Annotated in this window: 55 protein-coding genes (2 of these 55 cut by a window edge); 19 read left to right on the top strand and 36 right to left on the bottom strand. The window is 35.8% G+C overall.

Features of this window, described 5'->3' with window-relative positions; all coding sequences use genetic code 11:
* The 3 genes from ACL9RH_RS22750 to ACL9RH_RS22740 all read right to left on the bottom strand — a co-directional run.
* Positions 1-865 carry the 5' portion of a 3-phosphoshikimate 1-carboxyvinyltransferase gene (locus ACL9RH_RS22750; protein ID WP_422695614.1) on the bottom strand. It extends 359 nt beyond the left edge of the window, so 865 of the gene's 1,224 nt are visible here — the first part of the coding sequence; it begins with the start codon at positions 863-865; the stop codon falls past the left edge of the window.
* 69 nt (positions 866-934) lie between these two features.
* Entirely contained in the window at positions 935-1,261 is a 327-nt protein-coding gene (locus tag ACL9RH_RS22745; RefSeq protein ID WP_422695613.1) for a nucleotide pyrophosphohydrolase, read from the bottom strand.
* Complete coding sequence (locus ACL9RH_RS22740) at positions 1,261-2,670, bottom strand: hypothetical protein (RefSeq protein ID WP_422695612.1); 1,410 nt, start codon at positions 2,668-2,670, stop codon at positions 1,261-1,263. Before ACL9RH_RS22740 ends, ACL9RH_RS22745 begins: the two co-directional genes overlap by 1 nt.
* 184 nt (positions 2,671-2,854) lie before the next feature.
* On the opposite strand from ACL9RH_RS22740, the gene ACL9RH_RS22735 reads away from it, so the two are divergent.
* The 7 genes from ACL9RH_RS22735 to guaB all read left to right on the top strand — a co-directional run bounded on the left by ACL9RH_RS22735 (position 2,855) and on the right by guaB (position 9,303).
* Positions 2,855-3,106, top strand: coding sequence for a type B 50S ribosomal protein L31 (locus ACL9RH_RS22735; protein ID WP_047489008.1), 252 nt, complete (start codon positions 2,855-2,857; stop codon positions 3,104-3,106).
* 243 nt (positions 3,107-3,349) lie between these two features.
* Positions 3,350-4,510 carry a GlmU family protein gene (locus ACL9RH_RS22730; protein ID WP_422695611.1) on the top strand — a complete coding sequence of 387 codons (1,161 nt, stop codon included), beginning with the start codon at positions 3,350-3,352 and terminating at the stop codon, positions 4,508-4,510.
* Positions 4,511-4,609: 99 nt separating this feature from the next.
* Entirely contained in the window at positions 4,610-5,119 is a 510-nt protein-coding gene (locus ACL9RH_RS22725) for an RNA polymerase sigma factor (RefSeq protein ID WP_422695610.1), read from the top strand.
* Positions 5,094-5,774, top strand: a complete 681-nt coding sequence (locus ACL9RH_RS22720; RefSeq protein ID WP_422695609.1) for a hypothetical protein — start codon at positions 5,094-5,096, stop codon at positions 5,772-5,774. Before ACL9RH_RS22725 ends, ACL9RH_RS22720 begins: the two co-directional genes overlap by 26 nt.
* Before the next feature lie 16 nt (positions 5,775-5,790).
* Positions 5,791-7,089: a DUF4252 domain-containing protein gene (locus tag ACL9RH_RS22715; protein ID WP_422695608.1), complete on the top strand. Its 1,299-nt coding sequence runs from the start codon at positions 5,791-5,793 to the stop codon at positions 7,087-7,089.
* A gap of 10 nt (positions 7,090-7,099) precedes the next feature.
* Positions 7,100-7,603, top strand: coding sequence for a DUF4252 domain-containing protein (locus tag ACL9RH_RS22710; RefSeq protein ID WP_422695607.1), 504 nt, complete (start codon positions 7,100-7,102; stop codon positions 7,601-7,603).
* A gap of 239 nt (positions 7,604-7,842) precedes the next feature.
* Entirely contained in the window at positions 7,843-9,303 is a 1,461-nt protein-coding gene (gene guaB, locus ACL9RH_RS22705) for an IMP dehydrogenase (protein ID WP_422695606.1), read from the top strand.
* A 116-nt stretch (positions 9,304-9,419) separates the two neighbouring features.
* Here the strand turns inward: guaB and ACL9RH_RS22700 are convergent, their stop codons facing one another.
* The 4 genes from ACL9RH_RS22700 to ACL9RH_RS22685 form a co-directional block, all read right to left on the bottom strand.
* Entirely contained in the window at positions 9,420-10,109 is a 690-nt protein-coding gene (locus ACL9RH_RS22700; protein WP_422695605.1) for a T9SS type A sorting domain-containing protein, read from the bottom strand.
* A gap of 6 nt (positions 10,110-10,115) precedes the next feature.
* The gene (locus tag ACL9RH_RS22695; RefSeq protein ID WP_422695604.1) at positions 10,116-10,709 is read right to left on the bottom strand and encodes a phage tail protein; all 594 of its coding nucleotides are present in this window, start codon (positions 10,707-10,709) and stop codon (positions 10,116-10,118) included.
* Positions 10,710-10,986: 277 nt separating this feature from the next.
* Positions 10,987-11,163 carry a bacteriocin-like protein gene (locus ACL9RH_RS22690; RefSeq protein ID WP_422695603.1) on the bottom strand — a complete coding sequence of 59 codons (177 nt, stop codon included), beginning with the start codon at positions 11,161-11,163 and terminating at the stop codon, positions 10,987-10,989.
* Between the two features lie 193 nt (positions 11,164-11,356).
* A complete protein-coding gene (locus tag ACL9RH_RS22685; RefSeq protein ID WP_422695602.1) occupies positions 11,357-12,427 on the bottom strand; it encodes a DUF4407 domain-containing protein in 1,071 nt (356 codons plus the stop codon).
* A gap of 234 nt (positions 12,428-12,661) precedes the next feature.
* Between ACL9RH_RS22685 and ACL9RH_RS22680 the strand changes: the two genes are divergently transcribed.
* Both ACL9RH_RS22680 and ACL9RH_RS22675 read left to right on the top strand, forming a co-directional pair.
* Complete coding sequence (locus ACL9RH_RS22680) at positions 12,662-12,970, top strand: hypothetical protein (protein WP_422695601.1); 309 nt, start codon at positions 12,662-12,664, stop codon at positions 12,968-12,970.
* Entirely contained in the window at positions 12,948-13,403 is a 456-nt protein-coding gene (locus ACL9RH_RS22675) for a hypothetical protein (protein WP_422695600.1), read from the top strand. The genes ACL9RH_RS22680 and ACL9RH_RS22675 overlap by 23 nt, the downstream gene beginning before the upstream one ends.
* Positions 13,404-13,557: 154 nt before the next feature.
* On the opposite strand, the gene ruvC is transcribed toward ACL9RH_RS22675, so the two are convergent.
* Positions 13,558-14,112, bottom strand: a complete 555-nt coding sequence (gene ruvC / locus ACL9RH_RS22670; protein ID WP_047424950.1) for a crossover junction endodeoxyribonuclease RuvC — start codon at positions 14,110-14,112, stop codon at positions 13,558-13,560.
* 103 nt (positions 14,113-14,215) lie between these two features.
* Between ruvC and ACL9RH_RS22665 the strand changes: the two genes are divergently transcribed.
* Positions 14,216-14,707: a hypothetical protein gene (locus tag ACL9RH_RS22665; RefSeq protein WP_422695599.1), complete on the top strand. Its 492-nt coding sequence runs from the start codon at positions 14,216-14,218 to the stop codon at positions 14,705-14,707.
* A gap of 2 nt (positions 14,708-14,709) precedes the next feature.
* On the top strand, positions 14,710-16,071 hold the full coding sequence (locus tag ACL9RH_RS22660) for a M64 family metallopeptidase (protein WP_422695598.1): 1,362 nt from the start codon (positions 14,710-14,712) through the stop codon (positions 16,069-16,071).
* A 26-nt stretch (positions 16,072-16,097) separates the two neighbouring features.
* On the opposite strand, the gene ACL9RH_RS22655 is transcribed toward ACL9RH_RS22660, so the two are convergent.
* The 7 genes from ACL9RH_RS22655 to ACL9RH_RS22625 form a co-directional block, all read right to left on the bottom strand.
* Complete coding sequence (locus ACL9RH_RS22655; RefSeq protein WP_422695597.1) at positions 16,098-16,631, bottom strand: 2'-5' RNA ligase family protein; 534 nt, start codon at positions 16,629-16,631, stop codon at positions 16,098-16,100.
* Positions 16,632-16,739: 108 nt separating this feature from the next.
* The gene (locus ACL9RH_RS22650; protein ID WP_422695596.1) at positions 16,740-17,864 is read right to left on the bottom strand and encodes a serine hydrolase domain-containing protein; all 1,125 of its coding nucleotides are present in this window, start codon (positions 17,862-17,864) and stop codon (positions 16,740-16,742) included.
* A 118-nt stretch (positions 17,865-17,982) separates the two neighbouring features.
* On the bottom strand, positions 17,983-18,879 hold the full coding sequence (locus ACL9RH_RS22645; RefSeq protein ID WP_422695595.1) for a hypothetical protein: 897 nt from the start codon (positions 18,877-18,879) through the stop codon (positions 17,983-17,985).
* A 36-nt stretch (positions 18,880-18,915) separates the two neighbouring features.
* Entirely contained in the window at positions 18,916-19,626 is a 711-nt protein-coding gene (locus ACL9RH_RS22640; protein WP_422695594.1) for a diphthine--ammonia ligase, read from the bottom strand.
* Between the two features lie 61 nt (positions 19,627-19,687).
* Entirely contained in the window at positions 19,688-20,569 is an 882-nt protein-coding gene (locus ACL9RH_RS22635) for a hypothetical protein (RefSeq protein WP_422695593.1), read from the bottom strand.
* A 74-nt stretch (positions 20,570-20,643) separates the two neighbouring features.
* On the bottom strand, positions 20,644-20,844 hold the full coding sequence (locus ACL9RH_RS22630; RefSeq protein WP_422695592.1) for a hypothetical protein: 201 nt from the start codon (positions 20,842-20,844) through the stop codon (positions 20,644-20,646).
* Between the two features lie 165 nt (positions 20,845-21,009).
* Positions 21,010-24,357, bottom strand: a complete 3,348-nt coding sequence (locus tag ACL9RH_RS22625; RefSeq protein WP_422695591.1) for a methylmalonyl-CoA mutase family protein — start codon at positions 24,355-24,357, stop codon at positions 21,010-21,012.
* A gap of 263 nt (positions 24,358-24,620) precedes the next feature.
* On the opposite strand from ACL9RH_RS22625, the gene ACL9RH_RS22620 reads away from it, so the two are divergent.
* A complete protein-coding gene (locus ACL9RH_RS22620) occupies positions 24,621-24,953 on the top strand; it encodes a hypothetical protein (RefSeq protein ID WP_422695590.1) in 333 nt (110 codons plus the stop codon).
* A 42-nt stretch (positions 24,954-24,995) separates the two neighbouring features.
* Here ACL9RH_RS22620 and ACL9RH_RS22615 read toward each other — a convergent pair whose 3' ends face one another.
* Positions 24,996-26,099, bottom strand: a complete 1,104-nt coding sequence (locus ACL9RH_RS22615) for a DUF3667 domain-containing protein (RefSeq protein WP_422695589.1) — start codon at positions 26,097-26,099, stop codon at positions 24,996-24,998.
* 347 nt (positions 26,100-26,446) lie between these two features.
* Here ACL9RH_RS22615 and rplM point away from each other — a divergent pair, with 347 nt between their 5' ends.
* From rplM to rpsB, 3 genes are all read left to right on the top strand, one after another.
* Positions 26,447-26,902, top strand: coding sequence for a 50S ribosomal protein L13 (gene rplM, locus ACL9RH_RS22610; protein WP_027375420.1), 456 nt, complete (start codon positions 26,447-26,449; stop codon positions 26,900-26,902).
* A gap of 6 nt (positions 26,903-26,908) precedes the next feature.
* The gene (gene rpsI, locus ACL9RH_RS22605; protein WP_007843277.1) at positions 26,909-27,295 is read left to right on the top strand and encodes a 30S ribosomal protein S9; all 387 of its coding nucleotides are present in this window, start codon (positions 26,909-26,911) and stop codon (positions 27,293-27,295) included.
* A gap of 207 nt (positions 27,296-27,502) precedes the next feature.
* A complete protein-coding gene (gene rpsB, locus ACL9RH_RS22600; RefSeq protein ID WP_034692922.1) occupies positions 27,503-28,264 on the top strand; it encodes a 30S ribosomal protein S2 in 762 nt (253 codons plus the stop codon).
* Positions 28,265-28,449: 185 nt separating this feature from the next.
* Here the strand turns inward: rpsB and ACL9RH_RS22595 are convergent, their stop codons facing one another.
* The 9 genes from ACL9RH_RS22595 to tsf form a co-directional block, all read right to left on the bottom strand.
* Positions 28,450-28,884 carry a DUF6759 domain-containing protein gene (locus ACL9RH_RS22595; RefSeq protein ID WP_422695588.1) on the bottom strand — a complete coding sequence of 145 codons (435 nt, stop codon included), beginning with the start codon at positions 28,882-28,884 and terminating at the stop codon, positions 28,450-28,452.
* A 6-nt stretch (positions 28,885-28,890) separates the two neighbouring features.
* Positions 28,891-29,583: a DUF6759 domain-containing protein gene (locus ACL9RH_RS22590; RefSeq protein ID WP_422695587.1), complete on the bottom strand. Its 693-nt coding sequence runs from the start codon at positions 29,581-29,583 to the stop codon at positions 28,891-28,893.
* Between the two features lie 17 nt (positions 29,584-29,600).
* Positions 29,601-30,278, bottom strand: a complete 678-nt coding sequence (gene trmB, locus ACL9RH_RS22585) for a tRNA (guanosine(46)-N7)-methyltransferase TrmB (RefSeq protein WP_422695586.1) — start codon at positions 30,276-30,278, stop codon at positions 29,601-29,603.
* Positions 30,279-30,375: 97 nt separating this feature from the next.
* On the bottom strand, positions 30,376-31,140 hold the full coding sequence (locus tag ACL9RH_RS22580; RefSeq protein ID WP_422695585.1) for a DUF6759 domain-containing protein: 765 nt from the start codon (positions 31,138-31,140) through the stop codon (positions 30,376-30,378).
* Between the two features lie 302 nt (positions 31,141-31,442).
* Positions 31,443-32,234, bottom strand: a complete 792-nt coding sequence (locus ACL9RH_RS22575) for a hypothetical protein (RefSeq protein WP_422695584.1) — start codon at positions 32,232-32,234, stop codon at positions 31,443-31,445.
* 228 nt (positions 32,235-32,462) lie between these two features.
* A complete protein-coding gene (locus ACL9RH_RS22570; protein WP_422695583.1) occupies positions 32,463-35,864 on the bottom strand; it encodes a T9SS type B sorting domain-containing protein in 3,402 nt (1,133 codons plus the stop codon).
* A gap of 113 nt (positions 35,865-35,977) precedes the next feature.
* Positions 35,978-38,806: a gliding motility-associated C-terminal domain-containing protein gene (locus ACL9RH_RS22565; RefSeq protein WP_422695582.1), complete on the bottom strand. Its 2,829-nt coding sequence runs from the start codon at positions 38,804-38,806 to the stop codon at positions 35,978-35,980.
* Positions 38,807-38,885: 79 nt separating this feature from the next.
* Entirely contained in the window at positions 38,886-42,227 is a 3,342-nt protein-coding gene (locus tag ACL9RH_RS22560) for a T9SS type B sorting domain-containing protein (protein ID WP_422695581.1), read from the bottom strand.
* Between the two features lie 196 nt (positions 42,228-42,423).
* Positions 42,424-43,248: a translation elongation factor Ts gene (gene tsf / locus ACL9RH_RS22555; RefSeq protein WP_422695580.1), complete on the bottom strand. Its 825-nt coding sequence runs from the start codon at positions 43,246-43,248 to the stop codon at positions 42,424-42,426.
* A gap of 143 nt (positions 43,249-43,391) precedes the next feature.
* Between tsf and ACL9RH_RS22550 the strand changes: the two genes are divergently transcribed.
* The 3 genes from ACL9RH_RS22550 to ACL9RH_RS22540 all read left to right on the top strand — a co-directional run bounded on the left by ACL9RH_RS22550 (position 43,392) and on the right by ACL9RH_RS22540 (position 45,504).
* The gene (locus tag ACL9RH_RS22550) at positions 43,392-44,153 is read left to right on the top strand and encodes a DUF6759 domain-containing protein (protein WP_422695579.1); all 762 of its coding nucleotides are present in this window, start codon (positions 43,392-43,394) and stop codon (positions 44,151-44,153) included.
* 269 nt (positions 44,154-44,422) lie between these two features.
* On the top strand, positions 44,423-44,626 hold the full coding sequence (locus ACL9RH_RS22545; RefSeq protein WP_422695578.1) for a hypothetical protein: 204 nt from the start codon (positions 44,423-44,425) through the stop codon (positions 44,624-44,626).
* Between the two features lie 71 nt (positions 44,627-44,697).
* Positions 44,698-45,504 (top strand): GLPGLI family protein, encoded by an 807-nt coding sequence (locus tag ACL9RH_RS22540; protein ID WP_422695577.1) that lies wholly within the window; start codon positions 44,698-44,700, stop codon positions 45,502-45,504.
* A 68-nt stretch (positions 45,505-45,572) separates the two neighbouring features.
* Here the strand turns inward: ACL9RH_RS22540 and ACL9RH_RS22535 are convergent, their stop codons facing one another.
* The 3 genes from ACL9RH_RS22535 to gltX are packed head-to-tail and all read right to left on the bottom strand — an operon-like array spanning position 45,573 to position 48,456.
* Positions 45,573-45,929 carry a helix-turn-helix transcriptional regulator gene (locus tag ACL9RH_RS22535; RefSeq protein WP_422695576.1) on the bottom strand — a complete coding sequence of 119 codons (357 nt, stop codon included), beginning with the start codon at positions 45,927-45,929 and terminating at the stop codon, positions 45,573-45,575.
* A gap of 12 nt (positions 45,930-45,941) precedes the next feature.
* On the bottom strand, positions 45,942-46,898 hold the full coding sequence (locus ACL9RH_RS22530; RefSeq protein WP_422695575.1) for an acetyl-CoA carboxylase carboxyltransferase subunit alpha: 957 nt from the start codon (positions 46,896-46,898) through the stop codon (positions 45,942-45,944).
* 49 nt (positions 46,899-46,947) lie between these two features.
* Positions 46,948-48,456, bottom strand: a complete 1,509-nt coding sequence (gene gltX / locus ACL9RH_RS22525) for a glutamate--tRNA ligase (protein ID WP_422695574.1) — start codon at positions 48,454-48,456, stop codon at positions 46,948-46,950.
* 187 nt (positions 48,457-48,643) lie between these two features.
* On the opposite strand from gltX, the gene ACL9RH_RS22520 reads away from it, so the two are divergent.
* Positions 48,644-49,864 (top strand): hypothetical protein, encoded by a 1,221-nt coding sequence (locus ACL9RH_RS22520; RefSeq protein WP_422695573.1) that lies wholly within the window; start codon positions 48,644-48,646, stop codon positions 49,862-49,864.
* Between the two features lie 92 nt (positions 49,865-49,956).
* On the opposite strand, the gene ACL9RH_RS22515 is transcribed toward ACL9RH_RS22520, so the two are convergent.
* The 8 genes from ACL9RH_RS22515 to ACL9RH_RS22480 form a co-directional block, all read right to left on the bottom strand.
* A complete protein-coding gene (locus tag ACL9RH_RS22515; protein ID WP_422695572.1) occupies positions 49,957-51,201 on the bottom strand; it encodes a glycosyltransferase in 1,245 nt (414 codons plus the stop codon).
* Positions 51,202-51,273: 72 nt separating this feature from the next.
* Entirely contained in the window at positions 51,274-52,176 is a 903-nt protein-coding gene (locus ACL9RH_RS22510) for a glycosyltransferase family 2 protein (protein ID WP_422695571.1), read from the bottom strand.
* The gene (locus ACL9RH_RS22505; RefSeq protein ID WP_422695570.1) at positions 52,176-52,994 is read right to left on the bottom strand and encodes a DUF6492 family protein; all 819 of its coding nucleotides are present in this window, start codon (positions 52,992-52,994) and stop codon (positions 52,176-52,178) included. The genes ACL9RH_RS22510 and ACL9RH_RS22505 overlap by 1 nt, the downstream gene beginning before the upstream one ends.
* Before the next feature lie 6 nt (positions 52,995-53,000).
* A complete protein-coding gene (locus ACL9RH_RS22500) occupies positions 53,001-54,158 on the bottom strand; it encodes a glycosyltransferase (protein ID WP_422695569.1) in 1,158 nt (385 codons plus the stop codon).
* A 199-nt stretch (positions 54,159-54,357) separates the two neighbouring features.
* Entirely contained in the window at positions 54,358-55,545 is a 1,188-nt protein-coding gene (locus ACL9RH_RS22495) for a glycosyltransferase (RefSeq protein ID WP_422695568.1), read from the bottom strand.
* A gap of 3 nt (positions 55,546-55,548) precedes the next feature.
* Positions 55,549-56,535 (bottom strand): glycosyltransferase family protein, encoded by a 987-nt coding sequence (locus tag ACL9RH_RS22490; protein ID WP_422695567.1) that lies wholly within the window; start codon positions 56,533-56,535, stop codon positions 55,549-55,551.
* A gap of 4 nt (positions 56,536-56,539) precedes the next feature.
* The gene (locus ACL9RH_RS22485; protein ID WP_422695630.1) at positions 56,540-57,286 is read right to left on the bottom strand and encodes a glycosyltransferase family 2 protein; all 747 of its coding nucleotides are present in this window, start codon (positions 57,284-57,286) and stop codon (positions 56,540-56,542) included.
* Between the two features lie 52 nt (positions 57,287-57,338).
* Positions 57,339-57,671, bottom strand: partial view of a polysaccharide deacetylase family protein gene (locus tag ACL9RH_RS22480; RefSeq protein WP_422695566.1) — the 3' end only. Its footprint extends 432 nt past the window's final position; only the last 333 of its 765 coding nucleotides appear in the window; its start codon lies beyond the right edge, outside the window; the stop codon is at positions 57,339-57,341.

The following is a 57,671-nucleotide window of genomic DNA, read 5'->3' as shown; positions in this document are numbered from 1 at the left end:
TATCCAGAACAATCTTTTCCGGGAAAACAAAATTGGGCTGAGGTTCCAAAGTCAGTTGATGCTCATCTTCATTGAAGGTTGTTGTAATTCCAAAGAATTTTTCATAGATGTTTGCAATGGTAGAATCCCCTTGAGTGGATTCTTTGTAAAAGCTTTTCAAGCGAATCGTTTCTCTTCCCAATGCACAGATTGAATAGAAGTAAGATGCTGAACTCCAGTCGCTTTCCACTTCATAGTGTACGGCTTCGGAATTATGTTCAGGATTGAAAGGTTCTACTTTAATGATATTTCCTTCAAAGCTGCTCTTAATACCAAATTTTGTCAGAATATCCAGTGTCATTTCAATATAAGATCTGGAAGTAACTTCTCCCACGAGATGAATTTCCAGCCCGTTTTCCAGCTTCCCTGCAATAAGAAGAAGAGAAGTAATAAACTGGCTTGAAATATTAGCAGGAACACGTACTGAAGTTTGGGTGATTTTTCTTCCAATAATTTTTAAAGGAGGAAATCCTTCGTTTTCCAGATATTCAATCTCCACTCCAAGATCTTGTAAAGCATTAACCAGATTTTTGATCGGCCTTTCTTTCATTCTTCCTGAACCCGTAAGCACAGTCGTTTTTCCCTCTTGAATAGAGTAATAAGACGTAAGGAAACGCATCGCTGTTCCTGCATGATGAATATCCACCACATCGGTGTTCTCAGAGAGCGCTTTTTTCAGTAGCTGTGTATCTTGAGAGTTGGATAGATTTCCGATTTTAATATTACTGAAAAGACTTTCCAGAATCAATAAACGATTCGAAATACTTTTCGAACCGCTGATCTGTACTGTTTTATTTCCTGTTAATTTTGATTTTTCTAACTTCATTATGATCTACATTATCTTTAAAATAATGAGGTACGAATTCATGTATGATTCATCACTCATTATTTATCATTATTTCAATTTATCATTATTCTGATGCCGATCTTTGTCGCGGTCAGTTTTAATTTTCATTTTTCTGTCGAAAGCATCCTGCAGATTGACTCCTGTCTGATTGGCCAGGCACAATGTTACAAAAAGGACATCTGCCAGTTCTTCACCCAAATCTTTATTTTTGTCACTTTCTTTTTCACTCTGTTCGCCATACCTTCTGGCAATAATTCGGGCAACTTCTCCTACTTCTTCTGTAAGCATCGCCATATTGGTCAGCTCATTAAAATATCGTACACCGATGGTTTTAATCCACTCATCAACCTGTTGTTGCAATTGTGTAATTTCCATTATTGATAAGCGCCTAAAGTTGGATTAGTTGTTCTGGATACATTCACAATGTCGAAAGGTACAGTTGCTGCTACCGTTGTATTTCCTTTGCCAATAGCTGGAGAGGTAGATTTTACTCTTAAATTCATTTTGGCCATAAAATAATTGACAAACTGAGGGTCTGTGTTCTTAGTTGTTTGAATAACCCCAGAATTATTATCAAAAGTGAAACCAGATCCCGTTGCACTCGTATATTTAATTAATGAATTTTGAAGTAAGAACTCGAACTGTTGCCCTGGTGTTTTTTCAAAATGAACAGCATCATCCCTGTCAGAATATACAATACTGTTTTTGATATCAAGTTGCTGTAAAGCGCCCTGTTGTGTTTGTCCGGCATCATTCTTCCATTCATTGGCGGCAAAAATTCCTGTTCTGTCAAAAGAACCCATTGTTTTGGAGTAATTGGCAATCGTTGCATGAGTATAGCTATGTTTCCCTCCAAGGAAAATTCCTATACAAGATAAACCGCAATTGTTCATTACCAGATTGTTAGAATTCACTGTAGAGCCAACTGCATAAATTCCATATTCAAAGAAAGTGTGGATGAAAGAATTGGTGATGGTAGCATTGGTTTGCCTCATATCCAGCCCTCTCGTTCCTCCGAATAATCTTGCATGGTTCATTTTTAAGGTAGAATTGGCTTCCATTCTGATAGAGTTCCAGTTTTTAGAAATCGTATCATAATAAGGATCATTTCTATCACCGCGAAGAATCACCTGGTCAGTTTGTGTTCCGTTAATATTCAAAACAGCTCCGGAAGATACTTTCATTCCGCTGTTTTTGTGGAAATAGACCTTGGTTCCCGGATTGATATCCAGGGTAATGTTAGGTTTAATGGTAAGATCTCCATAAATAATCTTAGCCTTATTGCTGTTCCATGTTGTAGAGCTGGAAATTACATTCGGGTTGGTAGGAGTCTGAATAAAGAATTCAGCATCCTGCACCACAGAAAATAAAGTGACATGCTGTTGTCCTGCAGGACCGGTGAAAACTACTCTGTCTTCAGCAATAGCTTCAGGGCCGGTTGCCTGAGGGGCAATTTCAACAAAAATATAAAGACTGTCCTTTTTCCTTAAAGGAACATTATTGAAATCAAATCCGGGCTTTCCATCTACGTTGATTCTATATAAGGAAGCGGCTCCCTTTTCAAGATTTACTCTTGGGATCAGGATATCTTTATCTTCATTATTATATACCTTTACAACATAAGTTTCTGAACGAACCTGATGATAAACTGTATCACAAAATACCGTGTCTTTTGAGAAACGAAGCTGTTGTGATGGTGTATCAAAGGTGATATCATCTTTATTACATGATACTGCTATAAGTAACATCCAGAAAGAAAAAGCCAGTAATAATTTGAATTTCATCGAAATTAAAGTTTAAGTAGGTTCCAAATTTAACGAAAATACTTTAAATTTCTTATCAATAAAAAAATAATGAATTCAGTATTTGGAATTTTAAAAAAAAGTCGTACTTTTGCAACCTAAAATTAGCAGAGAAATATCCATTACTATTTCGAAAGCAAACTTTAATTTTTTTAAAAATAGTATTATGAAAAACGGAATTCACCCAGAAAATTATAGACTTGTTGTTTTCAAAGATATGAGTAACGACGAGGTGTTTCTTTGCAAGTCTACTGCAGAAACAAAAGACACTATCGAGTACGAAGGACAAGAGTATCCTCTAATCAAAATGGAAATCTCTTCAAGTTCTCACCCTTTCTACACTGGTAAAGTAAAATTAGTTGATACTGCAGGTAGAGTTGATAAGTTCATGAACAAATACAAAAAATTCGCTAAGTAATTTTTGTATCACTACAAATATAAAAGTCTTCCATTTATTGGGAGACTTTTTTTATTGGTCAAAATCCAAAAGAGAAAGTAAAAACCAATGGCTATAGGCTTCGGCCAAAACTTATCTTATCCCTTCAAACTTCCCACATCTTTTTGTATTTTTGTTTAGGCAGAATTTAGAATCGGCAAGTTAACTCTAGAGTGCTTAGTCTCAGTTTCTAATTTCTTACTTCTAACCTTTAACTTCTAAAAAATGCAATTAGTATTTTCAGACGCACAATATTGGGAGGATTTCCTTCCGCTTACTTTTACCCGCCCGGTGGCTGCCATGAGATGTGGAATTCTTACATTTTCTGAAAGATGGCAGAAGATCCTGGAAAATACCGAGGTGTCTTATTTTACAGAAATGTATCTTCAGGATAAATTTAAAACTCCAGAAGAAAAAGAAAGTCTGTTTTTAGTTCCCAATTTTTTACCTACAGAAAAAGTAATTCAACAAATTAAAGATCTTAAATTAGGAGAAGCTTTAGTGTATGAAGATGAACTGATTGCTGCTAAAATTAATATGAAAGGGTTTTCTCTCAATCAGATTGAAAAGATGACCGATATTAAAGAAGATCTTACTTTCTTTAAAAAACCGAAAGACCTATTCTCTTATAATCATCATGCTATTGATTTCGATTTTGATCTGCTTACCCAAGGAAGAACTTCACAGGAATTATCTTCAACCAATGGTTTCTTAGGAGATAAAAAAGATCTTTTTATTGAAGAAGGAGCTTCTGTGGAATTTTCAACAATCAATACCAAAACAGGTAAAATTTATATCGGTAAAAATGCAGAGGTGATGGAAGGTTGTAATCTTCGTGGGCCTATCGTTTTATGTGAAGATTCCAAATTTAACCTTGGTGCTAAAATTTACGGAGCAACTACAATTGGGCCCCATTGTAAGGTAGGAGGAGAAGTGAATAATATTGTGATTTTCGGATATACCAGCAAAGGGCATGAAGGATTTGTAGGAAACTCTGTGATTGGTGAATGGTGTAATTTCGGGGCAGATACCAATTCTTCAAACCTGAAAAATAATTACAGCCATGTCAAACTTTGGAACTACAGAACCAAAGCTTTCGAAGATACAGGTTTACAATTTGCAGGCCTTATCATGGGAGATCATTCCAAAACGGCTATTAATACCCAGTTGAATACAGGAACAGTTATAGGAGTAGCTTCCAATATTTTTAAACCAGGCTTCCCTCCCAATCTTGTAGAAAACTTTTCGTGGGGTGGCTTGAAAGATGATGAAAGATTTAAATTGGATAAAGTATATGAAGTTGCGGAAAGGGCAATGGCTAGAAGAAAAGTGGCTCTGACAGAGGAAGACAAGGCTATTCTTAAGCATATTTTTGAAACATATTAACCAAATGAACTAAAAAACTTCAATTTTTTTTGAAGTTTTTTTATTTTTGATGTAATAGATTTGAAACCCAGATTGTCTTACCTATAAGAAACAAAACTCATGACCCAAGAAACTTTCAAGAATACGGTGTTTATTCTCAAAGACGAGATGTATCGTTTTGCGAAGCGATTTGTCATGAGCAGTGATGAAGCAGAAGATGTGGTTCAGGATCTCATGATGAAGTTTTGGCAGAAGAAAGATGAACTTGAGCAGTTTGGGAATCTCAAATCCTATGCGCTGAAGTCTGTCCGGAACGAATGCCTGAACCGGCTGAAGCACCACGATGTAAAGATCGGTTTTGCGGATATGCAGCTGCATCGCTCGGAGCTCTATAGTATGGATGTGAACAACCTTAAGGAACATATTATAGGATTTATCAACCAGCTCCCGGAAAAGCAAAAGATGGTAATCCACTTGAAAGATGTAGAAGAGTATGATATTTCTGAAATTTCTGAAATGCTGGAAATGGAAGAAAATGCAGTAAGGGTAAACCTTATGCGGGCAAGACAAAAAGTAAAAGAACAAATCTCACAACTGATGAGCTATGAACAAAGATCAATTACAAAATAAATATAACGAAGTTTTCCAGGAAATAAAGGAAGAAAAGATGGACTGGAGCTTTGATGATTTCCTCCAAAAAGCAGAAGGTAAAGATCCTGAGGAAAATGCTGCTCCCATCATTCCGCTGAATGAGAAGAAAAGCCCTTCCTTTCCCAAATGGTTTTGGATGGCCGCCAGTGTAACACTGATTGCCGGACTCGGCTTTTTTCTTACTGGCAACTATGATGAAGGAACTTCAAACAAAGAAAAACTGGTGAAAGAAGAAATCCTTAAGCAAAAGTCTGACTTTATAGAAGAAAATAGCGATCATCAGGAACAGGTAGCGGTAAATCATACCGATTCTATCTCCGGAGCGAAAAAAGATTCTATTTTTCAGGAAAATCAGGTGGCAGAAAAAGATGTGATGGATCAAATCCTGCCTAAAAGAGGAAGACTTAAAAAGGAAGCCAAACCGCGTTATGTGGACAATACTTCCTTTAGAACCAAAAAAATAAGCGATTCTACAGCGTATAATGACTCTTATGTTACGGTAAACGGTAAAAGAATCAGCAGTGAAAAAGAAGCTATAGACGTTGCCAAATATTCCTTTATGAAACTAGGAAACGAATTTAAAAAATCGGTAGCTTCTTCTCAGAAAAACGAAAACATTGACAGTGAATACTAAAAATCAGAGCAATCTCATGAAAAAAATATTTTTTATAATCGCCATAATTTTAAACAGTTTTGTAACCTATTCTGCACAAACTGATAAATTGAACCAACTTTTTCAGGATTTTGAAAAAAATGGCGGCGTAACTTCGATCAATATTAAAAAGCCTATGTTTAAGCTTTTAAATACCATTGATGTAAACGATGCATACGTCGGAAAAATAAAACCAATACTGAATGAAGTAGATGGTCTTAAAATCTTGATCATTCCTAAAGCAACTTTTCCCGATGCCTTAAAAGATGAAAATCTTGCGAACATCAAACTCAATGAAGAAAGGACAGAGAAAGTAAACAAAGCTCTGAAATCTCTTAACTTTAATGAACTTTTGTCTTTGAACAGTGATGGTACTTCCATGAAGTTCTTAGCTGAAGATGAGAAAGATAATTATCTGGAAAATCTTGTATTTAACGTTGATTCTAAAGAAGAGAACATTATTTTTATTCTCAACGGAAAAATGAAGCTATCCGATGTTAATAAAATTGTGAATTCCAACGGAATCACCAGCAGTTCTGTATCCACTTCTGTAACTACCTCTGTGAAAACTGATTTTACTTCAGAAAATACCTCCTCTTATCTCAATGGAGACAGTAGAAATGTAGGGAACTTTTCAAAGATCGATGTGAGTGAAGGGGTAACAGTTAACTTCAAGCAAGAAAATACAAGAAGTGTAAAAGTAATTGCTGATGCTGACAAACTTCAATATATAATAACGAGAGTAGAGGATGGAGTTTTGAAGATCTATATCGATAACAAAGGAGTTAGAAACTTGAGATTTAAGAATCTAAGTGTGAATGTTTCTTCACCAAACCTTCAAAGAATTAAAACTTCATCAGGAAGTATTTTTACAGCAGTGAATACTATTTCCGAAAACAGTTTAGAGATTGAAGCAGATTCAGGATCTATTCTTAAAGGAAAGTTTGACATCAAGCAGGCTACAGCGGTATCAGTAACTTCCGGTTCTGTTCTGAAGGCTGATATTTCAGCACAGAAAATGGCTCTTAGCACATCCAGCGGAGCAAATGTCACTTTATCCGGACAGGTAGCATCAGCAGCAATTGATATCAGTAGTGGAGCTTACTGTAAGGCAGAAGATCTGAAGATAAATACAGGTATTGTAGAAGCAACATCAGGAGCAGCCCTTTCTATCCTGGTGACAGAAAAATTGAAGGTAAGTGTATCTTCAGGTGCCGATGTAAAATTAAGAGGTAATCCTGAATTGGATGCTACGGTAGACAAACTTTCAGGAGGTAGCCTTCGACAAATCAAATAAAAAACAAACTATGAAAACTCTTAGAAACATTTTTCTGATGATCCTGGCTATTGGAATGCTTCAGTCATGTATTGTTTCAGAAAAGCCTAATATGGAATTTTTCTCAGACTCAAAATATGACTTCAAAGGCGCTAAGTTTGCGAGCATCAATGTACCGATGGTTTTGGCTAAATCTTATATCAAAAAGGCTCTGAAAGAAAGTGGAGAGAGTGAAGAAACGATCAATCTGGTAAAGAAGGCTTCCAAAATAAAAGTTCTGACGGTTACCAACGGAAGTAAAGAGATGTTGCAAGATTACAGCCAATATTTAAAAGATCATCATTATGAAGAATGGGCTACGATTAAACATGACGGGGATGATGTCAATATCAGGGTAAAGCAAGATGGAGATGCTATTAAAAATATGCTGATCATGGTTGGCTCCAAAGAAAAAGAACTTGTTTTTGTAGATGTAAAAGGAAACTTTACTGCTAATGATATTTCAAAAATGATAAACTCTGTTTCTGAAAAATAAATCAGGGCTATTTTGAAATTTTATATAAAACTAAAAATAAGGTTAAATAGCTATTTAAAGAATAATTTTAATGATATTTTACAAGTAGTTTCTATATATTCAATTATTTTGTACTATAACCGTTCTGATAATAAGGGCGGTTTTTTGATTTAAGTTATTGATTATTAAATTTTATTTAAACTATCAAAAAGGATTTTCATATCTCACAAAAATAGCCTAATTTTGCAAAGAAAGTAAAGATGTCTATTCATAACAAAATTGTAGAGACAGCCATCACTTTCGATGACGTTCTTCTAGTCCCTTCTTATTCAGAAGTTTTACCTAACCAGGTTTCATTAAAATCAAGACTTACCGACAAAATTACGCTGAATGTTCCGATAGTTTCCGCTGCGATGGACACCGTTACAGAAGCTGATCTGGCTATTGCTTTGGCAAGAGTTGGAGGTTTAGGTTTTATCCACAAAAACATGACCATCGCTGAGCAGGCTGCACAGGTAAACCGTGTGAAACGTTCCGAAAACGGAATGATCTCAGATCCTGTAACGCTTTCTAAAGATCATACTTTAGGGGATGCTAAAGGTTTGATGGCTAAATATAAAATCTCTGGTTTACCCGTTGTAGATGCTGAAAATGTATTAATTGGAATTATCACAAACAGAGATGTAAAATATCAGGAAAACCTTGACGTGAAAGTGGAGGAATTCATGACGAAAGATAATTTGATCACTTCTGATAAAAATACCAATCTTGAAAAAGCGAAAGAAATTTTGCTTAAAAACAGAGTTGAAAAACTTCCTATCGTAGATGCAGAAAACAAATTGGTTGGATTGATTACGATTAAAGATATCGACAATCAGCTTGAATATCCAAATGCTAACAAAGATCAGAACGGAAGATTAATTGTTGGAGCAGGTGTTGGAGTAGGTGAAGATACTTTAGAAAGGATTGAAGCATTAGTGAAAGCAGGTGTTGATATTATTGGTATCGATTCTGCTCACGGCCATTCTATTGGAGTTTTAAACAAAATTAAAGAAATCAGACAGGCATATCCTGATTTGGATATCGTTGGTGGAAATATTGTAACCGCTGAAGCGGCTAAAGACCTTATTGAAGCTGGAGCAAATGTTCTGAAAGTAGGTGTTGGTCCTGGTTCTATCTGTACAACGAGAGTTGTTGCCGGAGTTGGTGTTCCTCAATTGTCTGCAATTTATAATGTGTATGAATATGCTCAGACTAAAAATATTGCGGTAATCGCTGATGGTGGTATTAAACTTTCGGGAGATATTGTAAAAGCAATTGCAAGTGGAGCAGGAGCCGTAATGTTAGGTTCACTTCTTGCTGGTACTGATGAAGCACCGGGTGAAGAAATCATCTTCCAAGGTAGAAAATTCAAAACATACCAAGGTATGGGAAGTCTTTCTGCCATGAAGAGAGGTGGAAAAGAAAGATATTTCCAGAGTGAAGCTAAAAAATTCGTTCCGGAAGGTATTGAAGGAAGAGTTCCAAGTAAAGGAAAGTTAGAAGAAGTTATTTTCCAGTTAGTTGGAGGTTTAAGAGCAGGAATGGGGTATTGTGGAGCAAAAGACGTTACGGCTTTACAAACCGAAACCAAAATGGTAATGATCACAGGAAGTGGATTGAAAGAATCTCACCCGCATGATGTTATCATCACTCAGGAAGCTCCAAACTATTCATTGTAAGAATAAATAGTATAATATACATAAGGCTGTCCAAAAAATGAGACAGCCTTATTTTTATATAATAAAAGCCTCCGGAAATCCGGAAGCTTGAGGTAGTTTATTTGTTTTAATAGGTTCTATTTTTTCAGGAACTTAAATTCGTGATGTTTAAGATCTTTTGTGGTGATCATTAATACATACATTCCTGGCGAAAGTTGAGAAACATCAATCTTAGAATCAAACATTTCAGACCTTACAAGTCTTCCGTCAATATTATAAATTTGAATGGTACGTCCGTCATTCATTCCTGAAACACGAATGAAATCTGAAACTGGATTCGGGAAGATCTGTATTGTATTTTTGCTTACTTCTGAAGTCGCTAACGTGCTTGTTTGTACATCGCCCGTCATTGTAGAATTGACAGCTGTAAGATTTCCTCCACATTGTCCGCTGGTTACTGTTGTGTTTTCAACCCATGTTCCTACAAGGTTTCCGGGAGGGATGGAAAGAGAATTGTTTCCTGTAGAATTATAATAAATTAAATAAGGATTGGTAAAAGTTCCATTTCCCTCATCTCCAAGAAATTCCCATCTTGTAAGCGCATTGTTCCATTGAATTTTAAACTCGCAGGTTCCTAATCCGCCACAAGGCTGTTGGCCGTCTATAGGGGTTGTCATGTAGATATTTTTATTAAAAGTATCTACCCCGGTTTTGTTGAAAATAAAGGTATTTTGACTATCAAACAAATTGGGACAACCGTTAAAAGTTATGGTCTGCGCAAAAGCTGAGCTTCCAATGACCAGACCCATTAAGTAAAGTAGTTTCATAGTTTTTTAGTTTTGGCTTGGGAACACACCTTGCAAAGCAATAATACACTTTAAGGTTATGAATGGAGGTCTGTTTTCATGGGGCTGGTTTCCTCCAGTGTTGCTTATCATAGTGCTGTTCATGGTAGTGTTTGCAACAGCATTAGAGTATTCTTTATCAAGAACTTTTGTATCTGCAGGAAGACTTCCCGTTGGGATGTTCTGATTCCCTTCACTGGTTACCGCATTTACAGTATGGCTGTGGGCTGGCATTTGTGTTACGGTTAAAGTCACAGATTCACTTCCTCCTGTCTGTCCCATGGTATAAGTTGTTGGGCCTCCCGGAGCCTGTCCGTTATGAACAACCATTCTTCCTCTCATATCTGGTAACGCAAATGTTGTAACCCCATTTCCTCCATATGTAGTGCCTAAAAGAGAGAAAAGAGGGGCATTTTGGGCTATGGGAAGTAGCTGTCCGTTGCACTCAGCCCAGTTTTTAGGAGCGAAAGTATAAGGGACAAAAGCTATTTGCCCTAAAAATGGTTCTGTAGCTTGGGCTTTTGCAGTAGTAGATGCAAATGTGCTGCATAGTAATACACATGCAATGAGTAAGTTTTTCATGATAGTAAGATTTATTGATGTAAAATTAGAAAATATTTCATATAATATGTTTGAATAAAAGAAAAATATTATATTAATTTTAACTATAATTAGATTTTATTGATTAAAATTTAAAACTTCATAGATTTTTTCTCTAAACCGTAATGGAAACTCATTGAAAAGAATATTTTTTTGTATTGAGATCAATCTTCACACAGTATATACAAATAAAAAAACCACTGTATTTACAGTGGTCTTCCTTTCATATCGATAAGAATGAAGGTACTCATTCCTTTTCTTAAAGAGCAATACAAGATCCTGGAGGTAGATCAGAGATTCTTCTACAACCTCCCGGTCCACAGCAGAATACATCTGAACTGCCACAACCGAAATTGGGTAGTTCACTGTTACACATTTTAAATCCTCCTTTGATTTTTTTCAAATTCTCTTTTGAAATTTTTCTTAGATTTTTCATAATAATTTTTTTTGGCTTTATTGTACGTTTAAATTTAAATTATTTTACTAAAAATATTTGATTTCGAATAAAAAAAAGAATTGAAAAGTAGTAGAATTGTTTGTACGAAGGCTATAACATGAAACAGATTACTAAATAAAAAAAACCTTTCTGAATAAACAGAAAGGTAGTGCGATTAATATATATGAATAGATTATTTATCTAAATTGTCCTTAAAATCCTCAATACGATAATCGGTAAGAGCATTTCCTTTTTCGATTTTTTCTTTTGAATAGAGTCGGAAATCATTTTCGGTTTTCTCTAAAAGGTAATCGTAAGGTCCAACATGAGAAATCAGTTTTACCAAAACAGGGGAAATCTCAAGACAAATGAAAAGCCCCATGATAAAAGTAGCTGCCAGTCCAATAATCGCAGAATTTTTTCCAAGCTCATCCAACGCCTGAAGCCTTGCTGCAAAACCATTAAATTTATCCTCAAATGTTTCCGTAGATTTTCTTTCCGTTTCCAGGTTGGTGTATACCTTAGAAATTTCTTTGTCGAGATATTCCAACCTTGGAGCAGCCTGCTTCTGATAGTTCTCAAGATCCTGTCTTCGTTGCTCTTTTAACTGTTGTTTACGTTTAGCATTAGGTCCGTATCCTTCCTTTCCACTCGTTAAGCCAGATTGCTTTCCTAAAATTTCCTTCTCAAGCTCTACAGATGCAGAATCATATGATTTTTGATACTGTGCTATTTTCTCCGAAATCTGTTGTTTCTCGGTATCAAACGGGCCGCTTTGTTGAAGGATTCTACCACTCATCTCACTCTGAAGCTGTTTTTTATTCCGTTGAATAATGGTATTCAGCTGTTTATTAACTTCCTTTTCAAAGATTTTAAGCTCTAATGGCTTGGAAATAATAATTCCGAGGAAGGTCGCCAATATCAGACGAGGAATAGCCATCAGAATCTGATTCCACCACGTTCCTGTTTTTTTGATGGATGAGACGATGTACCGGTCTAGGTTAAAAATCATCAATCCCCATAAAACTCCAAATCCTATTGAGGTCCAGATATCATCAAATACAGTATACATAGCATACCCTGCTGACAAAGTTGCAAAGACAGCGGTGAAAAGTACAATTCCCCCGATTCCCGAAAATTTATTCCATTCACTCGGTGTTTTTCTTAAAATATGGATGTTCCCGCCAGAACATACCATGAGAAACTTTTGGAACCAATTTATTTTATGAGTTCCTTGATTTATAGTTTGTTGGTTTGTTTTCATAACTGAAAATTTATACAAATGTACTACTAAAAATCATACCAATGTAAAAGATAGTATTATGTTTTACCAAGTAATTTTTATTTTCTGATCATAAGACTGATAATTTGATTGTTAAGTTCCTTTATAGTATTCTCTAGGTGCAGCCACAGGAATTATCACAGCAAAACAAGCAATTAATCCTGAAATATTAGGAAATTTGGGTGATTTTACTAGAGTAAACCTGGAGAAGGTGTATTGCATGAAATTTCAGAAGCGAATGAAGGTAGTTTAATATCTAAAACTGAGAGTAATTTTGTGGGAGTGGCAACTCAAGATGATGCAGCAAATCCAGCGAGTGTTTATTATAGAGCTCACAATGCGGCTGTTAAGCAACCAGGAGGAAGTATTGAGATTCAATATAAAACAAACGATGAGATAATCATTAAGAATCCAGAAGGCTTTTCATTTGGTCCTAAGGGTACAGATGTTAAGAGTGCGCAATTTATGTCGAGTGGTAGAATAATTTTTACAAAATATCCAGATGGAACATTTACACCATATTAAAAAACAATTGTTTTTTTTATCTATTTTTTGTTGTTTAACATTGCAGATTGGTTGTATGGCTAATCGTGCAAGCAATAAAATTGAAGTTGATGATAAGTATAAATATGTTGTTTACAAAATTGATTCAGTTAATAATTACTATTTAATATACTTAAGCTCTGAAGGGAAAAGCTATAAAATCGTCTCAAAGAAAGAGGAGGTTACTAAATGTAAGAAAATTAAGTTAGGAGATAAATATAATTTTTCTAGTCTTGATAGAATAATTAAACCAGAAGATTACATACCTAAAAATGTTGCAACAGGAAGTCCTCTTGAATTTGTTCCAGACTGTATAAAATTTGATGAACAAACGGAGATATGTAGAGAGAGGGGTATGGATAATATATATATGACTAAAAATTTAGCTGGATTGTGTTACATAGAAATTAAATAGCAAAATCCTTTCTCCTGCTGCTGCGAGCACCTTGTCCCCGATGGTTCAAAGGTCTTGCTAGGCTTCGGATAAATTAAAACCACTGCAATTTTGCAGTGGTTTTGTATTGTAAAAAGGTATTCTGTTTCTGTATAAAGAAAACTTACACAACCAACTACTTCAACCGATCCGGATTCTGCTTCAGAAAACTCTCCCAGCCGGAATACGATTTTGTATCGGTTATGGTTCCTGAATTAAAATGATGACATACCGCGACGGCAAGTCCATCAGAAGCATCTAAATATTTGGTGGGGAATTCTTTCAGGTTAAGAAGATTTTGAAGCATTCCTGCTACCTGTTCCTTACTGGCGTTTCCGTTTCCGGTGATAGCCATTTTGATTTTTTTAGGAGAATATTCTGTGATGGGAATATTTCGGTATAGACTTGCCGCCATCGCAACGCCTTGTGCACGGCCAAGTTTTAACATACTCTGTACATTCTTTCCAAAGAAAGGAGCTTCTAAGGCTACTTCATCAGGATGAAACTCGTCAATTAAAGAAAGGGTTCTTTCAAAAATGTATTTAAGCTTGGTTTCGTGATTAGGGTATTTTTTGAGGATAAGCTCATGGATGGATACCATCTCCATTTTCCCTTTTTTTACGGAGATAATACCAAATCCCATTACGGTTGTTCCTGGGTCAATTCCTAAAATTATTTTCTCTGAAATCATTAGCACAAAGATAAGGTTTTATTAATTTTTTTTAATGATGAAAAAAAATTCAATTAATGGTGATTTGTGTTGAAATCTTTCTTAATTTTAATAAAAAATGATTATGAAAAACGTATTTACTTTATGTATTGTTCCCACAATGCTGTTCTGTAGTTTTCAGAAACAAAGTGGATTACCGCAAAAAAGAGCGGTGGTAGTGGAAAATACGGTTGCCAAAAGTGACCGGATTATCTATTTGTTTTTTAAAGCAGATAAAGATCAGTCAGGACGTGAAAAAATTGTTCTTCAGGAAAGTAAAATCTCAGAAGGCAGATTGAAACTGGCTCCATCTTTTAGCCGGGATGAAGTTGAAAGCGGAGATTTTATCATTACGATTTCCGGAGATGGAGGAAAAGAAGTTTCAAAACAACTTGTCAAAAACCCGTTGCATCCTGAGCTGGAAGTATATGAAAAAGAAGGAATTTCCAGACACAAAACTTTACTTTCCACTACGGAATTCAGTGTACGGTTCCCTTACTCTGAAAATATCCAATCTGTAAAAATTGAAAAAGCACAAGCTGACGGTGTACAGCTCCTATTCACTCAAAAGCTATAAACATGAAAAAAATTTTATTTGCCCTTTTAATCGGAAGCAATTGTTTTGCTCAGGTGTTTGATAAAGTTTCTTTGCTCCAGAATGGGAGTAATGATAAACGAATTATTATTGCGGTGTTGGGAGATGGTTTTACAAGTACTCAACAAACCTCTTTTGTATCATCGGCGCAGGCGACAGTCAATTATCTTTTTACCAAAAGTCCATATGCTGAGTATAAAAACTACTTCAATGCATATGCTGTGAAAGTAATCTCTACGCAAACAGGAGTAAAACATCCGGGAACGGCTACAGACGTGACAGAGCCTGTGATACCTGTTTCCAATCCCAACAATTATCTGGGCTCCAGTTTTGATAATGGGGTACACAGGTGTATTTACAGCAGCACAACCAATAAAGTAGGTCAGGTATTGGCTGCCAATGTTCCTGATTATGATATCACCTATGTGCTGGGCAATTCTACGGAATATGGTGGATGCGGAGGAGCTTATGCATTTGCTTCTTTAAACAGTTCTGCCAATGAAATTGTAGTTCATGAACTAGGACATTCTTTTGGGAAACTGGCTGATGAGTACTGGTTTGCCGGTTCTGGTGAATCTCCGAATAAAACTCAAACCTCTAATCCTTCAACAGTAAAATGGAAAAATTGGGTTGGCTTAAACAGTGTAGGAGTTTATCCTTATACAGAAAGTCCAAGTTGGTTTAGACCCCATCAAAGTTGCGAGATGAGATATCTGAATCAGCAGTTTTGTTCGGTATGTAAGGAAGCTATTATAGAAAGAATTCATTCATTGGTTTCGCCTGTAGATTCATATTCTCCTGCCAATACCTCTTCTGTAAATGCGAATGCTAACGTTACTTTTACAGTAAATGAAGTTTTGCCGATACCAAATACTCTGTTGAACTCCTGGAAGCTTAATGGAACCACACTGAGTGGAACGGGGAATAGCATAACAATTACCCCATCACAGCTTAATACTGGAAACAATACGTTGATTTTTTCTGTGACCGATAATACTTCGCTGGTTAAAGTCAATAATCATAGTACCGTTCACTTTACCAATGTAAGCTGGACGCTTAATAAATCAACCGCTAAAGTTTCTAAAATTGCAGCCAAAGAAAAAGGATTTAGTATTTATCCGAATCCAACCGATGGTGTATTTTATATCAGAGCAAAACAGGATTTCTCAAAAAATACCAAAATTGAAGTATATGATGGATCTGGAAAATTGATTTCAGCAAAGTCTGAGTTGAAAGATGCCTCAACTTTATGGGTTGATATCAGGCACGTTCCTACGGGTTCTTATCTTTTGAATGTTACAGAAGATAATCAGCAGATCATTTCTCAGAAAATAATCAAAGAATAAATGTAAACCGGCTTTCAATGCCGGTTTTATTTTTTAGGATCCAACAGTTTTTTCTCAGCAATAGGAACCCACTTTCCGTCATGGCGTAATAAAAGTATTTTGTCAACGATAAATTTAGTTTTGTATCTTTTTGTTTGATACTTTTCCCATGCTTTCTCATAATTCTCAAATGTCAAATCTCTATAACCTACTGTAATATGAGGATGGAAGGAATAACTGATAAAATTAAACTTTTGCTTTACCCTATTGCAAAGCTCTGTTAGTTCCATATTATTTTCCGGTTGTACATAGATGACAGGATTCTTTGGATTGGGGAAACTTCCAAAACCATTGAGTTCAATTTCAAAAGGGGGAAGATCTGTGTCAATGTCATAGAAAGCCTTAAAGATGTCACTTTGAAGGTCATGTTCTCTTGAAAAGGTAGGGAAAAGCGTAATATGGGCATCATTCTTTAAAGCCTTTGAATTCCCATAGTTTTCCACAAAATCTTTCTTAAAGGTTTTAACGTCTTCAATAATTTCCTGAGGAGGGTATATCGCTATGAAGTAAAGCTTTTTCATACAGCAATTTAAAACATTTTGAATTAATTTTTAATGCATAAGTTTGTAATATAAAATGATCTTATGAAAAAGAACAGCCTTTATAAAGGTACTTCAAAGCAAGAAAAACTAATGTGCTGATGTAAGCTGCGTAATGGTATTTTCAAGATGATCTGTAATCTTTTTAACTTCAATGTGAGGCTTGAAAATGGATCCTTTGCCTTTTTCCTCGTCTGCGATATTAGAAAGGATGATTACTGAAGTTTTGGTGTCTGGATAATAAATATTTAAAGAAGGAGATCCTTTTACATATCCACTGTGAAAATAAGAATTGGGCTTGCCGATGTTTACCATAATTCCATAGGCATAGCCCATCTTTCCGAAAACGGCATGATGTCTTTCCGCACTTTTGCCCATAAACTTCTGTAATGTTTCAGGTTTTAAAATCTTTCCGCCATACAATGCATTATTCCATGTATGAAGATCCTGAATGGTAGACAGTATTCCTCCGGCAGGAATTCCAATATCTTTTCCTCCAAGTCTTTTAGGCATATTGGGAACTTCTTGAAACTTGCCGGATGTGCCAAGGTAAGCGCTTGCGAAATAAGTTCCTTTAAAAATATCTCCTGTTGAAGAGTGGGGTATGCCTGCTTTTTTGAAAAGTTCCATCACATTGTCATCATAAGACTTTCCGGATACTTTTTCCACAATTTTTCCCAGAGCATTAAATCCGTCATTCGAATAGAAGAAATCTGAACCGCTTTTAAACATGAGTTTTCCTCCCATCAGATTCAGTCCCGAAGTATGGTTGAGAAGCTGATGAATGGTGATATTTTCATATTCCTTAATCTGGAATTCTTTAAGGTAGGTTGATACTTTATCCGTAAGATTCAGCTTTCCCTGTTCCATCTGGAGTAGAACCAACACTGCTGTGAATTGTTTACTTACAGAACCGATGGCAAAAATGGTACTGCTGTCGATCTTTGTTTTGTTCTTAAAATCAGAATAACCACTTTGTTTTCTGTACAAAGGCAAAGTGTCTTTAAAAACAGCAATGCTCCCGTTAAAATGATATTTTTTAAACACAGAATCAATCTGCTGTTCCAACAGCGTCTTTTGAAAAGCATTGATGGTAGAATCTATTATGGCTTGTTTATCAACAGTTTTAACCTGTACTGTCGGTTCATTTTTACATGATACTAAAGCAATTAATAGAAGTATAGGCAGGAGAAAAGGGAATTTTTTTAGAGTCATTTTGTATTTGGGAATAATTTTTTGGCAACATTGTTTCTCAAAAATAACAAAAAACTCTCAATTTTACTAGAGACTTATATTTGAATATCACGAAGATAAATAGCAATAGATACAGGAATCACTTCTTTTTAACAAAAGCAATATAGATGTCATTTATATTTTCTCTGGAAGTAAAAAATTTTACAAAAGCTTTAGGAATGTAATACACTTCATATCGGTTGGCATACAGAAAATAACTTTTGTTGAATATCTTGTAGTCCAGCACTTTACCATTCAAGGAAATAAATGATTGAGCTGTAGCGTAGGGAGGTCCAATGGTAATTTCACCCATTACTTTTTCATATCCGTTTTCCGACAATTGTATTGTTTGGTGCTTTGAAAGAGTATTTTTTGTATAGGTTGACATGGCACTATCGTGAAAAATATCGTCCGGTTTAAATTCAAGCAAATTTTCTTCTTTAATAGCTTCTGAAGGAATTTCCAGCGTATAATTTCCACCAGCGTCTGTTTGGGTGGAATATACTTTCGTTATCGTTATAAAGGTTACTGTTGCGGTAAGAGGTTTTCCGGATTTTTTAGATACTACTTTTCCTGTGAAAAGGGTAGGGCCGTCTTTTTCAAAATGCTGTTTTTGTTTTTTATCCTTCGAATGGTTTTTCTGAATGGCTGTTTTCTGCTTTTCCAAAGTAGCCGTTTGCCTGGGAACTGTTGTGATTACACTTGCCGTAAGAGCAATGCCTGCCGCAATGTTTGCGATTGGATATTTTCTTGATGAACTTTCAACGATATTGGTTTGATGAGTCGTAATAGGAGTATTGAGCTGCTGTTTTAACAGAATTCCACAGACTGTTTCTCCTTTTTTCTGCTCAAGAACAGCCTTTATTTCTGTAGAATTGAGATTGGAGAGATTGAGAACATTTTTTTTACAGATATTACAGAATTTTCCACCTGGAATATCCTGCATATCATCCATCGTTTGGGAACATGGTTTTTCAATTCTTAAAATAAGGCTCATGCATTTAGTTTTTCTACAAACGGTATTTGCAGGAATTTATTTCAAAATCAGATCACAGAACCAAAAAATATAATCTTCGTCTTGATCTGCATTTTCAGTTTTCGGTTTTGGATAAGTTTTCATGACAGTTTCCCCCCTTTCAAACTGAACCGGATTTTTGAAAATAGGCCCATCAAAAGTGAAGGTGTGAAATTCTCCGTTTTCTCCGCAAGGATCAACATTTTCAGGAAGATCATTCAGAAATTGCTGATCAATAATTCTTCCAGCAAAGCTTTTATCAAGATAAGTACCATTCACACAGGTTACAATGGTTTTAAAACCGAGACTTAAGAATTCAAGGATGAGGTCAGTGGTATCTTTTTTCCAGAGTGGAAATACCGCTTTCATGCCGATTGCGTTAAGCTGCTTTTCACGATATTGACGAAGGTCTTCCAGGAAAATATCTCCAAATATAGAATGGGTAATCCCCAGAGCCTGCATTTCAGTCATTGTGGTACTCATGATGTTCTGATATTCTTCCATCGACGGTTCTTTGGGAACTTCCATTTTTACCAAAGGAATGCCAATAGAAGAGGCCTGCTGTTCCAGTAGAGATACATGAACCCCATGCATCGATATTCTTTGGAACTCCTGATTGATACTGGTGAGTAGAGTCGCGACTTCATACTGATCTTCTTTCAGTATTTTATAAAGGGCAAGAGCGGAATCTTTTCCACTGCTCCAGTTGAATAAGGCTTTTGGTTTCATGATAAAAAATAAAAATCTCCCAAAAATAAGGAGATTTCGAATGTGTTGGTTGAAATAAATATTATTTGAGATAAGAAACTATCGCCCCATTTTCAAGATCAAATTCCTCTCCGAAGAGCTCTTTGGCGTAAAGTTCCGGAAGAAAGTAGGAATCAATTTTACCTTGCTGACGGTAGAGCTCATAGTCTTCTTTAGAGATTTCTTTACCATCTAAAATATATAAAAATTCTTCGGCTTTTGGATTGAATGGTAACTTTTTGGCTTTGTCTAAATTCAGATTTAAAATTTTATCTTCATCCATCTGTCGGCTGTAGACAAAAAGGAAATATTGATTTTCGTTAATTCCTGCATTTTCTTTATGAAAATCTTGAATAACAAAAATATTTTTGACCCTTATTTCGTCAGATTGCATACTGAAACTATTGCCAGAAAAATAATATCTTTTTTTCGGCGTGAGAATACTTGTAAGCTTATGTTGGTTTTTAATTTCTGTATTGCCTGATGTTTGGAATTTGAAAGTTCTTATGATAGGTGGTTTGAAATAATCTCTTCGGGATCTGTGTTCATCATCTGTTTTCGGTACAACGGTTACAAAACCCTCGATTTCAAAAGTACGCATCGTATCTTTTTCCTTTCTTTGAGCGTTGAGATTAGAGGTAAATAATAGAGAAAGAAAGATTCCACTGGCAATTTTTCTGAAAGGCAGCTGAAAAAAATGATACAATGTTTGAGATTCTTCCTGAGGTACATATAGTCTGTCTACCTGAATTCTTCCACAAATAGAACCGCTTGCTTCTATTAATGAATGAATTTCCTCGTCTGTTTTATCGGAAAGATTGTGAACTTTTTTAGAACACAGTGAACAAAAACTTCCGTCGGGTATGTCCTGCATATTTTCTCTTCCAACATGGCAGGGTTCATTGATTTGGAATTCTTTTTTCATGATATTAGTTCTTGTTATAGAATAAAAGTACAAAAAAACTCCCGAATATATCAGGAGCTTGTATATAAAGGAGATTATTTTGAAGGTGGCTTTCCGTAGTTGTTCCTATAGCTGGTAATATCAACCCTATCCTTTTCTGTCTTTTCCCTTTTTTGCAGTTCTTCAAGATTTTTATTGATGTCGCTTTGGTGAGAGGTATCTGCGATAGCTGTTTTGCATGAACTCAAGCTAATCAAAAGACCAAACACTGAAATAATTTTAATATATGTTTTCATTCAAATTTGTTTGACAGCAAATATACTTGATCAAGTAGTTTATTTTTGTTTTTTAACAAATATTATCACTTTTTTGTTGAAATTAATAATTTTATGGTGCTGAAAATAAGAAAACCTCAAAGGCTTGCTTTGAGGTTTTATATATAACGTTTTCCTGATTAAGGGTTACATATTTCTTCTGTACTTACCGCCCACTTCAAATAAAGCATTGGTGATTTGTCCAAGAGAACAGTATTTCACCGCATCCATCATCACTTCAAATAAGTTTTGCTGATTGATTGCTGCGTGCTGTAGTGTACTCAACGCTTCTTCAGACTTGTTGGAATTGGCATTATGGAAGTTATGAAGAGATTCGATCTGAGCCTGTTTTTCTTCTTCTGTAGAACGGATAACTTCTCCCGGAAGTACGGTTGGAGAACCATCTTTTCCAAGGAATGTGTTTACTCCGATGATTGGGTATTCCCCGGTATGCTTCAACCATTCGTAATGCATAGATTCTTCCTGGATCTTAGAACGTTGGTACATGGTTTCCATAGCTCCAAGAACACCGCCTCTTTCAGTAATTCTGTCAAATTCTGTATAGACTGCTTCTTCAACAAGATCGGTAAGTTCTTCAATGATAAATGAACCCTGAAGCGGATTTTCATTTTTAGCAAGACCTAATTCTTTGTTGATGATCAACTGAATGGCCATTGCTCTTCTTACAGACTGCTCAGTAGGAGTGGTAATTGCTTCGTCATAAGCATTGGTATGAAGTGAATTACAGTTATCATAAATAGCATACAATGCCTGAAGAGTTGTTCTGATGTCGTTGAAATCAATTTCCTGTGCGTGAAGAGAACGCCCGGAAGTTTGGATGTGGTATTTCAACATCTGGCTTCTTTCATCGGCTCCGTATTTTAATTTCATGGCTTTTGCCCAGATTCTCCTTGCCACACGTCCGATTACCGAATATTCAGGGTCAATACCGTTGGAGAAGAAGAAAGATAGGTTAGGAGCAAAATCATTGATGTCCATTCCTCTTGACAGATAGTATTCCACATAAGTGAAACCGTTTGCCAAAGTAAATGCTAACTGAGAAACAGGGTTAGCACCAGCTTCTGCAATATGATATCCGGAAATAGAAACAGAATAGAAGTTTCTCACTTTTTCTCTGATGAAATATTCCTGAACATCACCCATGAGTCTTAGTGCAAATTCAGTGGAGAAGATACAAGTGTTCTGCGCCTGGTCTTCTTTTAAAATATCAGCCTGAACCGTACCACGAACCGTAGCGATGGTTTTAGCTTTAATTTCTGCATATACATCTGCAGGAATTACTTCGTCTCCGGTTAACCCTAAAAGTTGTAATCCTAAACCGTTGTTGGATGGAGGAAGTTCTCCGTTGTATTTAGGTCTTTCTAAACCTTTATCATCGAATTTTTCTTTAAGCTTAGCTTCCACTTTAGCTTCTAATCCGTTTTCTTTGATATATTTTTCAACATTCTGATCGATAGCCGCATTCATGAAGAAAGCCAATAGCATTGGAGCAGGCCCATTGATGGTCATTGAAACCGAAGTTAAAGCATTAACAAGGTCGAATCCTGAATATAGTTTTTTAGCATCATCTAAAGTCGCAATAGAAACTCCGGCATTACCAATTTTACCATAGATATCTGGTGGTAACGCTGGATCCTGACCGTATAACGTTACAGAGTCGAAAGCGGTAGACAAACGTTTAGCAGGCATTTCTGCAGAAACATAATGGAATCTTCTGTTGGTTCTCTCAGGGCCTCCTTCTCCTGCAAACATTCTTGTTGGATCTTCTCCTGTTCTTTTGAAAGGATAGATTCCCGCTGTATAAGGGAAGCTTCCCGGAAGGTTCTCCTGTCCTTTCCATTTGATCAGATCTCCCCAGTCATTATATTTTGGTAATGCAATTTTTGGAATTCTAAGGTGAGATAAGGACTCTGTGGATGTTTCTACTTTTATTTCTTTTCCTCTTACATAATAAGAATAAAACTCTGCTTGGAAAGCCTTTTTCGTATCGTCCCAGGTTGTAAGGAAATCGATGTTTTCCTGTTGAAGGTTTTTTTCTGCTTTTTGATATTCAGCATCCAGAACCTCATTAGAAATGATCTTTTTTACCCCTTCAATATGATACATTGTTCTTGCCAGTTCAGCCTGCTTTTCAATGTTGGAATCATATTGTTTATTGTTTTCTACAATTTCAGAAAGATAACGGACTCTTTTTGGAGGAATAATCGTCACTTCGTCTGTAATTTCCTGCTCAACGAATGTGCTTAAATGTAGATCTGCAAATTTTTCATTGACTTTAGAAACCAATCGGTTGTATAATTCTGTTGTACCGTGGTCGTTGAACTGAGAAGCCTTTGTAGCGTATACCGGCATATCTTCCAACGGGCTTTCCCATAATAAATGGTTTCGCTGGAATTGCTTTCTTACCGCCTGAAGGGCATCCAAAGCACCACGTTTGTCAGATTTGTTCAATGCTACAAGATCAGCATAATCTAACATGTCGATTTTTTCCAGCTGTGTAGAAGCTCCATATTCCGGAGTCATTACATACATGGAAACATCTGCAAAGTCTGAAACCTCTGAGCCCGATTGCCCGATACCTGAAGTTTCCAGAATGATAACGTCCGGATGAGCCAGTTTCAATACATTCAAAGCAGAATGAATAAATGGAGAAACGGAAACATTATTTTCTCTGGTTGCCATAGAACGCATATAGACTCTAGGGTCATTGATAGCATTCATACGGATTCTGTCTCCAAGAAGAGCTCCTCCTGTTTTCTTTTTGGAAGGGTCTATAGAGATAATAGCAATTTTTTTATCGGTATTGGAACGTAAGAATCGTCTTACCAATTCATCTGTTAAAGAAGATTTACCTGCTCCTCCGGTACCTGTGATCCCGATAATGGGAATGGTAAGTCCTTTAGATTGTTCATCAATAGCTTTTACAAGTTCTGGCTTTTCGTCTGAAAAGTTTTCAACAGCAGAGATAATTCTTGCAATGCTTGTTGAGTTTTCAAAATTGATGGCATTTAGGTCTTCTGCTGTGACATCTTTTCCGGTGGCGAAATCAGATCTTTTTACCAGATCATCAATCATTCCCTGAAGACCAAGCTCGCGGCCGTCGTCCGGAGAATAAATTCTGTCGATTCCGTAAGTCATCAGTTCTTTGATTTCCTCAGGAAGAATTACACCGCCACCGCCGCCAAAAATCTTGATCTGTGGTGAGTTTTTCTCTCTCAGCAGGTCGTAGATATATTTAAAATATTCATTGTGACCTCCCTGATATGAAGTTAACGCAATAGCGTTGGCATCTTCCTGGATTGCTGTATTCACAACTTCCTCTGCAGATTTATCGTGTCCTAAGTGGATCACTTCGCATCCTGTTCCCTGAATGACACGACGCATAATATTGATCGCAGCATCGTGACCATCAAATAATGAGGCAGCTGTTACGATTCTTACCTTGTTGGTTGGAGTATATTTTTGGGTTTCCATAAAAATTCTAGAAAGTTTCTAAGTTTCCAAATATAATAATAAAAAAAGAACCTTGTGTTTGATTTTATAGTATTGATAATCATTGTGATGTGGAGCTCTATTTAATTATATCTCCCCATTTTATGTTGCAGAGTTTCACGGTTGATGAGGTTAGAAGTAGAGCAACACTAAAGTAGTATGAATAACAAGGGGTTATTCTGAATTAGTTGCATCTTTATCATGGTCGAATTAATTTCTCTACTTTTGCAACATATTTTACAGATATGCAAAAAGCTTTGATATACTTCTTATTGGGAACTGTAGTAAGTTTCCTTATTAATTATTTCTTGTTGAGTTCAGAAAGTGTTGGATTGGAAATCTATTATGCTGTAGCCTTTGGAGCAGCATGGGGAATTGCCTATTATTTGGATACTCCCAATTTTACATTGCCAAAGAAACTGGGATTGTCTTTCGTAGCAATGGGAGTTTTGGTGGTAATAGGAACCCTCATTTTTAGTCTTGAACTGGCTATTCCATCTATTTTGAAATTCTCGATGGTTTTTGTTGCCTACTACCTAATAGCAAGCTTTAGAGGAAGTAAATCTTTAAGAAACTAGAAAATAAATTCGGCTGTCAGAAATGACAGCCGAATTGTTTATTTAATGAATCATTAGGAAGCTTACGATAGCAAGCCCGACGACTAAAAACGTAAAGGCGAAGAAATTAAGAGTAAACAATATGCTTCCAATGATGAAACTTACAATGCCATGTGAACGATAAACTCTGCGATGTGCTATAAAGAAATAGAGAACAATGTAAAACAGCAGACCAGACAGAGTAAGGTATAAAATAAGGTTAAGCGGCCCAAAAGTTGAAAAGCTGATGAGCTTCGCTACCAAAAATATAAGCAGTATATTCAGTAATAGAAAAGAGAAATAATGCAGTGTGAAAATCCCATGGTCAAAATACCACCATTTTTTCTTGCCGTGGAATATCCATAAAAAGAAGGCGAAAAGGGGTAAATAGATGAAAAGAGCTTTTGGCAGATTGTGAAAAGACTTTTCTACCATATTTTTCATGATTTCCTCTTTTGTTACTCCGTTTTCTTTGAGCTCAAAGAATTTATGAGCAACAGGAGTTTGAATAAGATCAAAAACGGAAGGGTTTTTAGCCGCAGCAGAGTCATACGATTTTCTGGTTTTATATCTTCCATATCCTACGTTATCGTCAATCTTCTTTTTCATTTCCAGCGTACTTTCAAGATCGTCTATCTGGGCAGAGTCTGGTATAACATTCAGGCTTTTAATGGTTACAGAATCTTGTGGAGTCAATATCTTTTTAGATTTTATACTGTCCAGCATTTCCTGAGTTTCTGCAGATTTCATTTTTTCAATAAACTTTGCTTTACTGGCACTAATGTCTTTCTTTGAACCGAAGTTAAGATTCATCATTGGAAACAGCGCAAACACGAAAAAAGTAATGAAACTGACAAAAATATAAAGCTTCACCGGAGGTACAAACTTTTGTCTTTTCCCTTCCAGATATACATTGGTAAGTTTACCGGGTTTAAAAAGCAGATTTTTCACCGTTCCCCAAAACTGTCCGTCATAATGGGTAAAGTCTTCTACAAAGTGAGTGAAAAGGAAGTGAAACGGCTGTCGTCTTTCAATATTTTCCTGCCCGCAGGAAGGGCAATATCTTTCTTCGACCTGATGCCCGCAGTTCAGGCAGGTTTTATCTTCTCTGATTTTTCCGTGGCTCATGGATATAGATTTATGCGGCAAAGATAATTATTTCAGAAAATAAATAATTATATCGATAGGTTTTTGCAGAAATCTTTAAAGAAAAATTAATAAAAGAAAGAGTTGAGGGAATAAACTCTTTGCTTTTTACCATTTGTGTTTTTAGAATCTTCGAAACGTTTTTTTCATCGGGACAACATTTTACAAGTTTTATGCCAAAAGAATTTTAGCTTTAAAATCTATTGTTAGAACCCTGAATAACAGATATTATGCAGATTAAATGAAATATGTTTTTGGGATACGAAAATAATTTGTACCTTTGCACACCCTTTTAGGGGTAAATTATGTTTAATCTTTAACTAAAACGTGTGAATACATTAAGTTACAAAACTGTTTCAGCGAACAAAGCTACTGCTAATAAAGAATGGGTTGTGGTAGACGCTGAAGGACAACCGTTAGGAAGACTAGCTTCTACGGTTGCAAAGATTTTGAGAGGTAAGCACAAAACGAACTTTACACCTCACGTAGATTGTGGTGATAACGTAATCGTTTTGAATGCTGGGAAAATTACGCTTTCCGGAAACAAGTGGGCTGATAAGACTTACATCTGGCATACAGGATATCCTGGAGGACAGAAGTCTATGACTGCGGCTGAACTTCAAAAGAAAGATTCTTTAAAGGTATTAGAGAAGTCTGTAAAAGGTATGTTACCTAAAAACAGATTAGGAGCTGCTATCCTTAAGAACCTTTACTTATACGAAGGAACTGAGCACAAACATGAAGCTCAACAGCCAAAAACAATTAATGTTAACGAATTTAAATAATTAATTATGTCTATAGTTCACAAAATCGGAAGAAGAAAAACTTCTGTAGCTAGAGTTTATGTAAAACCAGGTTCTGGAAACATTACAGTAAACGGTAAAGATGCTAAAGAATATTTCTCTACAGACGTGATGGTTTACAAATTGAACCAACCGTTTATCCTTTCTGAGACTGTTGGTCAGTATGACGTTACCGTAAACGTATTCGGTGGTGGTAATACAGGTCAGGCAGAAGCTATCAGATTAGGTATTTCAAGAGCTTTATGCGAAATCAACGCTGAGTTCAGATTAGCATTAAAGCCAGCTGGTTTACTTACAAGAGACGCAAGAATGGTGGAAAGAAAGAAGCCAGGTCAGAAAAAAGCAAGAAAGAGATTCCAATTCTCAAAACGTTAAGATTTGCTGTTGGCGAATGGCTTATGGCTATTGGCTACAGAAATGTACTACATTTTATTTAAACTTAATCTCGGCGAAAAGCCTATTGCCAAAAGCAAAAAGCAAACCGCCAATTGCCCGTTATGTTTAGCATCCAAACGCTTCTCCCATCTAAAGAAGTTGTTGATTGTTTAAAAGACGGAAAGTAAACTAACAAAAACAGAAAACATGGCAAAAGCAAATGTAAAAGACCTTTTAGAGGCTGGCGTACACTTCGGTCACATGACTAGAAAGTGGAATCCAAATATGGCTCCATACATTTTTATGGAGAAAAACGGTATTCACATTGTAGACTTACATAAAACAGCAGTTAAATTGGATGAAGCGTGCAGCGCTTTAGAAAAATTAACTTCTGCAGGTAAAAAAGTTCTTTTCGTAGCTACTAAGAAGCAAGCGAAAGAAGTAGTTGCAAAACACGCTTCTGAACTTAATATGCCTTATATTACAGAAAGATGGCCAGGAGGTATGTTAACGAACTTCGTTACTATCAGAAAGGCGGTAAAGAAGATGAACTCTATCGACAAAATGAAAAAAGACGGTACGTTCGAAACTTTATCTAAAAAAGAAAGATTACAAGTTGACAGACAAAGAGCTAACCTAGAGAAGAACTTAGGTTCTATCGCTGACATGGTTAGACTTCCATCTGCTGTATTTGTAGTTGATATCTTGAGAGAGCACATCGCGGTAACTGAAGCTAAGAAACTAGGTATTCCAGTTTTCGGTATCGTTGATACAAACTCTGACCCAAGAAAAGTTGACTTCGTTATCCCAGGAAACGATGATGCTTCTAAGTCTATTGATATGATCCTTAGCGTAGTTTCTGAATCTATCAAAGAAGGTCAGTCTCAAAGAAAAGCTGATAAAGAAAAATCTAAAGAAGAAGGAGAAAAAGTGTCTGCTGATACAGATGCTGATTTCGATGCAGAATAATTAAAGATTTTCTTTAATATAGGAAAAACGCTGGATTTCGATCCAGCGTTTTTCTGTTTTTATATAGATGATATTTTGAAGAGATTGTTAACATCATATCATATTATAACAAAAAACTATTCCAAATCAGGAATAGCTTTTTATTACTCTGTTCAATCAATTAAATATCGATGGAGTATTTTTATTTAGTTTGAAATTGACACCGAATAAGAGCTTGTAATATACTTTGTAGACTGATAAACAGAATTGCAAAGCATTCCTGATAATCTGTAGTTTTGATTCTTTAAAACCATGGTATATCCAATCTTTCCTGCGCCAATAGGAATTTTTTTGAAGAAATTATTTCCGCTTATCGTTAATACTATATTGCAGTTCGATTTATTGGTCACTGAAATTGAGGTTTTGGGATTGCTGGGTGAATCACTGTTCAGAAGATCATTCAGTACATCGGCGGTTTCTGCTTTGTAGGTTTTGATTAACTCATTATATTCCCTTTCTGTATTTACAGTATTACTGGCGTTGTTGGAAGGATAGGAAGATCTTGTAGGATATCCACCATAGTTCACGTTACAGCTCGTAAGTAATAGGAAAATTCCGGAGAGAATTAATAGCTTTTTCATACCCATTTATCGTTTTTTACTTTTCTTTTTCTTCAATGGTATTTCCTTTACAGGTTCTTTCTCATCTGGCTTTTGCTCAGTTTTGGTCTGCTTTGGATAATTAATGGTTACAAAGGTACTCTTTTTAATATCTTTCTGAGAAGTATATTTTATATCACAAACATGACTGTTTAGAGTATAAAATCCTTTATTGATCATCATAAAATTTTCCCCATGAGCAGGAACTGCGAGATTGTAATTGTATTTACCTTCAATTCTTAATACAATATTACAATCCGAATTGTTTTTGAAGATGAGGATGGCCTCCTTTCGGGTAACATCTTCATTAAGCATTGTATTCAGAAGGCTTGCTGTTTTTTCCTTATGTGCCTTTGAAGATTCTGAGATTAAGTGTTTAAACTCTTCAGCATCCTGCGAATCAGAGTTGCCAATGGAATTGTTGGGAAGGTCTAATAGTACAGGTCTGGCGGCCATAGGCAGAGCCGTTCGTGCACCTTTTGTCCATTCAGAGTTTTTTAAAGAGACAAGCTTGGGTTTAAGCACAAGCTTTTTAGGATCGTCAGGATGTGCGTTCTTTAGGTATTCTTCAATTTCTTGGATATTTGTGCTTTTTAAGATGTCTTTACTGCTTTTTTGAGCGTTTGTAAAGTTGGGAATAAGAAATGTGAAGAATAAAATCGTTAAAAAATTTTTTTTCATCAATATTGTTTATTTCATCAGCTTATCCGGAATTTAATGTAAGTAATAGTTTTTCCTTTTGCCGAGAAAAGCCCTTCATAATATGTTTGAATATCTCTCAAATGTTCTGTATTAGGGTCATATTCAGGAGCACCATAAATGTCGTGGTGAGCTGAAATAATTTCATAGCCGGCACCCTGTAAGTATCCAAGTGTATACCCATGCAGGAACTCTGAATCGGTTTTTAAGTGGATAATACCTCCGGGCTTCAGGAATTTTTTATAACGGTTTAAAAAATCCGGATGGGTTAATCTGTGTTTTGTTCTTTTGAATTTTATTTGTGGATCAGGGAAAGTAATCCAGATTTCATCTACTTCGTTTTCAGCAAAGAAATAATCAACAAGTTCTATCTGCGTTCTTAAAAAACCTACATTATTCATATTGTTTTCTACAGCTTCTTTAGCCCCGAACCAGAATCTTGCACCTTTGATATCAACCCCGATAAAGTTTTTTTCAGGGAATGTTTTGGCAAGCCCTACAGAATATTCTCCTTTACCGCAACCTAATTCCAGAACGATAGGATTGTCATTTTTAAAGAAATTTTCTCTCCATTTTCCTTTCAGTTCAAAGCCGTTTAAAGCATCTTCTCTTGTAGGTTGAATTACATTTGGTAATATCTTGTTTTCTGCAAATCTTGCTAATTTATTCTTGCCCATTGAATTATAAAATGAGTGCAAAAATACTAAAAAAATTACAGAAAATCTCTGTCTTTTGAAGGTAAAAGACAGAGAGATAATTTGTTTCGCTGTTGATTTATTTGCTTCCTAAAGCGACCATAATAGGGCGTTGTATGGTTTTCTGTGAAGCATACTGAGCTCCGCATACGAGACTGGTGAAAAGATATTGCCCTTTCTCTATAACGATAGAACTTTCTCCCTGAGCAGGCACTGCAAGCCTGTATTTGGTAGTTCCTACGCCTTCCATTCTTACAATAATATTGCAGTCCGATTTATTCTGGATCATGACAATACATTCTTTGGCATTCGGATCGTTATCAAATAAAGAATTAAGGATTTTTACGGTTCTGTTTTTATGTTCAATGGGGGAAACTGCCATCAGCATATTGAATTCTTCCGCTTCAGCGTTTGGAATCGCAGTATTGGCGGCAGCATTTACAACAAAAGTATTTTGCGCAGTACTTGGTGTGTAAACGGCAGTATATTGTTTGGCGGCAAGTTCAGCTTTGTATTTTGCAATCTGCTTTTGCTTTATGATCGCATTCATTTCATCAAAAGTGATTTTTGTGGAAGGTCTTCTCTTTAATAAGGCCAACATTTCCTGCATATCTTTCACTTTTTGATCTGCCGGATGAGCATCCTTAATATATTCTTTCATCATTTCCATCACTCTGGGCTTGAGGACGGATCTTCGGGGATCATCGGGATGGGCATCTCTTAGAAAAGCATTAATTTCGTATATATTTTTGCTTTTCAGTATTTCACTATAGTCTTTACCTTTCTTCTGCGCAGAAAGGCTCAGGCATAGGACTGAGCAAAGAAGTAAAAATCTTTTTTTCATTAATTAATATTAAGTTAGAATTTGGTACTTCTCTTAATTTGCGTTCAGGTTATTAGTGTACTAAGATAACGGAATGTTATTGTATTTATTTTAAACACTTCGTTGTGATATAAAATTAAACATATTTTTGAATACTTAATGAAAAGTTTATTTTTTACGGCTAAGTATCCTGTTTTTCAATAGAAAAGATACGATAAAAATACTTTCGAAAGATGATAAGCTTCTGTGTATGTGAAAAAAAATCCCCGTGTAGAAATATACACGGGGAATAATTTTATTCAAAATATGATCTATTGTTTTTTCTAATTAGTAAGAACTTCCTGAAGGTGAGAATTTTTAAGCCTTCTTTGATAGATCGGTAAATATTTTTCAATAGGAATTTTTATTGCTTCAAAGTTCCCTGCCAATACGTAAGGCTGAATATTTTCAGAAGTATACACAAACTGAAGGAAGTTGTCAATCAAATTCTCAGGAATTTTGAACTTTGCAAAATAGTCTTTACCTAAATAATTTCTAATCTGGGTAACGGAAGTGTTCATCCTTTCATAAGCCTGATAACGCTGTTTTTTCTTCCTTTCTCCAGAAAGCAGATCATAGATGCTTTCAAGGCTGAAAGTAAGCCCTCCGTCTCTTAGCCCGGCAACTGGAAGTTCTGGAGGAGTTCCGTCTCCTTTAGGTTCAGGAAGTCCAATCACTTTTTTAAGGGCATATGCTTTATCTTCTTTTCTAAGCGAATTTACATCATACCGTAAGTTTCCGGTAGGCTTGAATCTGTTGAGTACAATTTCCTGAATTTCATAATAGGCAATTTTAAGCTCTACCAGATTTTTTTGTTCCACTAACTGTTGGGTGAGTTTAATATCCTTTCTTTCCGTTACGATAGAGGTAAAACGGATAACATCTCCCGGGTTGGCAGGGACGCTAAAATTACCGTTGAAATCCGTAAGAACAGTTTTCTGAGTGTTCAAATTGGTAACATATACCTGATTGAGGTAAAGTATAGAATTATCTCTTATAAATACCTCTCCAGAGTATGTTTGAGCATTAATTTTTGCCAGAAAAATCAATAGCAATATGGTAAACAGTTTCTTCATATAATTGCGGCAAAATTACACAGAAATAAAGCAACTTATCACTAGTTTGATAAAGAATACAGGTTAAAGTTATATTAAACTTTAGGATTAAACTGTTAAGGAGTGTTATAAATTTATTTTTTATCCTTAATTCTAGCTAAAAGAGCCGAAAAATAGGAAGAAAAAGACAGGAAAGAGCTGAATGTCATTTTATGAATTTCTCTATCATTTTTCTTCCTATTTCATTCTTTACCGATGCTTTACAAGCAACCAGCTTGAATGCTTTATGGAAAGGGTTGATCCATATTCTGTCCAGGTGATAAAATACCAGTAAGTAGCGGTAGGTACATAGCGGCCACCTATTCTTCCGTCCCAGGTATATTGATTTTCAGGGGTTCCTCTGAAAACTTCTGCACCGTAACGGTCGAAAATACGGAATACAAGATTATCGTTGGCCATAAGGGCGGAGTAATTGATCACTTCATTGTAGCCGTCTCCATTAGGAGTGATGGTATTGATAAGATTGATAATAGCAAATGGTTTCTTTACTTCTTCGCAGTGTTTGGAATCTCTTACATATACATTATGAGCTCCTCTCGGAACATTGTAGAAAATATTGGAGCTTTGCCAAAGTACTCCATCCAGAGAATATTCATACGGAGGAGTACCACCGCTTACTCCGACTTTTACTGTTGTACCATCAATCTCAATAGAAGCAATTGTAGGGATGGGTAATTCTGTAACGTTTACGTATTGTCTGTAAACACATCCATTAGAAGTAAGTTCCACCCAATAGTTTCCGGCAGGGACATTCGTAATGGAAGGAGTGGTTTCTCCTGTACTCCAAAGGTATTTGTCAAATCCAGGTCCGGCGTTCAGGGTAGTCGTCGTTTTTGGACAGATCGCCTGATCTACTAATGTAGTAGATTTTTTAGGGATTTTGATTGTAATTTGAATAGAGCCGATTTCTGCACAAACTCCACTTTTTTCAAAACGGATATAATAGGTTTGACCGGCGGTGATATTTACTGATGAAGGAATAGCATTCACGTTATTCTGTGCATCAGTTAATGTTGGATGAAATGTATAGGTTACATTGGGATCCAATGTAAATTGAGGAATAAATTGAGCTAGGTCTACGGTCTTTATTCCATCCAGATTATCATCACATACATTTTGTGAAACCGTATTGCTGATAAGCGGTAATCTTGCTCCGATACTGAACTGTAAAGGTTTTATTACAGAAGCACATCCATCAGGAGAATCTACCCGGATGTAAATGGTAGTAGCGGTACTATACCCCCAGGTGTTGGCAAGAACATTATTATTTCCTGCATTGGCATCTGCCAGACTGGCATAGTATCTTACATTGGTAAAATAGTTGGGATTATTCAGAACAATACTGGTAACGTTGGAGAGAATAACATTTACAATTCCATCAAAATTATCGTCACAGAAGTTTCCATTGTAATTATCAACAACAATAGCCTTGTTGTATAGTGATAAAGTGATCTGAGCAATATTTTTACAACCTAAATTATTTTTCACCACAACATATATAATTGTACCGTTAGGGGCCGTATAAACATCTGGTGAAGTAATCAAAGCTGCTGCGTTTTCTGTTTGTGCATCAGCTAATGTTGGGTAGTACGTAATGGTAATGGGACTACTGCTGGTAGCTACATTGGCTGTGGTAAGGTTGAATGTTCCCTGACCGTTGATATCACAAGCTTTTAACGTGACATTGTTTACAGCAAGTACCTGAATATTTATGTTTACTGTGATCGTTTCACAATCAGGGAAATCGGGATCGTTTCCACAGAAAGTATAGGTAAAAGTATCGTTTCCGGCTGTTCCGGGATTATTAACTGTATAAGTGAGGATTCCAGTCGTTGGGTTGATCACCACGGTTCCTAATGTAGGAGGTGTGGTGATGGTTACTGTCGAAGGAATCGGAGTTTGTGTAGAGGTGCTGAAAGCAGGCGTTATGGTTTCCGCGTTGCATACATTATAGGTTTTAGTGCTGAGTTTGGTACAATTCAGTACTTTATATTGGTCAGTCACCAATGGAGCACAGCTGCCCATGGTAACAGAGCAGGTATAATAACCGGGCTGAGTGGGAGTAATGGAGGAACCTGTAGCTCCATTGACAATAATCCCGTTTCTGTACCATTGATATGTATCATAAATAATAGGATCTACTGTAAGTACTATTCCCGGAATACAGTTTCCTCCAGATTTTAAAATAACAGGTTGGGTAGGAAAACCTGCAAAAAAACCTCCATATCCTACTGCATCACTTCCGGCGGTAATTCCGGCAGTAATCGCTTTGTCTGAAACGATAGTAATGGTACCTGTAACATTCGGAATTCCATAGGTAACCCAATTGTTGGTTCCTGTCATATTGTAAGGACCGGACGACGCAGGTGGAACTCCACCGTTTACTGTAACGAAAGCGCCTCTTTCGGTAATAAGATTAAGTTTGGTAGGAATATTAAGAATACCGGCCGGATTTCCATTTGAGTGAACAAAGTTTTCATCAATAAAGCCTAGTTCGTTGATTTGTTTCGGAAGATAGCAATTCAAAGCTGGGATAAAATTGAAGCCTCCGGTAGCGACCTCATTTCCACTATTGGAGTCTCCAGCCAAAAGCTGATATACATAGGCATTTTTACTGGTTCTGATATATAAATTGTAGTGAGAGGTTCCCTGAAGGCTGTATTTGGTATCGGGAATTACAAAATATTTCCCTGTATTAATAGTCGCCACAGGAAGCAGCTCGTTATTGACGTAAATCTGCGTATTATCTTCAGTAGCAATTACAATAGCGCCTTCCATATTGGCACCAATACTTCCGTTACCTTTTACCAAGGCAAATTCATTCCCCAGCCTGTTGACGGGGACGGCCTGATCCATCAGAATATCCGAACTGGAAGTAAAGTTTCCTGCATACTGTCCGTTAAAGTTTCCATTGGTAACGTTAACTGGTTTTGTTGCGGTAATTTTTGCTCCTATAAATCCGTCGAAATTTCCGACAAAGTTTCCAATTCCGTCGATAATATAAGATTGTCCTTTATTGAGGGTAAAAGTAAGGGTAGGGTTGGTAGCTCCGGTAGTTCCGTTTGAAAACTGGACTCCGGGGTTGTATCCGGAGATGGTAACACTGGTATTGTCTTCTGTTGCCAAAACGCTGGTCATGAAGTTGAGAATATTATTGTTTACCGTAATGGGAGCCGAAGCAACAAAGAAATTTTTTCCTGTGGAAGGAATTCCTTTTGACGTAATGATCTCAGCATGGTTAAATACCGAGAATCTCATATTGGCATAAAAAGGAAATTCTGCTTTCAGATAGACTCCTTTTGTGGTAGGAGTAAAAAGATCTGTCTGCTGGGTGGTAATGATATAATCTCTTAAAACATCAAATTTCTGGGGATTGTTTTTACTGATATTTACAGTTCCGATCAGAATATTATTGTTGTAGATACTAACCGGGAAAGGGGTTGTTCTGTTGGTTGATAGATATAGCTTCTGATAAGGATTAGGTGCGCCGCTTCTATCGACCATCGGAGCAAACCAATGTTCTCTGTCTAATTGTGCAAAAAGAGAAGAGAAAATATAAAATATAAATAAAAAAGATAGAGTTTTCTTCATTTACTATTAGTATTTATCACAAATTTAATAATAAAAAGCATTGTATAATTGAAAATATAACAAAAAAACCACGATTTTGAAATCGTGGTTTTGAAAATTTTATGTATTGATTATTACTCTCTGTTTTTAACAAGAATCCAACCTGTATATTTTACCGGAGTTTTTTCTTTATTGGATTCATTCCAGTTGATATGGTACCAATAAGTTCCTGTTACCATTTTCTTGTCGAAGTGTCTTCCGTCCCATTTGTAATTGTTGAATTTATTTCCGGTGAATACCATATTTCCATATCGGTCATACACTACAAATGTAAGGTTATCTTTATAGGCCAGTTCACTGTAATCGATAAAGTCATTTACATTATCACCATTCGGAGTGATGGCATTCAGAAGATTAGGAATTGTAATTTCAACAGCAACAGGAGTACAGTTGTAGGCATCTTTCACATAGAATGTATGCTGCCCTCTGGTTAATCCTGTGAAGGTGTTAGAGTCTTGCCAGTTAGCAGTTCCGTCCACAGCAAACTTGTAAGGAGCTTTTCCTCCGCTTATGATTACCGTTGCATTGTTGTTGTTGATCTCAATAGTTTGAATTACCGGATCTTCAACTTTTTTAACTTTTACTATCTGGGTAAGGAAACATCCGTTTTTACCAAGAATTACAGAATATTCTCCTACGCCTACATTTCTTATCCCTGAAGTAGTAGCACCGTTGCTCCATTCATATGAATCATATCCTGGGCCTGCTTCCAGATCTGTTTTAGCATCCATACAGATGTATTGATCAACAAGTACCGGAGATTTTTTGATAGGAAGTGGTACCAGTGTTATTTTAGCGTTAGCAGTACATCCTTCAGTAGTTGTTACTTTTACATATACGACCCCACCTGTTGAAGGGAAGTTGTTTGGAGTTGTTATTTCATTGATTCCTGCCGTAAGGTCATTTAGAGTACGGTAGTATTTTTTTACAGCTAAATTGTAATCTGTAACGTTAGCTTTCGTCAGATCAAAATAAGCATATGGAGCCACATCATACCAACATGATGTAATTGTAACATCTTTTACAGTAAATGGTACTACGGTAAGATTTAAAGTTACCTGCTCACAATCTGTAAACGCTGTATCATTTCCGCAGAATTTATAAATCATTTTATCAGGACCAAAGTATCCCGCATTTGGAGTGTAGGTAATTGTTCCGTTTGGATTTACTACTGCTGTTCCTTTAGTAGGAGGGGTAATAATTACTACTGTACTGGCAACCGGAGTTTGAGTAGAAGAAGTAAATGTTGGTGTAATAATTTTTGTAGAACACGCATTAACCGCCTGTGTCGTCTCTTTTAAACAATTCTGAACAATATAAACCGGAGTGGTGATAGGAGGACATGATCCCATTGTTACTTTTACGGTATAATTTCCAGATTGTGTCGGAGTGTAAGTATAAGTAGTTGCACCCGGTATAAGAACTCCGTTGCGGTACCATTGGTATGATTCGTAGCTGTCATCTACTTCCAGAATAATACCTGGAACACATTCTCCCGCCTTTTTAGAAATAATTGGAATTGAAGAGAATCCTGCAAAATAACCTCCATATCCTGCAGTACTGTACCCTCCGTTAATACCTGCTGTAACAGCTTTTGTAGAAGTAATCGTAAGGTTGCCGGTTACTCCAGTTAGAGCATATGTTACCCAGTTGGTATTTCCTGATAATTGATAAGGTCCCTGGTCTGGTGTAGGTTGAATACCATTTACAAATACGGTAGCTCCTGTTTCAGTTAGGATATTTAATTTTACAATTAAATCAGATTGTGTTATACTCGCTCCATTCACTCCAAGAGGCATTTCATTGATTTTTCCGATCTCATCAATTTTCCTTGGAAGGAAACAGTTTAATGGGGGAATATAGTTGAAACCATTGGTTGCAGCATTACTTAATATTCCAATGAACTGATAAAGATATACATTTTTGGTTGTTGAAATAAACATGTTGGAATGTGCACCTGCGCCTGGCTGTGTTACATAGCTCGTTTCATTAATCCTATACCATTGCCCTGCATTCAGAGTTTGAGCAGGTGTACCACTACCATTTAAATAGATTTCAGTATTATCTTCTGTTGCAATGATAAGACCTCCTTCCATGTTCAGGTTTGGTGCCGTAGATCTTGTTTTTACCATAGCGAAGGTATTTCCAAGTCTTTCTACCGGAACAGATTGGTCCAGAACAGGGTCTGTACCTGATGGGGTTTGTGAGAAATTTCCATTACAGCTTCCATTAGTAAGAGTTATCGGTTTATTCGCTACAATCTTAGCACCAATAAATCCTGTCCTGTTAGCCGTTACAAGGCCTGATCCGGCAAAAATAAACGACTGTCCTTTTTGTAAAGTAAAGGAATGGGTATTACCTGTAGGGTTTCCATTAATAAATGTCACCCCGGAAGTAGCATCCCAGGAAACCGTGATATTTGTATTGTCTTCAGTGGCCAGAACCCCTGCTGTAAAATTATAAACACTGTTGTTATCTGTATTGGGACTGGTGGCAACAAAAAATGTTTTTCCAATTCCTGCTTTTCCTTTACTGGTAATAACTTCGCCGTGAATATCCTGAGCGAGCCTTAAACTGCAGTAGAAAGGTTTCAACGCTTTTAAATAAAGTCCTTTGTTTCCAACAACAAAAGCATCTGTGATGGTGCCGGTGGAAATAAGGTTATTGGTTACCTTATACGTTTGCGGGTTCCCTTTACTGATTGTAACGGTTGTAAGGAGATTCCCGTTGTTGTAAATACTTACATCAAAAGGAGTGTCAGAGTCAGTAGAAAGATACAGCATATTGGTGTAACTACCATAACTGTCATAATAAGGAGCAATCCAATGCTCTGTATCTCTCTGTGCAAAGAGTGTATTAATTGTACAAAAAATTAATACCAAACTGAGTAGAAATCTTTTCATTTGAATGGAATTAGGATTTCTACAAAAATAAAATAAAAAATCAAATACATTTAATAAAATGTAAATAAATGTTAAAAAGTTACTGTCTATTTTTAATTAAAAGCCATCCGGAGTACGAAACTGGTAATTGTGTATCTGGTTCAGTCCATCTTATTACATACCAATAGGTTCCCGTTGCAAGAGGCCTTCCATTGGAGGTTCCGTCCCACTTATAATTTTTGTCAGTCGATTTATATACGGAAGCCCCATATCGGTCTGCCACTTCTATGCTTACATTCTGTTTTATTCTGAGTTCAGAGTAGTTCAAAACATCATTAATACCGTCACCATTCGGAGTAATTGTATTGATAAGATTAAGCACCAGGAATTCTTTTGTAACATGATAGCATCCGTCTGAGCCTAATACATATATAGTATGAAGCCCTCTTGATAATCCTACAAAAACATTAGACGATTGATAATCAATTCCGTTCAATGAATATTTGTAAGGAGCTGTTCCCCCGGTCACATATACCGTAGCAGTAGTTCCTACGACATCTATTTTTGAAATTGTTGGAGCCTGCGATGTTGTTACAGTTACATTTTGGCGATATACACACCCGTTGAACCCAAGGTCTACGTAATAGCTTCCAGGTCCTGCCGATATCGTTTGGCTCGTAGCACCATTGCTCCATAGGTAAGATGAGAACCCAGGGCCTGCATCCAAAATGATTTTGTCGTTAGAACATACCACCTGATCACGAAGTGTTCCCGATTTTTTAGGAGATTTTAAAGTAAGCGTTAAAACACCGGTAATAGGACATGCTGTATTAGATTGAAATCTTACATAGAAAACACTCACTGAAGTTAGGTTCTGTGTAGCCGAAACAGCATTTATTCCTGCCTGTGCATTGGCTAATGAAGTATAAAAAGATAGAATAACACTTGGATCTGTAGTGAATAACCCTTTATAATCATTAAGATTCACCGCTTCCGAACCGTTAAGATCATTATCACAAATATCTGCCTTCGCTGTACCCGTGATCAAAGGAATCTTAGCACCAATAGTGAAATTAATTTGTCCCAAAGCAGGAGCACAATCTCCTACAAGACCATTTACTCTTACATATACGGTTGTATTGGTTGTGAACGTCCAGTTAGCTGGAAGAGTATTATTATTTCCTACGTTTGCATCTGCCTGGTTTAGGTAATATCTTACAATGAAATTGCCGGAGTTGGTTACGATTTGCGGAGTTACATTCGCAAAATTAACATTTACAATTCCATCGAAATCTTCATCACAAATACTAGCATTGAAGTTGCTTGTATTGATATTTGGAGTAGGATAGGCCGTTAAAGTTATAGTGGCAAGTTGAGAACATCCATATGCTGTTACATTGGCATACACCGTTCCCGAAGGTCCTGTATAAGCTACAGGATTGGTGATTTGCCCTGTTAAGTTCGCATTGGTATAATAAGTTACAGTAGTACCTGGGGTAGACGTTACAATAGCTGTCGTAAGGTTGAATGTTCCATTGCCGTTAGCTGCCGAGCAAGACGTCATGGCAGCATTAGTGGTTTGAATAGTGTGTGTATTGATAACAATTTTAAAATATTCAAAAGCAGCAGGAGTTCCGGTTCCTTGAATATAGTAAGTGAATGTGTCCGTAGTATCTGTAGTGATTCCTGCATTCGGAGTGTAAACAATTTGTCCTGTAGTAGGATTTATAGTCACGGTTCCATTGGTAGGGGATACAATAATATTGGTGCTGGAAGGATCTACAGATTGCGTAGAACTTGTAAATACAGGGTTAATGACTTTTGTACTACATGATCCGATATCATAAGTTGTTGTGGTGATTGGAGGACATGCTGTGTAATCATATTCTGCTGTAAGTCTGGATTCACAGCTTGTTTTGGTAATAAAGCAGGTATATATTCCGGAACCATATAAATCTGGGTTGATGGTAGGAGAAGTGGCTCCAGGGATTATAACTCCATTAAGGTACCATTGGTAAGCGTCATGGCTGGGATCAACTTCCAGAAGAACACCATTATAGCAGTCTCCGGTTTTAGTAATCACAGGAATCGAAGAGAATCCTGCAAAATAGCCTCCATATCCTACAGCTCCGTTTCCTGCTGCAATTCCTGCCGTTACAGGTTTGGTGGAAGTAACCGTGATATTTCCCGTCACATTGGATTTGGAATAAGTAACCCAGTTTGGATTTCCATTTACAGGCACAAAACCTGTGACATTGGCACCATTCACTGTTACAGTCGCTCCAACCTGAGTGATGATATTAAGTTTAGTATCATAAGCTGTATTACCTATCTTATTAATAAATCCGATTTCATCGATAGCTTTAGGTAAGAAGCAGCTCAATGGCGGGATGAAATTCATTCCTCCTGTTTGATATACCGTACTTCCGGAAGCCCCTGCAAGAAGTTGATATACATATACATTCTTGTTCGATGAAATACTCATATTGTAATTTCCACCTCCTTGATTGATGTAGTTGTTTCCTTCAATCAGACGATAATCTCCGGCATTAAGAGGACCTCCGCCCAGAGGATTACCATTAATGGTAAGAGTGGTTCCGTTTTCTGTAGCAATAATCATTGCTTTTTCCATTCCTACAGAATTGGGTCCGTTTCCTTTTACCATAATAAAATCTTTTCCCAGCCTTTCTATTGGAACAGACTGATCCATCAAGACATCTACATTGGTATCATTCTGGTTGGTATAAAGACCATTGAAGTTTCCGTTGGTTACAGATACCGGTTTGTTGGCAACAAGTTTAGCTCCCAGTAGGCCTCTCCTGTTGGGAGTACCTCCCATATTACTATTTACATCAAGGATATAAGATTTTCCTTTGTTGATGGTGAATGTTCTGGTAGCCATTACACTTCCGTCAGCGAAAACAATACTTGGATTGTATCCTGAAACCGTTACCGTAGTATTATCTTCCGTAGCGGTTACCCCAACGGTAGAGTTTACGTGGTTTTTAGGAGAAGTAGTAGGAGCGGTTCCGATAAAAAACGTTTTTCCAACTCCTGCCATTCCTTTGGAAGTGATGATTTCAGCCTGTTGTGGAACTGAAAATCGGAAGTTGGCAAAGAACTTTTTAGGTCCTTTCACGTGCAGTCCCATCGTATTGTTAGGATTGAATAGACTAGTGGGGGTAGAAGCAACCATATAATTGCTTGGGATATCAAGCTGAACAGGATTTCCTTTACTTACCTGTACTGTACTGAACACAACATTGTTATTAGAAACCTGAACAGAAAACGGAGTCGTTTCGTTGGTAGATAAATATAAGTAACATTGTGGAGTTCCCTGAAGAGAACTGGCAGACATTGGAGCAATCCAGTGCTCAGAGTCCAATTGTGCATTTACCAATAAACAAAGAAAAATGCAAAAAGCTAGTAGAAATTTTTTCATGCGTTATTATAAGGGGCCGCAAATTTAAGCATTAATAATCAAATTTTTATATAAAAAAAACTATGAAATCTCGTTTATTGTGTAATTGTTGAATATTTAAAATTCCCGTGATATTGGGTTAATAATCATAACCCTTTTCAATAAAAAAATCCCGGTGAAAGATTCACCGGGATTCAATATCTTTTTGAAAGATTAATTATAAGCTTACTCTAATAAATCCTGTTACTTTTAGGTCTGCGTTTACAGATTTTACATAGTCAGCAACTGAGATACTAGAATCTTTGATGAAATCCTGGTGTACCAAAGTGTTGTCTTTGTAGAATCTCTGCATTTTACCTTTAAGGATGTTATCGATAATGTTTGCAGGCTTACCTTCTTCAGTAAGTTTGTGTCTTTCGATCTCTAATTCTTTGTCGATAGTTTCCTGAGAAACTTTAGTTTCGTCAAGAGCGATTGGGTTCATCGCAGCAGCTTGCATAGAAACAGCTTTAGCAACTTCGTCAGCTCCGTCTACTTTAGCAGAAAGAGAAGTGATAGCAGCAATTTTGTTTCCAGCGTGGATGTAAGCACCTAGGAATGGTCCTTCAATTCTTTCGAATGTACCGATTTCGATTTTTTCACCGATAACACCTGTCTGCTCGATCAATTTGTCAGCAACAGTCATTCCGTGGAAATCTGTAGCCAATAATTCTTCTTTAGTAGCAGCGAAGATTGCCATTTCAGCTAATTCGTAAGCTAGCTCAACGAAAGCTTCGTTTTTACCAACGAAGTCAGTCTCACAATTTAAAGAGATAATAGCACCTAAAGTGTTATCTTCGTTTACTCTTGCGATTACAGCTCCTTCAGTAGATTCTCTATCAGCTCTGTTAGCAGCAACTTTCTGTCCTTTTTTTCTAAGGATATCTACCGCTTTTTCGAAGTCTCCTTCAGCTTCAACTAGAGCTTTTTTGCAGTCCATCATACCTGCACCTGTTTGGTTTCTTAATTTAGCTACGTCTGCAGCAACTGGTGTATAAGACATAATATCTATTATTTTTTATTTAAGATTAGTATTAATTTTTAGCTTAATTTTAGAGCAGTGCAAAGATAATGATTTTAATGATAAACTAAAAAATGACTTTTCACGTTATTAATATATTTAATACTATTTTAAAGGTTTGATTAATGAAAAAAATCTTCTTCCTTCTATTTATATGCATTTTCTCTCTTGGATTTTCCCAAAAAAAGAAAAAAACAAAATCTAAGGCTGTTGTTGAAAAAGAAACAGTGATCATTTATACGGAGCAGGATGCAGAATCTTCAAAAGAAGCCAGAGTGATTGCAGGTTTCCTGAAGCAGAACCCGGGACACGCCAAAACAGATTATTTTAAAAGAAAGCTGATTGATATGATCATGGCCAACAATTCTCCTGAAGCCAAGCCTACCATCAAACCGATCAGTAAAGAAAAAATTGAAAATATTGTCAAAAATAATGAACTGAACAGCGGTAAAACAATGGCGGTAAATAAATCTGCAACGAATGGTAAAGCACCTGTTAACAGTAATACTGCAGCAGCTATTGAAGCGTTAAAAGAAGAACGAAGAACGAGTTTTGCTTCAGTAGGATCCGCAAAAACTGCTGGTGTAAGTAAGTCTGAGCCTAGCGATGAGGCAAAAAGAACAGCCGCCATGCTGACTCACCTGTTTAATAATAATGCGAATAAAAACGAAGCTTATATTAACATAAAAAATCAGTCGGGATGTAATTTGGTGGTTAAAATCAGTGGAAAAAAATATTATAATCTAAGTGTACCTGCCAAGGGACAAAATTTTATCCTTATAGATAAAGGAGAATATGTAATGACAACCATGGTATGTGATGCAAAATATTCTTCGGTAAAGAAAATTGATCAGGATATTGAGATTGCACTCCATGTTGCTGATTAAAAAAGAAGAAAGCTAAAGAAAAACGGTTAAGAAAAAATTTCTTAACCGTTTTTTCATTGAATAATGATAAATATTTTTTTATTAGATTTTGTAAATTATAAGTTTTAGTTTTTATGTCTAATTGATTGTTGTTAAATACATTTATTATTTTGTTTGTTTTATAGAAATGTTGAAAAAACGCAACAAAATTTGTTGAGTTTTTTTAACATTATTTTCCAATTTCGCTTCATATGTTTGCTAAACAATAACAAACAAAATTTTTACACATTATGAAAAAAGCATTTATTTTAGGAATGGTATTTTTAGGAATATCAAGCGTATTTGCCTTTCCTTTCAGAAGTTCTTGCGGTATGGTCTTTCAAATTAATGACAATTATGCCGCAAGCGTTCCAAGAGCACAATTGACTCAAACTTTATCAGCACTTAATTTTAACGCCTGTGGATCGTTTCCTGCGGGGATCGTTTATTATTAGTAGATAATTTATTAAAATTAATTTAATTTTGGCTATCTTGGGGTTAAGCCAGGATAGTCTTTTCTTACCTCATGAAAAAGAATATATTCCTATTGATTTCAGCTCTTTTTATTGTTTCGATAAAAGCTCAAAAAAGCTTTTCTTCGGAATATGTGGCAGGATATACTTTAGATTATAAGAACTCTAATCTACCCAATGCAAAAAGCCAGCTCACTACCTTCATTCTGATGATGAATGATAGGGAGTCTTATTTTAAAAGCATGAATGTTCATGTACAGGATTCTTTAAAGTATTACAAAAAAATAAAAGAAACAGGAGATGCCCTTACAGACCTGAAGGCTTTTTCTAAGTTTGCATGTGAGTATCCTGAAAATATAGGGACTACTGTTGCAAAAGTATATGTCACAACTCCTATTTCAAGAGCTTTTGCTTCGTATGAAGAACCTAATATTATAGAATGGAAATTGGTTAACGAATTCAAAAAAATTGGAAATGCTAATTGTCAGAAAGCATTTACTAACAAATACGGAAGAAACTGGATCGCATATTTCAATCCTAATATTCCATTAAACTATGGACCCTATAAATTTAATAAATTGCCGGGTCTTATTGTAGAATTGTATGATGACAAAGGCGATTTTCACTATAAACTATATAAATTCAAAAAACGTAAAATGATTTGCCCATTTGCTAATTCATATGAAAATGTAAAACATGTCAAGAAAGAAAAAGCCTATCAATGGCGAAAAGATTCTTTTTTGCAGACTGATTATTCAGAAGTGCTGGATAATGCAGATTCTGAAACTATTAGACAGTTAAATAGAAATTCAAGAAAATTGTATGATCAATATAACCCTATTGAACTAAGATTGGAATGATAATAAAAGAAGCCCTGCAAATTTGCAGGGCTTCTTCTTTTATTATTAAGAACCAAATGAATAGAAAATCATTTCTTATGTAAAAGTTTTTCTAATTGTTCACTAAGTTTGATTGCAGAGGATTCATCTGTAATTATCATATTAATTATGATTTTTCCTTTCTGTACTCCAACTCCTCCGGTTCCTGTTTTATCTTTGTTTTCAATGTTATTTGTAATATGAATTTTTTGATCGTCTTTAAAAAACTCATGAAGTTCAACATCGAAAATTTCTGCTAATTTGGGAATATATTGAGATTTTACATCAAAGGTTCCATTTTCCCAATTGATGTAAGTGGCTCTGTCAATATCTAACTTATCAGCGATTTCCTGCTGAGAAAGTTTTGTTTTATTTCTTAATCTTTTAAGATTAGTACCAACTCCCATAATTATTAACTTTTATCCTTTAAACTGACCCATCGCGATAAATTTATCTTGTCTCTGGGTTTCAAGCTCATGCCCTGTAAATTTGGCGAAAGCTTTGATATTTTGTAGAATAGAATTTTTCAAATTTAAATAAGTTGTCTCCTGATCATAGTGAGCTCCTCCAAGCGGTTCCTCAATGATTCCGTCGATGAACTTTTCTCTTAAGGCGTCTGCTGGAGTAAGGTTTAATGCATTGGCTGCATCTTCCTTGTGATCCCAGTTTCTCCATAAGATTGAAGAACAGCTTTCGGGTGCAATTACCGTATACCATGTGTTTTCCAACATATATACTTTGTTTCCTACACCTATTCCCAATGCTCCACCGCTGGCTCCTTCTCCGATCACGTAAGTGAAGATAGGCGTTTTTAGCTGAACCATTTCAAAAATATTTCTTGCAATAGCTTCACCCTGTCCTCTTTCCTCAGCTTCCAATCCTGGATAAGCTCCCGGTGTATCTACTAAAGTTACCACAGGAATGTTGAATTTTTCAGCAAGCTTCATCAGTCGTAAAGCTTTTCTGTATCCCTCAGGATTTGGCATTCCAAATCTTCTGTGCTGTCTTTCTTTGGTTGTTCTTCCTTTTTGAGTCCCTATGATCATTACTTTTTGACCGTCAAGGGTAATCAATCCTCCAATCATTGCCGGATCATCAGCGAAATTTCTGTCTCCATGAAGTTCTAAGAAACTGCCTTTATCTGCCATTCCGTGGATGTAGTCCAATGTATACGGACGATCTGGGTGACGAGACAGTTGTACTCTTTGCCAAGGTGTAAGATTTCCATAGATTTCTTTTTTCTTTTCTAAAATCTTATCCTCAATTTGGCTGCATGCTAATTTTACATCAACACCACTTTCTTCCCCTACTAAAGAACAGGTCTGATATTGATCCATCAATTCTTTGATAGGAAGTTCGAAACTTAAATATTCCATTTCTTGAAGTAAATTAAATCTTTCAAATGTATGAAAAATTATGTTAATTCTATTTAAAATTATTTACAGCATTGCTTATTCTGGAGATACTTTCCTCTTTACCAAGGGTTTCCAGGATGTCCGGAACGTCCGGTCCTTTCAATTCTCCTACTAAAGATAAACGGAGTGGCATCATTACTTTACCCATTCCCAGACCTTTATTTTCCGCGAAATCATGCATGGCTTGCTTCAGTGTTTCTGCAACGAAGTCTGTAGATTCAAAATTTGAAGCCAATTCCCCTAAAATTGCAGATGTTTCCTCGTTCCAAGCTTTTTTAGATGCTTTTTCATCATAAGAAGTAGGAGCTTCGAAGAAAAATTTCCCGTTTTCATAGATGTCTTTCGGGAACGTTGCTCTTTCTTTCATCAGGTGAATCACTTTTAAAAGCTTTTCATCAGAAACTCCGGAAAGGTCAATGTCTGTATTTCTAAGGATCTGAAGAAGTTCTTCATCCGTTTTCATCTGAATATACTGATGGTTGAACCATTCTGATTTTTCTTTACTGAATCTTGCCCCAGCTTTATGTACTTTATGAAGATCGAATTCCTTGATCATCTCTTCCAATGGAAGAATTTCTTTATCGTCTGCAGGTGACCATCCTAATAATGCAACCATATTGATGAAAGCATCAGGAAGGTATCCGTTTTCTCTATAACCTTTGGAAACAACTCCTGTTGCAGGATCTTTGAAATCAAGAGGGAATACAGGGAATCCAAATTTATCTCCATCTCTTTTGCTCAATTTTCCTTTTCCTTCAGGTTTTAAGATCAAAGAAAGGTGGGCAAACTGTGGTGCTTCCCACTGCATTGCTTCGTATAAAAGAGTATGTAATCCTAGGGAAGGAAGCCATTCTTCACCACGGATTACGTGAGAAATTTCCATTTCGTGATCATCAATGATGTTGGCGAAGTGGTAGGTTGGCATTCCGTCATTCTTTACCAGAACTTTGTCATCTAAAGTGTTTGTATTGACAGAGAATTTTCCACGGATGATGTCTTCAAGGTTCAGCACTCTGTCCACAGGCATTTTGAAACGTACTACATAAGGTGTTTTTTCATCCAATAGTCTTTGAACTTCTTCTTCAGAAAGAGCAAGACTATTTCTCAGACGGTTTCTTGTTTTATTATCATATGAGAAAACATCGCCCTTAGCTTCGTACTCTGCACGAATTGCATCCAGTTCTTCTGCGGTGTCAAAAGCGATATAAGCATAATCTGTCTTTAAGATCTGCTCAGTGTATCTGTCGTAGATATCTCTTCTTTCAGATTGTCTGTAAGGAGCAAATTTTCCTCCTTTTTTAGGACTCTCATCCGGGATGATTCCGCACCATTCCAAAGCTTCTTCAATGTATTCTTCAGCTCCTTCTACGTATCTTGCGGTATCTGTATCTTCTATTCTCAATACAAATTCTCCACCTTGATTTTTAGCAAAAAGGTAATCATATAATGCAGTTCTTACGCCTCCCAAATGTAAAGGTCCGGTAGGACTTGGAGCAAAACGTACTCTTACTTTCTCCATTTCAATTTAAATTTTTGCAAATTTACTTAAAATTATCATGTTTTTCATGATGTTTTGCAACGGTGTTATTGGCTTTTTTGATCTTAATCTTTACTTTTGTACGCCTTTATCAGGTCTATATTCTCTTGAGAAGAGGAAAAGAAGAGCGGTTTATTTCTATGAATGGAAATTTATAAAAGAATGAAAAATGACAGGTAATAGTAAATCTTTGCAGATAAGATTGAAAAATGATCTTAGAATTTATTATGTATTGGTATTACTCATATTCCTGTTGGTGTTTGATTATGCTCAGGGTTGGCATGTATTCCGGTCTTTTATCAAATTTGATTCCTGGTCGGTGTATGGAGATCTTCGTCTTCTTCTGAAAGGAACAGATTTATATCAAATAGGGAAGGACCCTTTTAAGGAACACTATGAACCTCCTTATAACTATCCGTCATTCTGGCGTTTTTTCTCCTATATCAAAGGTTTTGATGGTGCGCACTATAAGATTATAGGCTTTTTACTTATTTTCTGTAGCCAAAGTCTGTTTTTGTGGGGAACAGGAAACTGGAATGTGAAAAAAGCAGCTTACTATATACTATTGCTTCTCTCGCCGGTTTCTCTTTTGATTTTTGAGAGAGGAAACAGTGATCTGATTATATTCTCACTTCTTGTATTTCCGATTGTAGCTTTTCCTAAAAGCAAAATGATTTACATACCGTTCTTTCTGCTCGCTTTCATGCTAAAGCTTTATCCGATAGGAGCAGGGTTGGTGATTCTATATTTATACTCAAAGCTGAACTTCAAAAATATATTGCTTTTTGCTTCCATTGGATGTATAATATTGATCTATTTTGGAGTGAATTATGAAGAAATTGCGATCATTCGGGAGAGAACACCAACATCTTTTGCGGAATTGAGTTTTGGCTTTTCTGTCCTTCTGAAAAACATCATGTCTCACAATCCAAAGATGTATAAGATTGAAGGTATTTATTGGGCGGGATATGCTGTTGTATTTATCTCCATCATTTTTGTTTTGCTTAAAATATTCAAAAAGAAATGGGAACAGACAGATCTTACTCAAATCAAAAAACAGGAAATATCTCTTTTTCTGATAGGTTCCGGAATCTTTCTATTCAGTTTTTTCCTATCTATCAGCTGGGAGTACCGATTGTTTTTCCTTGTACTATGTGTACCGGCCATCATAAGCTGGAGCAAAAACAACCAATTTGGAACCAAGTTTGTCATGGTGATTTTACCTCTTATATTGTGGAACCAAACATTAAGAAGAATCGCAGAAAGTCTCTTTTCCGGCCAGTCTAATGTTATTTTTATTATTAATCAAGTGCTGATATCTTCTCTGGCTGTTGTTTTGATTATTTACATTATCCTTATCCTCAAGAAATCAATAAAGCTGGTTAAATAGATTGATAAATATTAATATAAAAACCGCCATTGGAACAATGGCGGTTTATTTTTTAGTTTCTTCGCTCTTCTCTTTTTGAGAATAAGAATATGTTATTTCTTGTTTTTGATCTTTTTCAAGAAAATGTTGACTTTCTTTCTGATTTTATTATAGATCGTTCTGTCGAGATACTGTATCCTGTTGTTGAGTTTCTCAATCTCACTCAGGTAGAAAATGTCATTCACATTAGTTGCTGTTTGACTTTCAGTCTTGCTTAGGTTTTGAATAAAGCCCAAACGAGTTTTAAACAGTTCTCCGATATACTGTATTGAAAAATTGTTCTCAATTTGGAGTCTTGCACTTTCTCTTATAGCATTCAGAGATTCAAAATGGTCTTTTATATATTGAAGTTTTTCAATCGCATCCTGAAGTCTTGGTTTTGCCAAAGTAAGTCCTTCTTCAATAAGACCTTTTGTATTAGATGTTTTGATAAAATCATACTGGATCAGGAAGCTGTTATTAACATTCATAAAATCCAGATTTCCGGAATAACCGGTTCCTACCACAATTTTTCCATAAGCCATGGCTTCTGCCATCGTCAGCCCGAAACCTTCTGAACCGTGCAGAGAAATTAAAACATCCGACTGTTGAATCAAAGAATGCAGCTTCTCTTTCGAAAAATGCTCATTGATGATGATAACATTTGGGATATCTTTATATTTTTCCAGAGCCTTTTGTGCATCCTTACTTTTTTCCAGGTTATGTGTTTTTACAATTAGGACATTATTATTGTCTTCTTTAAAAACATTTGTAAAAGCGTCAATAGTTGCTTCAGGATTCTTTCTGATCGTTGTACTTAAAGAATCAAAAATGGTAAAATAGATTCTTGCGTTTTCCGAAATACCGTAAGGTTCTCTGCTAAAATCTTTTGAATCCGCCAGCTTTTGAATCGGATGAGAGAATCTGATCACCGGAATTCCTGTATACTGAGTAAAAATATTGACACAGAAATCACTCGGAACCCATAATTCATCGAAAACTCCTAAAATCTGAACCACTTTTTCCGAAACCTCAGGGAATTCCCAGGCCCAATAAATGATGTTGTAATAGTCTTTCAACTGTAGGTCCTGATTTTTGGAAAAGAAATCACTAATGAAGTTGATATTGATATGGAAAATATTGATAGTTGTATCATTTTCCGACGGTGCGGTGTCTATTCTTTCAAAAGTTTCACTGGAATAATTTATCCGGTTTACTTTGATGCCAACAGCTTCCAGGGCTAAAGCATTCAGCCGGGTAGCTTCGGAAATTCCAAAGTTTCCGTTAAAAAAACCGTGATAATTTACGCTCAACTGCATACTTTATAAAATTTTAATTTTCTTTTGTTATTTGTGTTGATTTTCAATGTGATATATGATGGGGAACTATTTTTAGTCAAGGCGCTTTCTTATCTTGTATTTTAATTTCTGTATAAAGTTTCTTTTGATTCTATGCTCTTCATTTTCATGGAAGTAATTGGCTCTCCATGGTTTATCCGACTTGGTGACCAATTCAAATAGAATTCTGTTTCTTTCTGCCAGCTTTAATCTTTTTTGGTACGTCTCATCATCCAGTAAGTTTTTATCCGTTGTATAGGAAATCTTCTGGTAATGGTTCTGATGAAGAACGATAGGATGATCAATAATTTCTACTTTCAGGCCTTTCAGGTGAACCCTGTGCAGAAACTCATTATCATCAAAGGCGATTCCTCTGGCGAATCTTTCATCAAAGCCTCCTAAGTCGTACAGATTTTTCTTAGTAATGGCAGCACAAAAATGATATCCTTTAGGATTGGTAACAGAATGATTATACCAACAATCTAGCCCATCTCCGATATAACCAACATTATTATCAGCCATCAGTTTTTGAAGCTGTGCAGGATTTTCTAATAATGTATTCAGATTATCTGTACTTTCTATTCCAAGAGAGAAGCATGAGAAACTTATATAATTGGTCTCTGTAATGTGATCCTGGGTATGTTTTAATACCTCACCATAGTGAAGACATTCAGGATTCTGCAATATCACGATATCACCTTTGGCTTCCCTGAAACCAATATTAAAAGGAATACATGAATTGAAGTACCATTTATCCTCTTTTTCCAGCCTGATAACCCTTAAAAAAGGATATTTTTCAGTAAGATCTTCCAGTCTTTCATCCTCATCACTTCCATCATCTACAGCAATGACTTCCACGTTCTGTAAGGGAAACTCAGATTGTTTAACGATACTTGAAAGGGTATTTTCAAATAGTTTTTTTCGGTTATAATATGCTGTAACGATTGATATCTTCATTAGAATAGTAGGAATTTTCTTTTTCTTATTTGCCAGTTACTTTGAAAGATAACCCCCAAATAATTTTTTTTAAGTTTTGCAATATTATAAAATTTTTTCTCAAGATTATATTGCTTTTCGAAATGATATACTTTAAAGAAGCCTTCAATAGGGTAAATATCTATTAATCTTGTTTTTAGAAGGTATTCTCCATAGATCACACACTCAGAAGGGGTTGTTATCTCGTCAATCTCGCTAAAGAAGCTTTCAAAAGTTTTACCCTGTTCTTTCAAATATACTTCAATAAAATGTTCCCAAACTTTACAGCTCCAAAGGTAAGGAGAAGGGCCATAGTCCCATTCTTTTCCTTTATTGCCAAAAAATGGACGGGTTGCCCTTAATGCTTCCTTGAAAAACATCGTCTCGGAATCTATCCCAATGTTTTCCATGGTCTCCAAAAATGATTTGGATTCGTGCATAATGGTATAAGGTGTATGATCATCATACAGGAAATCTGAATAGTAGAAGTCCCGGATAAACTCAGAGTCTGAGTCTAAACAAAGATAATTTTCACAAATTCCCAGGCGGTAGGCGTGTACTTTGATGATCTGCTGATATCTCCAGCCGTCTTTCTGATCCGAAGCAAAGACATCAGAATCTTTAATAACTTTATATCCGGAAATTCTTTCTTTAAAAAACTCAAAATCAGAATCGTTTACCGAAATAATAACAGGAATATTCTCCTTGTTATGACGGTCTATAGATTGTAAAAGCTTTTGCGTTCTTTCAAAATCCGGTTTATAGGTTTTTATAAATAAAATTAAAGGAGTTTTCTCCATAATGTATTAGTTTAAAATTGATTCCCAAAGTTCCACCGATTTCTCTTCTGTGAAATTGTCTTTGAAAAACTGTATAGCTTCCTGCTTTTGCTTTTCATATAAAACTGGGTCGTTGATAAGCTGCATCGCAATGTCTGCAAAAGTTTTCGGATCGTCGCTTACCAAACATCCGTTTCCTGTTTTTTGGAAAAATCCGTCAATTGCTTTTTCACTTCCTACCACTGGAATGCCGAAGGAAAGTGCTTCTACCACCTTAATTTTGATTCCGGTACCTCCAAGCATTGGGCAGATCGCTATTTTACTTTTATGATAATATTCTTTGAGACTGTCTGCAAAAACTACTTTTTCAATATTTTCACGATCCGGAATCCAGTTGCAGATTCTTCCGATAACACATATTTTAACTTCTTTTGGTAAGAAAGGCATCACCTTATCTATAAACCAATTGAATGACTCTACATTGAACGGATTGTCTGAACCCACGAAAATAAGATCGTATATTTTCTCTGTCGTGCCCGTTTCATAATTGGCAGGAAAGCTTGGCGGAATATTTACAACCTTATCTCCCAAAAAGCTTTTGAAAATAAAGTTTTCTTCATTGGATATGGTAATCACTTTATCGTAGAATGAAAGATTCTGAAGCTCTTCATTAAACTTTTCTCCAATATTCAGCGTTTTGTTTTTGTAGTATTCATTCAGCGTGATCCAGTCGTGTGTATCTACTATAGTTGTAACATTGGTTAAGTCGAGTTTTACAATAAGATCAGTCCAGAATTCATAATTGATAAGAATGTAATCATACTTTTTTCTGTTATAAAATTCAGTAAAAGTATCCATGAAATATCGGGTATAGAAGTATCCGTTATTGCTTGTTTTCTGCTTGGTGAATAGTTTTATGATCTTATATTTCCAGTAAGTATAGCTTTTTTTGTTTCTTATCGGTCTTCTTTTTAAGACCAGATGGTCATCAATTATATTTTTATCTACAAATTCACCTGTATCCCCAAATCCTCTGTAGAACTCGTCAACTCCTACCAAATCAATATTCAACCCTAAAGATTTTAAATGTTTAAGATTGGTATATGCTCTGGCTACATTCCCGGCTTTTTTTGAAAAAGGGTTTTCAGGAAAGAAAAATAATATTCTTTTATCGGAGTGATTCATTATAATAGGTTATTCGAAAAGTTGTACTAAGTTATATTTTTAATTAATTTTTTTGCAATAAATGCTTTCAATTTCTTCAAATATTGTATTGAAATCATCAATGCAGTGGTTTACAATACCAAAACATTCAGCCTGACAACTCCGGTGACTGCAAAATTAGCGTTAAAAAACAGGTTAATTTATATTTGACGATATGAATTTACAGCGTTTTAAGCTTTTCTTTCACTTCTTCGGGAGAAAAAGCCCTCAGACTGTCGATAGAATTCTGGCTCAGCGTATTCCAAAGTGCTTCATTATTGTTCAGGGTAATAATGGCTTCTGCAAAACTTTGTTCGTCATTGGCAATCAAAACATTCTTTTTATCTGTAAGTTTCATGCCTTCTGCGCCAATATCAGTGGTAACTACCGGGAAAAAGTATTCAAAAGCCTGTCCGATTTTTCCTTTCACTCCAGCTCCAAATCTTAGAGGAGCTACCATGATTTTGGAGTTCATGAAATGATCTTCAATACTTTCCACAAAACCTAAGAACTTAAACTTAGGAAATTGTTGAATGTCCAGTTTTTCCGCTACATTTCCGATAATGCTTACTTCCAGCTCCGGATTGGTTTTCCAGACGATCGGCATTATTTTTTCATATAAAAATTTAACGGCATCAATATTCGGTTCGTGGATAGATCCGATGAAAGTAATCCCTTTGCTTTCGCTAAAATTTTTTCTCTCAGAAATGTCAATTTTGGGGTAATGAATATTGGAAATAGTGATGATTTTCTTCTTGTCAGCGTACTGGCTCATAATTTCTTTTTCCTTGTCGGAAATAGCAATAATATAATCCAGCTTTGGAGCGACAACCGTTTCTAGGTGGAAGAAATGTTTATAATTCTTTTTTAGCGAAATACGGGTTGGCTCTATTTCAATTGCTCTTTTAAATCGTAAAAAGTGAATATCCACCATATCATAAATGAATCGGGCGGAAGGTAAAGCGGATTTCATCTTTTTATAGAACAGGTTAAGAGCAAGTGGCCCGTTGAACCAAACGTAATCTATCGTTTTAAAAGATGAAAGAAAATTGTAGATGTTTTTGTAAGTGTTGTTTTCTACAAATACAATAACGTTATGCTGTTGGTAAAACTGTACATAGGTATTGTTCTCGAAAATATGAGGAGCAAACAGAATACAGTTATAACCCAGTTCTTTGTAAATTAAAATAAGTTCTTTCAGTCTGTTGGCACCAGATTCTTTATCATGGGCCGGAAAATCTCTTGAAGCAAATAGAATTGTCTTTTTTGAAGCGTCATATAGGTGAATATTGACGAGATCCTGAGTTTGGAGATGTTTGAGTTTTTCTTTTCTTTCGAAGTGTTTTTTTATTTTTTTTAAGATTCCCATTTGCTAGTTTTTAGTATCAAGTTCAAAAACTTTGTTCACCCAACTATCCAAAGTATATCTGTAATAGATTTCTTCAGGAATTTTTTCGTAAGGCTTATCAAAAAAAGATTTGTCAAGATTACTAATATTTTTGTTTAAAATCAAAATATTATTAGGATTGTAAAAATCATACGTTTTAATGGCTTCATTATCAGTAATGATTTTCTTCTCCAGAGACATCGCTTCAAAAACTCTGAAGCTAAGACCATATTGGCCTTCACGCATCAGGTCAAGCAGAACCTTGGAGTTCTTATAATATTTAGGAAGATCGTTATGAGGGATTTTTTTGATGCTGAAAACAAGAAACAGATTTTTAGGGACCGTCATAAAAATATTGGTCAGCTGATGCTTCCATGATTTTTTTCCAATAATCATAATCTGGAATTTCAACCCTTGTTCAATCAGTTTTTTTGCCAGTAGCTTGATGAGAGAAACTCTTCTGTTATCATACGAAGTAATGTAGAAAAGATCCATTTCAGGATGCTGGTTTTCTTTTGTACAAAGCGGAAGATAGATGTAGTTGGTTAGTTTTTCAAAACCATGCTTTTTGACATCAATATGATCAAAAGAAAATACTTTATCAAAAAGATAAAGCTTATCTTCTACAGGAACTCTTTCCAGATTGTCGTAAAGGTACGTAATGAGTCTGTCGGTATATTTTCTGATTTTTTTAAGAGTAGAAAGATCGAATGTGTCAGGATTCATCACCAAAATCTGATCCTGATGCCCAAGTTTTTCAAGGGAATCGAGAACATATTTTTGTCTTTTTTCAGTCTTAAGATTTTTGCTTAAAAAAGTTTTGCTTAAAGCATTGACTGCTCTTTCGTTAAAGTTGGAATGAGTGACGGTACTGATTTTTATATGATGCGCATCAATACCCCTTTTGCATAATGTTTCAACAATATACTTATCATAATCCCAAAAATCATAACTAATGATACAAATCTTCATTCAACTAATTTTGCTCTTTTTTTAATGATTCATATGTTTCAAACACGCTTAAAGCTTGTAGGTAAGATAGTTGATATCCTTCCTGTCCGTCGAAAACACCTAGTCTCATTATATAGGCTTTAAAGAATTTAAAAGCAGTTTTAAGATATTGAACCAAAATACTGTATTTTTTTCCTTTTGCAGCCAATTCTTTCCCCTTTAAAACCCCGTAATGAATCATTTTTTTTCTATACGATTCATAATCTGAAACGGAGTAATGAAGTAATTTATTTTTTAAAATCCCGATGCTTCCGCTTACCTCCAGAGTTTCATGTACTTTTTTACCATCCATGTACCTGGCTTTCGATTTTCTGAAAAGCCTGAAGTTTTTATCAGACTGGGTTCCAGAAAAATGAATAGGCTTCTGGGCAAAGAAGAACTTCCTGTAAAAATAATAGGCATCTTTTTGCTCGGGTTTATTCAGCTCCTCTATAATTTCCTGTCTCAATGCCGGAGTTATTCTCTCATCTCCATCCAGAAATAATACCCAGTCATTTTTTGCAGCATCCAGAGCCAAATTTCTTTGCTTTGTAAAGTCTTCAAATTTATTTTGAATCACCTTTACATGGGGGAATTTCTTTGCAATTTCTACAGTTTTGTCTGTACTGAATGAGTCTATCACGATGATTTCATCACAAAAATCAAAACATTCAAGGACTTCCTGTATATTTTTTTCTTCATTATATGTTATGATCAAACCACTTATATTCATCACAACCCTTTGTTTGATATGGAAATACACTCATATTCCCTTAATTTAGTTTTCAAAATAGTTTTAGTTTGCCAAAGATAAGTTTTAATTTGAACTTTATAAACGAATCCTTGCCTTTTATATCGACTCTGCATAGTTCATACTGATACCGTGTCGGGAAATAGTTTATTTTGTTCCCAATTCTTACTGCAAAATCGATTCCTATTTTATTTAATATAGAAAAAAATCTAGACTTTTCTGAATTTTTATCAGGATATTTTCCATAGGGATAGGCTAAAACTTTTGAATAGGGGATATTTTGTTCCTCGAGGATGGCCATATTTTGTTTAAGATCCTGTTCTATAAAGTCAGGTGAAACATTTTTTAGATTTTCATGGGCGTGGCT

This window comes from Chryseobacterium sp. Mn2064, from assembly GCF_049319685.1.
GTDB lineage: Bacteria > Bacteroidota > Bacteroidia > Flavobacteriales > Weeksellaceae > Chryseobacterium.
This window is presented reverse-complemented; position numbering and strand designations above follow the sequence as displayed.

Excerpts from the sequence above, each read along its gene's own strand:
- ACL9RH_RS22595 (WP_422695588.1), bottom strand. The coding sequence starts at position 28,884 with ATGAAAAAGCTATTAATTCTCTCCGGAATTTTCCTATTACTTACGAGC.
- ACL9RH_RS22565 (WP_422695582.1), bottom strand. The coding sequence starts at position 38,806 with ATGAAAAGATTTCTACTCAGTTTGGTATTAATTTTTTGTACAATTAAT.
- ACL9RH_RS22500 (WP_422695569.1), bottom strand. The coding sequence starts at position 54,158 with ATGAATCACTCCGATAAAAGAATATTATTTTTCTTTCCTGAAAACCCT.
- ACL9RH_RS22700 (WP_422695605.1), bottom strand. The coding sequence starts at position 10,109 with ATGAAACTACTTTACTTAATGGGTCTGGTCATTGGAAGCTCAGCTTTT.
- ACL9RH_RS22575 (WP_422695584.1), bottom strand. The coding sequence starts at position 32,234 with ATGAAGAAACTGTTTACCATATTGCTATTGATTTTTCTGGCAAAAATT.
- ACL9RH_RS22640 (WP_422695594.1), bottom strand. The coding sequence starts at position 19,626 with ATGAAACCAAAAGCCTTATTCAACTGGAGCAGTGGAAAAGATTCCGCT.
- ACL9RH_RS22545 (WP_422695578.1), top strand. The coding sequence starts at position 44,423 with ATGAAAAAAGCATTTATTTTAGGAATGGTATTTTTAGGAATATCAAGC.
- ACL9RH_RS22720 (WP_422695609.1), top strand. The coding sequence starts at position 5,094 with ATGAACAAAGATCAATTACAAAATAAATATAACGAAGTTTTCCAGGAA.
- ACL9RH_RS22735 (WP_047489008.1), top strand. The coding sequence starts at position 2,855 with ATGAAAAACGGAATTCACCCAGAAAATTATAGACTTGTTGTTTTCAAA.
- ACL9RH_RS22695 (WP_422695604.1), bottom strand. The coding sequence starts at position 10,709 with ATGAAAAACTTACTCATTGCATGTGTATTACTATGCAGCACATTTGCA.
- ACL9RH_RS22730 (WP_422695611.1), top strand. The coding sequence starts at position 3,350 with ATGCAATTAGTATTTTCAGACGCACAATATTGGGAGGATTTCCTTCCG.
- ACL9RH_RS22590 (WP_422695587.1), bottom strand. The coding sequence starts at position 29,583 with ATGAAAAAAAATTTTTTAACGATTTTATTCTTCACATTTCTTATTCCC.
- ruvC (WP_047424950.1), bottom strand. The coding sequence starts at position 14,112 with ATGATTTCAGAGAAAATAATTTTAGGAATTGACCCAGGAACAACCGTA.
- ACL9RH_RS22690 (WP_422695603.1), bottom strand. The coding sequence starts at position 11,163 with ATGAAAAATCTAAGAAAAATTTCAAAAGAGAATTTGAAAAAAATCAAA.
- ACL9RH_RS22725 (WP_422695610.1), top strand. The coding sequence starts at position 4,610 with ATGACCCAAGAAACTTTCAAGAATACGGTGTTTATTCTCAAAGACGAG.
- ACL9RH_RS22495 (WP_422695568.1), bottom strand. The coding sequence starts at position 55,545 with ATGGGAATCTTAAAAAAAATAAAAAAACACTTCGAAAGAAAAGAAAAA.
- ACL9RH_RS22580 (WP_422695585.1), bottom strand. The coding sequence starts at position 31,140 with ATGAAAAAAAGATTTTTACTTCTTTGCTCAGTCCTATGCCTGAGCCTT.
- ACL9RH_RS22635 (WP_422695593.1), bottom strand. The coding sequence starts at position 20,569 with ATGAAAAAAGAATTCCAAATCAATGAACCCTGCCATGTTGGAAGAGAA.
- ACL9RH_RS22485 (WP_422695630.1), bottom strand. The coding sequence starts at position 57,286 with ATGAATATAAGTGGTTTGATCATAACATATAATGAAGAAAAAAATATA.
- ACL9RH_RS22490 (WP_422695567.1), bottom strand. The coding sequence starts at position 56,535 with ATGAAGATTTGTATCATTAGTTATGATTTTTGGGATTATGATAAGTAT.
- ACL9RH_RS22570 (WP_422695583.1), bottom strand. The coding sequence starts at position 35,864 with ATGAAGAAAACTCTATCTTTTTTATTTATATTTTATATTTTCTCTTCT.
- ACL9RH_RS22620 (WP_422695590.1), top strand. The coding sequence starts at position 24,621 with ATGCAAAAAGCTTTGATATACTTCTTATTGGGAACTGTAGTAAGTTTC.
- ACL9RH_RS22625 (WP_422695591.1), bottom strand. The coding sequence starts at position 24,357 with ATGGAAACCCAAAAATATACTCCAACCAACAAGGTAAGAATCGTAACA.
- ACL9RH_RS22645 (WP_422695595.1), bottom strand. The coding sequence starts at position 18,879 with ATGAGCCTTATTTTAAGAATTGAAAAACCATGTTCCCAAACGATGGAT.
- ACL9RH_RS22535 (WP_422695576.1), bottom strand. The coding sequence starts at position 45,929 with ATGGGAGTTGGTACTAATCTTAAAAGATTAAGAAATAAAACAAAACTT.
- ACL9RH_RS22540 (WP_422695577.1), top strand. The coding sequence starts at position 44,698 with ATGAAAAAGAATATATTCCTATTGATTTCAGCTCTTTTTATTGTTTCG.
- ACL9RH_RS22675 (WP_422695600.1), top strand. The coding sequence starts at position 12,948 with ATGGAACATTTACACCATATTAAAAAACAATTGTTTTTTTTATCTATT.
- ACL9RH_RS22615 (WP_422695589.1), bottom strand. The coding sequence starts at position 26,099 with ATGAGCCACGGAAAAATCAGAGAAGATAAAACCTGCCTGAACTGCGGG.
- tsf (WP_422695580.1), bottom strand. The coding sequence starts at position 43,248 with ATGTCTTATACACCAGTTGCTGCAGACGTAGCTAAATTAAGAAACCAA.
- ACL9RH_RS22520 (WP_422695573.1), top strand. The coding sequence starts at position 48,644 with ATGACAGGTAATAGTAAATCTTTGCAGATAAGATTGAAAAATGATCTT.
- ACL9RH_RS22650 (WP_422695596.1), bottom strand. The coding sequence starts at position 17,864 with ATGACTCTAAAAAAATTCCCTTTTCTCCTGCCTATACTTCTATTAATT.
- ACL9RH_RS22560 (WP_422695581.1), bottom strand. The coding sequence starts at position 42,227 with ATGAAAAAATTTCTACTAGCTTTTTGCATTTTTCTTTGTTTATTGGTA.
- ACL9RH_RS22660 (WP_422695598.1), top strand. The coding sequence starts at position 14,710 with ATGAAAAAAATTTTATTTGCCCTTTTAATCGGAAGCAATTGTTTTGCT.
- ACL9RH_RS22740 (WP_422695612.1), bottom strand. The coding sequence starts at position 2,670 with ATGAAATTCAAATTATTACTGGCTTTTTCTTTCTGGATGTTACTTATA.
- ACL9RH_RS22745 (WP_422695613.1), bottom strand. The coding sequence starts at position 1,261 with ATGGAAATTACACAATTGCAACAACAGGTTGATGAGTGGATTAAAACC.
- ACL9RH_RS22530 (WP_422695575.1), bottom strand. The coding sequence starts at position 46,898 with ATGGAATATTTAAGTTTCGAACTTCCTATCAAAGAATTGATGGATCAA.
- trmB (WP_422695586.1), bottom strand. The coding sequence starts at position 30,278 with ATGGGCAAGAATAAATTAGCAAGATTTGCAGAAAACAAGATATTACCA.
- ACL9RH_RS22715 (WP_422695608.1), top strand. The coding sequence starts at position 5,791 with ATGAAAAAAATATTTTTTATAATCGCCATAATTTTAAACAGTTTTGTA.
- ACL9RH_RS22515 (WP_422695572.1), bottom strand. The coding sequence starts at position 51,201 with ATGCAGTTGAGCGTAAATTATCACGGTTTTTTTAACGGAAACTTTGGA.
- ACL9RH_RS22665 (WP_422695599.1), top strand. The coding sequence starts at position 14,216 with ATGAAAAACGTATTTACTTTATGTATTGTTCCCACAATGCTGTTCTGT.
- rpsB (WP_034692922.1), top strand. The coding sequence starts at position 27,503 with ATGGCAAAAGCAAATGTAAAAGACCTTTTAGAGGCTGGCGTACACTTC.
- ACL9RH_RS22510 (WP_422695571.1), bottom strand. The coding sequence starts at position 52,176 with ATGAAGATATCAATCGTTACAGCATATTATAACCGAAAAAAACTATTT.
- ACL9RH_RS22685 (WP_422695602.1), bottom strand. The coding sequence starts at position 12,427 with ATGAAAACAAACCAACAAACTATAAATCAAGGAACTCATAAAATAAAT.
- gltX (WP_422695574.1), bottom strand. The coding sequence starts at position 48,456 with ATGGAGAAAGTAAGAGTACGTTTTGCTCCAAGTCCTACCGGACCTTTA.
- ACL9RH_RS22710 (WP_422695607.1), top strand. The coding sequence starts at position 7,100 with ATGAAAACTCTTAGAAACATTTTTCTGATGATCCTGGCTATTGGAATG.
- ACL9RH_RS22655 (WP_422695597.1), bottom strand. The coding sequence starts at position 16,631 with ATGAAAAAGCTTTACTTCATAGCGATATACCCTCCTCAGGAAATTATT.
- guaB (WP_422695606.1), top strand. The coding sequence starts at position 7,843 with ATGTCTATTCATAACAAAATTGTAGAGACAGCCATCACTTTCGATGAC.
- ACL9RH_RS22630 (WP_422695592.1), bottom strand. The coding sequence starts at position 20,844 with ATGAAAACATATATTAAAATTATTTCAGTGTTTGGTCTTTTGATTAGC.
- ACL9RH_RS22505 (WP_422695570.1), bottom strand. The coding sequence starts at position 52,994 with ATGGAGAAAACTCCTTTAATTTTATTTATAAAAACCTATAAACCGGAT.
- rpsI (WP_007843277.1), top strand. The coding sequence starts at position 26,909 with ATGTCTATAGTTCACAAAATCGGAAGAAGAAAAACTTCTGTAGCTAGA.
- ACL9RH_RS22550 (WP_422695579.1), top strand. The coding sequence starts at position 43,392 with ATGAAAAAAATCTTCTTCCTTCTATTTATATGCATTTTCTCTCTTGGA.